Annotated in this window: 51 protein-coding genes and 6 pseudogenes (2 of these 57 only partly in view); 30 read left to right on the top strand and 27 right to left on the bottom strand. The window is 64.1% G+C overall.

From position 1 onward, the window contains the following. Positions 1-924, bottom strand: a pseudogene (locus ACVWYI_RS14770) (ArnT family glycosyltransferase); it reaches 727 nt to the left of the window's first position. A 313-nt stretch (positions 925-1,237) separates the two neighbouring features. On the opposite strand from ACVWYI_RS14770, the gene ACVWYI_RS14775 reads away from it, so the two are divergent. Both ACVWYI_RS14775 and ACVWYI_RS14780 read left to right on the top strand, forming a co-directional pair. Next, a complete protein-coding gene (locus ACVWYI_RS14775; RefSeq protein WP_456662431.1) occupies positions 1,238-2,104 on the top strand; it encodes a DUF308 domain-containing protein in 867 nt (288 codons plus the stop codon). A gap of 159 nt (positions 2,105-2,263) precedes the next feature. Further along, positions 2,264-2,680 (top strand): MucR family transcriptional regulator, encoded by a 417-nt coding sequence (locus ACVWYI_RS14780; RefSeq protein WP_036005917.1) that lies wholly within the window; start codon positions 2,264-2,266, stop codon positions 2,678-2,680. 136 nt (positions 2,681-2,816) lie between these two features. On the opposite strand, the gene ACVWYI_RS14785 is transcribed toward ACVWYI_RS14780, so the two are convergent. Together ACVWYI_RS14785 and ACVWYI_RS14790 are read right to left on the bottom strand one after the other, a co-directional pair. Then, a complete protein-coding gene (locus ACVWYI_RS14785; protein WP_247349912.1) occupies positions 2,817-3,248 on the bottom strand; it encodes a SufE family protein in 432 nt (143 codons plus the stop codon). Between the two features lie 65 nt (positions 3,249-3,313). Continuing rightward, entirely contained in the window at positions 3,314-3,739 is a 426-nt protein-coding gene (locus ACVWYI_RS14790; protein WP_247349913.1) for a DUF5330 domain-containing protein, read from the bottom strand. Positions 3,740-4,144: 405 nt separating this feature from the next. Here ACVWYI_RS14790 and ACVWYI_RS14795 point away from each other — a divergent pair, with 405 nt between their 5' ends. The 3 genes from ACVWYI_RS14795 (at position 4,145) to ACVWYI_RS14805 (ending at position 7,148) form a co-directional block, all read left to right on the top strand. Continuing rightward, complete coding sequence (locus ACVWYI_RS14795; RefSeq protein ID WP_456662432.1) at positions 4,145-6,040, top strand: PAS domain-containing sensor histidine kinase; 1,896 nt, start codon at positions 4,145-4,147, stop codon at positions 6,038-6,040. Beyond that, complete coding sequence (locus ACVWYI_RS14800; RefSeq protein ID WP_456662433.1) at positions 6,033-6,734, top strand: peptidoglycan-binding protein; 702 nt, start codon at positions 6,033-6,035, stop codon at positions 6,732-6,734. The genes ACVWYI_RS14795 and ACVWYI_RS14800 overlap by 8 nt, the downstream gene beginning before the upstream one ends. A 69-nt stretch (positions 6,735-6,803) precedes the next feature. Further along, entirely contained in the window at positions 6,804-7,148 is a 345-nt protein-coding gene (locus ACVWYI_RS14805) for a DUF1491 family protein (protein WP_456662434.1), read from the top strand. On the opposite strand, the gene ACVWYI_RS14810 is transcribed toward ACVWYI_RS14805, so the two are convergent. Next, on the bottom strand, positions 7,145-8,119 hold the full coding sequence (locus ACVWYI_RS14810; protein WP_456662435.1) for a DUF2336 domain-containing protein: 975 nt from the start codon (positions 8,117-8,119) through the stop codon (positions 7,145-7,147). The two genes, ACVWYI_RS14805 and ACVWYI_RS14810, sit on opposite strands and share 4 nt — an antisense overlap. Positions 8,120-8,373: 254 nt before the next feature. Here ACVWYI_RS14810 and ACVWYI_RS14815 point away from each other — a divergent pair. Both ACVWYI_RS14815 and ACVWYI_RS14820 read left to right on the top strand, forming a co-directional pair. Then, a pseudogene (locus ACVWYI_RS14815) lies at positions 8,374-8,563 on the top strand (hypothetical protein). Between the two features lie 15 nt (positions 8,564-8,578). Next, entirely contained in the window at positions 8,579-9,340 is a 762-nt protein-coding gene (locus ACVWYI_RS14820) for a hypothetical protein (protein ID WP_456662436.1), read from the top strand. A gap of 14 nt (positions 9,341-9,354) precedes the next feature. On the opposite strand, the gene arsC is transcribed toward ACVWYI_RS14820, so the two are convergent. The 4 genes and pseudogenes from arsC to ACVWYI_RS14840 form a co-directional block, all read right to left on the bottom strand. Further along, complete coding sequence (arsC, locus tag ACVWYI_RS14825; RefSeq protein WP_456662437.1) at positions 9,355-9,756, bottom strand: arsenate reductase (glutaredoxin); 402 nt, start codon at positions 9,754-9,756, stop codon at positions 9,355-9,357. A gap of 61 nt (positions 9,757-9,817) precedes the next feature. Beyond that, positions 9,818-10,874, bottom strand: a pseudogene (arsB, locus tag ACVWYI_RS14830) (ACR3 family arsenite efflux transporter). Positions 10,875-10,889: 15 nt separating this feature from the next. Beyond that, positions 10,890-11,048 (bottom strand): annotated as a pseudogene (locus ACVWYI_RS14835) (arsenate reductase/protein-tyrosine-phosphatase family protein); the annotation flags it as partial. Beyond that, on the bottom strand, positions 11,041-11,403 hold the full coding sequence (locus ACVWYI_RS14840) for an ArsR/SmtB family transcription factor (RefSeq protein ID WP_247349922.1): 363 nt from the start codon (positions 11,401-11,403) through the stop codon (positions 11,041-11,043). The pseudogene ACVWYI_RS14835 and the gene ACVWYI_RS14840, both read right to left, overlap by 8 nt. 138 nt (positions 11,404-11,541) lie before the next feature. On the opposite strand from ACVWYI_RS14840, the gene ACVWYI_RS14845 reads away from it, so the two are divergent. The 3 genes from ACVWYI_RS14845 to ACVWYI_RS14855 all read left to right on the top strand — a co-directional run bounded on the left by ACVWYI_RS14845 (position 11,542) and on the right by ACVWYI_RS14855 (position 14,572). Then, positions 11,542-11,856 carry an ArsR/SmtB family transcription factor gene (locus ACVWYI_RS14845; RefSeq protein ID WP_456664526.1) on the top strand — a complete coding sequence of 105 codons (315 nt, stop codon included), beginning with the start codon at positions 11,542-11,544 and terminating at the stop codon, positions 11,854-11,856. 48 nt (positions 11,857-11,904) lie between these two features. Further along, the gene (locus ACVWYI_RS14850) at positions 11,905-13,275 is read left to right on the top strand and encodes an NAD(P)-binding domain-containing protein (RefSeq protein WP_456662438.1); all 1,371 of its coding nucleotides are present in this window, start codon (positions 11,905-11,907) and stop codon (positions 13,273-13,275) included. A gap of 115 nt (positions 13,276-13,390) precedes the next feature. Then, positions 13,391-14,572, top strand: coding sequence for an MFS transporter (locus tag ACVWYI_RS14855; RefSeq protein ID WP_456664527.1), 1,182 nt, complete (start codon positions 13,391-13,393; stop codon positions 14,570-14,572). A 20-nt stretch (positions 14,573-14,592) separates the two neighbouring features. On the opposite strand, the gene ACVWYI_RS14860 is transcribed toward ACVWYI_RS14855, so the two are convergent. Then, a complete protein-coding gene (locus tag ACVWYI_RS14860; protein ID WP_456662439.1) occupies positions 14,593-15,672 on the bottom strand; it encodes a Cj0069 family protein in 1,080 nt (359 codons plus the stop codon). Positions 15,673-16,131: 459 nt separating this feature from the next. Between ACVWYI_RS14860 and ACVWYI_RS14865 the strand changes: the two genes are divergently transcribed. The 3 genes from ACVWYI_RS14865 to ACVWYI_RS14875 are packed head-to-tail and all read left to right on the top strand — an operon-like array spanning position 16,132 to position 17,942. Then, positions 16,132-16,365: a hypothetical protein gene (locus tag ACVWYI_RS14865; protein ID WP_247349925.1), complete on the top strand. Its 234-nt coding sequence runs from the start codon at positions 16,132-16,134 to the stop codon at positions 16,363-16,365. A 17-nt stretch (positions 16,366-16,382) separates the two neighbouring features. Further along, the gene (locus ACVWYI_RS14870) at positions 16,383-17,291 is read left to right on the top strand and encodes a DUF1259 domain-containing protein (RefSeq protein ID WP_456650648.1); all 909 of its coding nucleotides are present in this window, start codon (positions 16,383-16,385) and stop codon (positions 17,289-17,291) included. 57 nt (positions 17,292-17,348) lie between these two features. Continuing rightward, on the top strand, positions 17,349-17,942 hold the full coding sequence (locus ACVWYI_RS14875; protein ID WP_456650647.1) for a hypothetical protein: 594 nt from the start codon (positions 17,349-17,351) through the stop codon (positions 17,940-17,942). Between the two features lie 584 nt (positions 17,943-18,526). Here the strand turns inward: ACVWYI_RS14875 and ACVWYI_RS14880 are convergent. The 7 genes from ACVWYI_RS14880 to ACVWYI_RS14910 all read right to left on the bottom strand — a co-directional run bounded on the left by ACVWYI_RS14880 (position 18,527) and on the right by ACVWYI_RS14910 (position 26,018). Further along, positions 18,527-18,790, bottom strand: coding sequence for a hypothetical protein (locus ACVWYI_RS14880; RefSeq protein WP_456662440.1), 264 nt, complete (start codon positions 18,788-18,790; stop codon positions 18,527-18,529). Between the two features lie 168 nt (positions 18,791-18,958). Continuing rightward, positions 18,959-20,377, bottom strand: coding sequence for a TolC family protein (locus tag ACVWYI_RS14885; RefSeq protein ID WP_456662441.1), 1,419 nt, complete (start codon positions 20,375-20,377; stop codon positions 18,959-18,961). Between the two features lie 60 nt (positions 20,378-20,437). Then, the gene (locus ACVWYI_RS14890; RefSeq protein ID WP_456662442.1) at positions 20,438-21,619 is read right to left on the bottom strand and encodes an HlyD family secretion protein; all 1,182 of its coding nucleotides are present in this window, start codon (positions 21,617-21,619) and stop codon (positions 20,438-20,440) included. Beyond that, on the bottom strand, positions 21,616-21,930 hold the full coding sequence (locus ACVWYI_RS14895; RefSeq protein ID WP_456662443.1) for a DUF3302 domain-containing protein: 315 nt from the start codon (positions 21,928-21,930) through the stop codon (positions 21,616-21,618). The genes ACVWYI_RS14890 and ACVWYI_RS14895 overlap by 4 nt, the downstream gene beginning before the upstream one ends. A 630-nt stretch (positions 21,931-22,560) precedes the next feature. Then, positions 22,561-23,145, bottom strand: a complete 585-nt coding sequence (locus ACVWYI_RS14900; RefSeq protein ID WP_247349934.1) for a DUF1254 domain-containing protein — start codon at positions 23,143-23,145, stop codon at positions 22,561-22,563. Then, on the bottom strand, positions 23,142-23,720 hold the full coding sequence (locus tag ACVWYI_RS14905) for a DUF1214 domain-containing protein (protein WP_456662444.1): 579 nt from the start codon (positions 23,718-23,720) through the stop codon (positions 23,142-23,144). The genes ACVWYI_RS14900 and ACVWYI_RS14905 overlap by 4 nt, the downstream gene beginning before the upstream one ends. A 9-nt stretch (positions 23,721-23,729) precedes the next feature. Next, positions 23,730-26,018, bottom strand: coding sequence for a transglycosylase domain-containing protein (locus ACVWYI_RS14910; protein ID WP_247349938.1), 2,289 nt, complete (start codon positions 26,016-26,018; stop codon positions 23,730-23,732). Positions 26,019-26,312: 294 nt separating this feature from the next. Here ACVWYI_RS14910 and ACVWYI_RS14915 point away from each other — a divergent pair, with 294 nt between their 5' ends. Beyond that, positions 26,313-26,828, top strand: a complete 516-nt coding sequence (locus ACVWYI_RS14915; RefSeq protein WP_354047161.1) for a YcgN family cysteine cluster protein — start codon at positions 26,313-26,315, stop codon at positions 26,826-26,828. A gap of 155 nt (positions 26,829-26,983) precedes the next feature. Then, positions 26,984-28,567 (top strand): MDR family MFS transporter, encoded by a 1,584-nt coding sequence (locus ACVWYI_RS14920; RefSeq protein ID WP_354047162.1) that lies wholly within the window; start codon positions 26,984-26,986, stop codon positions 28,565-28,567. 3 nt (positions 28,568-28,570) lie between these two features. Here ACVWYI_RS14920 and ACVWYI_RS14925 read toward each other — a convergent pair whose 3' ends face one another. The 4 genes from ACVWYI_RS14925 to ACVWYI_RS14940 form a co-directional block, all read right to left on the bottom strand. Next, positions 28,571-30,274, bottom strand: a complete 1,704-nt coding sequence (locus ACVWYI_RS14925) for an alpha/beta hydrolase (RefSeq protein WP_456662445.1) — start codon at positions 30,272-30,274, stop codon at positions 28,571-28,573. A gap of 18 nt (positions 30,275-30,292) precedes the next feature. After that, positions 30,293-32,794, bottom strand: a complete 2,502-nt coding sequence (locus ACVWYI_RS14930) for a GAF domain-containing protein (protein ID WP_456662446.1) — start codon at positions 32,792-32,794, stop codon at positions 30,293-30,295. A 113-nt stretch (positions 32,795-32,907) separates the two neighbouring features. Continuing rightward, the gene (locus ACVWYI_RS14935) at positions 32,908-34,563 is read right to left on the bottom strand and encodes a thiamine pyrophosphate-requiring protein (RefSeq protein ID WP_456664528.1); all 1,656 of its coding nucleotides are present in this window, start codon (positions 34,561-34,563) and stop codon (positions 32,908-32,910) included. 195 nt (positions 34,564-34,758) lie between these two features. Further along, entirely contained in the window at positions 34,759-35,181 is a 423-nt protein-coding gene (locus ACVWYI_RS14940; RefSeq protein WP_456650641.1) for a hypothetical protein, read from the bottom strand. Between the two features lie 197 nt (positions 35,182-35,378). Here ACVWYI_RS14940 and ACVWYI_RS14945 point away from each other — a divergent pair, with 197 nt between their 5' ends. Further along, the gene (locus ACVWYI_RS14945) at positions 35,379-36,824 is read left to right on the top strand and encodes a hypothetical protein (RefSeq protein WP_456662447.1); all 1,446 of its coding nucleotides are present in this window, start codon (positions 35,379-35,381) and stop codon (positions 36,822-36,824) included. Between the two features lies 1 nt (position 36,825). Here the strand turns inward: ACVWYI_RS14945 and ACVWYI_RS14950 are convergent. The 3 genes and pseudogenes from ACVWYI_RS14950 to ACVWYI_RS14960 all read right to left on the bottom strand — a co-directional run bounded on the left by ACVWYI_RS14950 (position 36,826) and on the right by ACVWYI_RS14960 (position 40,218). After that, positions 36,826-37,510, bottom strand: a pseudogene (locus ACVWYI_RS14950) (class I SAM-dependent methyltransferase). Between the two features lie 8 nt (positions 37,511-37,518). Then, positions 37,519-38,514, bottom strand: a complete 996-nt coding sequence (locus ACVWYI_RS14955) for a glycosyltransferase family 2 protein (protein WP_456662448.1) — start codon at positions 38,512-38,514, stop codon at positions 37,519-37,521. Between the two features lie 141 nt (positions 38,515-38,655). Continuing rightward, positions 38,656-40,218, bottom strand: a complete 1,563-nt coding sequence (locus tag ACVWYI_RS14960) for a hypothetical protein (RefSeq protein WP_456662449.1) — start codon at positions 40,216-40,218, stop codon at positions 38,656-38,658. A gap of 273 nt (positions 40,219-40,491) precedes the next feature. Between ACVWYI_RS14960 and ACVWYI_RS14965 the strand changes: the two genes are divergently transcribed. Continuing rightward, on the top strand, positions 40,492-41,361 hold the full coding sequence (locus tag ACVWYI_RS14965) for a phosphatase PAP2 family protein (protein WP_456662450.1): 870 nt from the start codon (positions 40,492-40,494) through the stop codon (positions 41,359-41,361). Positions 41,362-41,399: 38 nt separating this feature from the next. Here ACVWYI_RS14965 and ACVWYI_RS14970 read toward each other — a convergent pair whose 3' ends face one another. The 4 genes from ACVWYI_RS14970 to ku form a co-directional block, all read right to left on the bottom strand. Continuing rightward, positions 41,400-41,564: a Flp family type IVb pilin gene (locus ACVWYI_RS14970; RefSeq protein ID WP_247349953.1), complete on the bottom strand. Its 165-nt coding sequence runs from the start codon at positions 41,562-41,564 to the stop codon at positions 41,400-41,402. 191 nt (positions 41,565-41,755) lie between these two features. Beyond that, on the bottom strand, positions 41,756-41,938 hold the full coding sequence (locus tag ACVWYI_RS14975; protein WP_456662451.1) for a hypothetical protein: 183 nt from the start codon (positions 41,936-41,938) through the stop codon (positions 41,756-41,758). A 174-nt stretch (positions 41,939-42,112) separates the two neighbouring features. Beyond that, positions 42,113-42,349 carry a hypothetical protein gene (locus ACVWYI_RS14980; protein WP_354047175.1) on the bottom strand — a complete coding sequence of 79 codons (237 nt, stop codon included), beginning with the start codon at positions 42,347-42,349 and terminating at the stop codon, positions 42,113-42,115. 60 nt (positions 42,350-42,409) lie between these two features. Next, complete coding sequence (ku, locus tag ACVWYI_RS14985) at positions 42,410-43,393, bottom strand: non-homologous end joining protein Ku (protein WP_456662452.1); 984 nt, start codon at positions 43,391-43,393, stop codon at positions 42,410-42,412. A gap of 236 nt (positions 43,394-43,629) precedes the next feature. Here ku and ACVWYI_RS14990 point away from each other — a divergent pair, with 236 nt between their 5' ends. From ACVWYI_RS14990 to ACVWYI_RS15050, 13 genes and pseudogenes are all read left to right on the top strand, one after another. Further along, positions 43,630-43,785, top strand: a complete 156-nt coding sequence (locus ACVWYI_RS14990) for a hypothetical protein (protein ID WP_247447728.1) — start codon at positions 43,630-43,632, stop codon at positions 43,783-43,785. Between the two features lie 228 nt (positions 43,786-44,013). Continuing rightward, positions 44,014-44,685, top strand: a complete 672-nt coding sequence (locus ACVWYI_RS14995) for a response regulator transcription factor (protein ID WP_247349962.1) — start codon at positions 44,014-44,016, stop codon at positions 44,683-44,685. Positions 44,686-44,806: 121 nt separating this feature from the next. Further along, positions 44,807-46,183: a sensor histidine kinase gene (locus ACVWYI_RS15000; RefSeq protein WP_247349963.1), complete on the top strand. Its 1,377-nt coding sequence runs from the start codon at positions 44,807-44,809 to the stop codon at positions 46,181-46,183. 159 nt (positions 46,184-46,342) lie between these two features. Beyond that, complete coding sequence (locus ACVWYI_RS15005) at positions 46,343-47,740, top strand: hypothetical protein (protein ID WP_456662453.1); 1,398 nt, start codon at positions 46,343-46,345, stop codon at positions 47,738-47,740. A 100-nt stretch (positions 47,741-47,840) separates the two neighbouring features. Further along, positions 47,841-48,110 carry a hypothetical protein gene (locus ACVWYI_RS15010; RefSeq protein ID WP_247350265.1) on the top strand — a complete coding sequence of 90 codons (270 nt, stop codon included), beginning with the start codon at positions 47,841-47,843 and terminating at the stop codon, positions 48,108-48,110. 131 nt (positions 48,111-48,241) lie between these two features. After that, a pseudogene (gene ccmI, locus ACVWYI_RS15015) lies at positions 48,242-49,358 on the top strand (c-type cytochrome biogenesis protein CcmI). Between the two features lie 37 nt (positions 49,359-49,395). Next, positions 49,396-49,905, top strand: a complete 510-nt coding sequence (gene ccmE / locus ACVWYI_RS15020) for a cytochrome c maturation protein CcmE (protein WP_247349965.1) — start codon at positions 49,396-49,398, stop codon at positions 49,903-49,905. Further along, positions 49,902-51,884 (top strand): heme lyase CcmF/NrfE family subunit, encoded by a 1,983-nt coding sequence (locus tag ACVWYI_RS15025; RefSeq protein WP_456662454.1) that lies wholly within the window; start codon positions 49,902-49,904, stop codon positions 51,882-51,884. Before ccmE ends, ACVWYI_RS15025 begins: the two co-directional genes overlap by 4 nt. 4 nt (positions 51,885-51,888) lie before the next feature. Further along, a complete protein-coding gene (locus ACVWYI_RS15030; protein ID WP_456662455.1) occupies positions 51,889-52,371 on the top strand; it encodes a cytochrome c-type biogenesis protein in 483 nt (160 codons plus the stop codon). A gap of 226 nt (positions 52,372-52,597) precedes the next feature. Next, a complete protein-coding gene (locus tag ACVWYI_RS15035; protein WP_456662456.1) occupies positions 52,598-54,178 on the top strand; it encodes a Do family serine endopeptidase in 1,581 nt (526 codons plus the stop codon). A gap of 308 nt (positions 54,179-54,486) precedes the next feature. Beyond that, a complete protein-coding gene (locus tag ACVWYI_RS15040; RefSeq protein WP_456664529.1) occupies positions 54,487-55,167 on the top strand; it encodes a response regulator transcription factor in 681 nt (226 codons plus the stop codon). Next, a complete protein-coding gene (locus tag ACVWYI_RS15045; RefSeq protein ID WP_456650630.1) occupies positions 55,151-56,611 on the top strand; it encodes an ATP-binding protein in 1,461 nt (486 codons plus the stop codon). Before ACVWYI_RS15040 ends, ACVWYI_RS15045 begins: the two co-directional genes overlap by 17 nt. Continuing rightward, positions 56,608-56,901, top strand: partial view of a bifunctional [glutamine synthetase] adenylyltransferase/[glutamine synthetase]-adenylyl-L-tyrosine phosphorylase gene (locus tag ACVWYI_RS15050; RefSeq protein WP_456662457.1) — the 5' portion only. 2,694 nt of this gene lie beyond the right edge of the window; the window shows 294 of its 2,988 coding nt (coding positions 1-294); the start codon lies at positions 56,608-56,610; its stop codon lies off the right edge, out of view. The genes ACVWYI_RS15045 and ACVWYI_RS15050 overlap by 4 nt, the downstream gene beginning before the upstream one ends.

Below are 56,901 nucleotides of genomic sequence, written 5' to 3' on the forward strand. Positions count from 1 at the left end.
TTCGGGCAGTTGAAGCGCGAACAGCGTCGGCAGATAGCACCAGGGCATGTCGGGCACGGACACGATCGCGCCGTCGAACATCTCCTTCCAGGGCTTCTCGAAGAAGTGCGAGAAGTAGGTCAGCGCCTCGAAGGGATTGCCGGGCTCGATGATTGACCACGGCCAGATCAACCCCATCACGAGGTAGCCGAGCACGAGGCCGGGCAGCAGCAAATAGACGACATGAGCGAAGCGGCGGACCGATTCGCGCGGGCCCTCGCCACGCAGTTCCTCCAGGAACAGCGGCATGAAGCCGATCACGGCATAGACCAGCGCAAGGCCGCCAAGGATGCGGGTGCCGAGCGAGAGGCCGGCGCCAAGGCCGACGATCAGGATCGTGCGCGGCGAAGGCTGCGGATATTCTTCGGCGAGGCGGACCAGACCCAGCATCAGGATGATCATGGCCACCGCGAAGGGCGCATCCTTCGGATTCATGAACATGTGGCCGTAGAAGATCGGGCAGAGTGCGAGCAGCAGGAGCGAGGCAAGTCCCGCAAGGGGGCCACCGATGCGGCGGCCGAGCCGCCACGTCACCGCAAGCCCGATCACGCCGACGACGGCGCCGACCAGACGCCGCGTCTCGAACAGCTCGAGCGGAATCACCTTGTGCAGGAGAGCCGCGACCATGTCGAAGCCGCCGCCATACATATAGAGGTTGGCGAAGGAGAGTGCCGCGGTGTCCTTGAAGCCGGAACCGAACATGCGCAGCAACAGGTCGGCATATTCAGCGTGGGTGTAGTCGTCCCAGCCGAGCCCGTAGTCGCGGAAGGTCAAGCCTGCAATGACGGCGACCGCAGCCAGCACCAGCATGGCGAGATCGTCGCAAGTCCGTTCAACCGAGCGCCGCAGAGGCGTGTCGATCGCCGAGGTCGTGATGGATGTCATGGCTATTGGTGACCCGGAATCCCCGCTTGGCCCTGCTGGTGCGCGCGGGCCTGCTCCCCGGAATCCCTATAGCGCAGTTCCATTACCAAGTAATTGGGCATTATGGCTAAATTCCTGATGCGACGCAGCAAATCCGACCAACTTGGGAGCTACTTAGAACTAGCGATCCGTAGCTGAAGGGAATGTGAATAAGTGCCTGATATCCTTCCCTTCAGGAACAGAGGCTTCAATTCGACGTTGGCGTGGAACACGGTATGACGGTATCGTGGCGTGACGGGTGTCGCGTATGGCTGCGCGGCCGGGGGTGAGTTCGATGGCGTTGGTATTGTTGATCGCGGGGATTTTCGCCGTTCTGGCGGGCCTCCTTGCGATCCTGTTTGGCTTTACCGTCAGGGAATTCAGTCTCGGCAGCACCCTCATAATCTCCGGCTCCATCGGCGTCTGCTCCGGGATGTTACTGGCCGGCCTTTACGTCGTCGTCGCGGAACTGAAGGGCATCGCGCGCCGGCTGGCTGGATCAGTCGCACCGTCCGATGTTCGGGTCAGGCCCGTCCTGCCGGGCCCCGGGATGCCTGGAACGCCCGCGCCCGAGCCGGTGGGCCTTGCGAAGATCGAGCCGACGCCGCCATTGCCTGCCTCAGGGCCGCCGCCGTGGCAGAACGAAGCGGCCGCGCGGGAGCGTCCGCGCATCGAGCCGTCGCCGGAACCGGAAGTTCCGGTCCTGCCTGAGGCTGCGGAACCGCCGCGCCGGCGTAACCTGATGTTCGCCTCGACCTCCCGCAAGGAGCGCGAGCGCGCGGAGGCGAAGGGCGGCGAGGGCGTGCCGCCGCTGCCGCATGCGGAGCCGCCGGCGGCGCCTGACGCACCGGATGGTCCGCCTGCGAGCTTTGACGACGCCTGGCCGAAGCCGGACCGTATGAGGCCTCAGGAGCCGCCGGCCGCCTCGCGGCGCCCGCCGCCGCGCTCGCCGTCGACCTTCGCGGAGGCTGCTCCTCCACCTGCACCCGAGCCGGCTCCAGCGGTCGAGCAGGCGCCCGTGACCGTGCTCAAATCCGGCATCGTCGATGGCATGGGCTATTCGCTCTATTCCGACGGCTCGATCGAAGCGCAGATGCCCGAGGGCATGATGCGCTTTGCCTCGATCGACGAGCTGCGCGCCCATCTCGACCAGCGGTCCTGAGATCTGCTGCAGGCAAGTAAAGCGTGGCTATTCTTGTCGCACCGCCAGTAAATCAGTCCAGCCTCGTCAGTCATCTCATTTCAGCCGAACGTATTGTTGACACGGAATACTTCCGCGTCGTCAATCCCGTGAGACGCAAGGTCGAGAAAGGTCGGGCCCATGTCGGATGCCGGGGCTAAGAATTTCATTGAGCTGACCGCGAGCATCGTGTCGGCCTATCTCAGCAACAATCCGACGCCTGCGGCTGAGATTCCGAACCTGATCAGCCAGGTGCACGGTGCCCTGGTGCGGGTGTCGTCAGGCCGCACCGAGACAGCGCCGCTCGAGCCGGCGAAGCCGGCGGTCTCGCTGAAGAAGTCGATCGCGCCGGATTATCTGGTCTGTCTGGAAGACGGCAAGCGCTTCAAGTCGCTAAAGCGCCATCTGCGCACCCAGTACAACATGACGCCGGAGCAATACCGCGAGAAATGGGGCCTGCCTGCCGACTATCCCATGGTCGCGCCGAACTATGCGGTGGCCCGCTCGCAGCTTGCGAAGCAGATGGGACTGGGGCAGCAGCAGCGGAAGCGGAAGTAGAGCCGCTGTTACATCAGCTCACTCGGCCCTCATCCTGAGGAGCCCGCAAAGCGGGCGTCTCGAAGGACGGCCGCGGGCGAGAGCGGGGCCGTCATGGTTCGAGACGCGCGTTCCGCGCTCCTCACCATGAGGGTCCTCAGGACGCTTCCGCGAGCGCTTCTTTCGCGTCGGTCTTGATACGCTCGACCATCGAGCGCAGGCCGTTGGAACGCTGTGGCGTCAGATGATCGCGAAAGCCGAACTCGTCGAACACGGCAATGGCGTCAGTTGCAAGAATCTCCTGCGGCGTGCGGCCGGAGTAAAGCGACAGCACGATCGCGACCAGCCCGCGCACGATGTGGGCGTCACTGTCGCCGCGATATTTCAGGATCGGCGCGCCGCCATGGCGATGATCGATCAGCTTCTGGAGCCAGACCTGGCTGACACAGCCGTTCACCTTGTTCTCGGCCGAATGCTCAGCCTCGGACATCGGTTCCAGGGTACGGCCGAGCTCGATGACGTACCGGTAGCGGTCGTCCCACTCGTCCAGAATCTCGAAATTGTCCCTGATTTCGTCGATCGTCGTCATGCTGGCCCGTGTTCCCGTTCAGGCCAATATAGGGACAAGGCCGTGAAATCGATAGGGTTTGGGGGCTAATTCGCTGGCGCAGGCGGCGGGCCGCGCCATTCCAGCGCAAGGTCGTCCTGGGATAGGGTGTCGCGCGGCGCTTCGCTCGTAGCAGTGTCGCCTTCGCCGGCCAGCGCGATCGAGCCGGTGTGGTCGGGCGCCTTCTTGTCGGGCTTCTCGAGCTGCTCCTTCTTGTCGTTGATGATCTGGTAGATCTTGCGCGCGCCGTCCTGTGCGCGCTGGCCGATGATGGTCGCGGCCTGTCCGCCGACCTCGCAGGCCGCGGGCTGGCGCTTGCAGAACTGGGTCATGTCGGAGACGGCCGCGGTCGCAGCCTGCACCGCGTCGGCGGCGCCGATCTGCGGCAGCTTGTCCGATTCGGGCGTCTTGTCCCGCGGCAGGAGCACCAGCACCAGCCCGAGCCAGAATGTGATGCGAAGCAGAAAGCGCATCTTGCGACCTGTATGTTAGATCCCGCCGCGGCATCTCCGCGGATGTCGGACCTAGCAACTCTCGATAAATCGCAAGTGATTGCCTTCCGCTTAATTCGCAGAAAATTTACGCAAAAATCTTCGAAATCGAGGGTCTCGTAAATTTCGATTGACGCCCACGCCCGTGATTCTGCCGGCACGCCCATCCACCATTTCGAAACCATGCGGATCACGGTGAAACCCTGCGTTCACCATTCTTGCCGATGACGTCGTCAAATCGTCTAAAAAGCCCCGCGATGACACGGTGTCCGGCGGCACGCCGCATCGCCTTAGTGTTCGTTTAAGGTCACTCTGACACGGTGACCCCACGATAAGGAGAGGCGTTCCGGCACGTCTTCTCGACGAGTAAGCCGAAGCGCGAGATCCGTGACAGTTTTGAGTATCATCCGCGATTGTCTCGATGCGCTGCTGCATCCCTCCGCGCGTTACGACGCGCTGACGCGAGCACGCCATCGTGCCTTCATGGCGCCGCGTCTGCTCGGCAGCCTGGCCGCCTTTGCCGCATTCCCGGTCTATCTCGCCATGCGCGGCGCGCCGAGCGCGATCGAGGTCGCCGCCTTCGCCTGGCTGATCGCGCCGATCCTGTTGTCCTGGTTCCTGTCGCGCACCGGGCGCTACGAAGGCGCGCATGTGCTGTCGTCGATGGCGCTCGCGGGCCTGATCATGGCGGTTGCGGTTACGACCGGCGGCATCGAATCATTCGCCGCGATCTGGCTGGTCGTGGTTCCCCTCGAAGCTGCGTTGTCGGCCTCGCGCCGTGTCGCGGCCTTTGCCTCGCTGCTTGCACTGTCCTGCGCCGGCATCCTCATCCTTGTCAGCCAGCTCGGCTGGCTGCCGATTGGCGACACCAGCGCCGCGGAGCGCGGCGTGCTGATGGCGTTCGGCGTCGCCTCGGCGACCCTCTATGCCGCAGGCCTCGCCTTCGGGGCGGAATCGCTCGCGCGCACCAGCTTTGCGCTGCTGTCGCGTGAGGAAGAGCGTTACCGCCTGCTGGCGCGGAACATGAGCGACGTCATCTCGCGGCATCGGCGCAACGGCGCGGTGCAGTTCATCTCGCCGGCGGTGGAAGCCATGCTCGGTGTGCCCGTCGCTCAACTGCTCGGCCACGGCCTGTTCGACCGGGTCCATGTCGCCGATCGTCCGGCGTATCTGACGGCGCTGTCCGATGCCGCGCGCGGCGACGTACGCAGTGTCGAGTTCCGGTTGCGCCGGGAGCCTGTCGGCTCGGAGCGTGGCCAAATTGATTTCATCTGGGTCGAGTTGCGCTGCCGCCCGCTCGATCAGGATGCGGGCCGTGATGCCACGCGCGAGGCCGATGTCGTCGCCGTGATGCGCGATGTCACCGACCGCAAGCTTTCCGAGCAGGCACTCGATCGGGCGCGCAGCGCCGCCGAGGATGCCGACGCCGCCAAGACGCGCTTCCTCGCCACCATGAGCCACGAACTGCGCACGCCGCTCAACGCCATCATCGGCTTCTCCGAGATGATCGCGCAGGAGCAGACCTTGATGCTGGGCGCGGCCCAGCGCAGGGAATACGCCCAGCTCATCAACGATTCCGGCCAGCATCTGCTCTCGGTCGTCAACGGCATCCTGGACATGTCCAAGATGGAATCGGGCAATTTCGAGATTGCCTCCGAGCCGTTCGCGCCGCGTGCATCGCTGATGCATTGCTGCAATCTGCTGGCGCTGAAGGCGCGGGAGAACGGCGTCGATCTCGTCACCGATGCGCCGCAGGACCTGCCTTTCATGACCGGCGATCCGCGCGCCTTCAAGCAGATCGTGCTCAACCTCGTCGCCAACGCCATCAAATTCACCGAGCGCGGCGGTCAGGTCACCGTAACAGCCGCGGTGTCGGGCTCGCAGCTTGCGCTAGGCATCAGCGACACCGGAATCGGCATCGCGCCTGACGATCTCAAGCGCGTCGGCGCGCCGTTCTTCCAGGCCGGCAAGACTTATCAGCGCCGTCACGAAGGAACCGGCCTCGGACTTTCGATCGTGAAGAGCCTCGTGGCGTTGCATCTCGGCGAATTGACGGTACAAAGCAGGCTTGGCGAGGGCACCGCCGTCACCGTCAAGCTGCCGCTCGTCTACACGCCGCCCCAGGCCAAGACCTCTGATCAAAAGACGTCTGATGAAAAGACTTCCGATCAAAAGACGTCTGAGGCGAGCGAGAGCAAGATCGCGACGCTGACGCCGGTGCCGCGTCAGGAATCTCACGACCAAGTTCAGGACCAACCCGCTCTGGTGAAGAAAAGTGCCTAAGAAGTCTGCCAAGGACGAAGCCGCTCCGCGCCGCCGTGGCGCCAAGGCCGCGGTGATCGACGTCGAAACCGAGCGCAATCTCGTGGTGCGCGTGCTGCTGCACAGCCCGAAGGATACGCTGGCCGGTCTCGTCGCCGTTGCCGCCATCAGCGCGATCGTTGCCAATGCGCTGTTCCTCCAGACCGGCCGGCATCCGGCGCCGATGTTCGGTACCGTGATCAATCTTCCTGCGCCGTCATCCCTGCCGTTGTCGAACCCCTTGCCGCGTCCGCGTCCCGTCGGCGCCGATACCTCGCCGCTCGAGCCGAGAGCGACGGAGTTTCGTGCCGAGCCCAGACCTGCGGAGAAGGCGCCGGAGAAGCCGGTTGAGGCGACCGCATCGACGCCGCGCTCAGGCGATCCCATGACTAATCTGGTCAAGCAAACGGCGTCGGTGCCGCCGTCCGTCGCCATCGCGCGTCCGCCCGCGCCGATTCCGGTGCAGCAGAGCCCGGCCGCGCGGCGTATCGCCGGTGTGCAGCGCGCGCTGTCCGAATACGGCTACGGGAATTTGAAGGTCACGGGCGCGATGGGCGGCGAGACCCAGTCCGCGATCCAGAAATTCGAGCGCGAGCACAAGATGCAGGTCACCGGTCAGGTGTCCGACCGCCTGCTGCGCGAGCTCGGCGCCGCGATCGGCCACCCCGTCGAATAAGCATCAGGCTTCGCAGGGTCCGAAGCCCGAAGGCTGGTGCTCATTGCAGCCCTGGCCTATCGTGCGCCCATGCGATTGAAATCAAACATCTGGGTCTCAGCCTATCTGCGCCGGTGCCAGACCGAGGGCGTGTTCGGCGCGGTGCGCCGGCGCGGCGCCGAGGAGGCGGGCGCGGTGTTCGTGAAAGTGTCGCTGCTCGACGGCAATGCGATGCTCTACGCACCGGCGCCGCAGACCGTCTATGACGAGGGCCGGCCCGTCGATCGCTACTTCGTGCCGGTTGCGCCGCAGCCCTTGCCGGAGCACACCATCGAGGAACGGCTGACCAAGGAAATACGCTTCGATCAGGACGTCTGGATCGTCGAGACCGAAGACCGCGCCGGGCGGCATTTCCTCGAACTGGCGAAGGCCTAACGATCCGACCCGTCGGTGCCCGTCCGCACCGCAGGCGCGGAGCCGGGCTGCACGCCCGGGCGCGTCTGGCTTGCGCCCGCACGCGCGCGCTGACGATCGCTGTCATGCAGCGACGGCTGGTACTTCGCGCGGGTGACGGCGAGTGTCGAGCCGCGCCAGGCGGCCAGCAACACCAGCGCCGAGCGATCGCTGAGGCGATCGTAGAGCCGCGACAGCCGGTACACGTCGGTCACGGAGTTGCCGATCTCCGGCTTAAAGAACAGCAAGATGCGCTGGAACACAGGACTCGGCATGTCGAGCGCGCGCGCGGCGACCGCGAGCGCTTCGCCGCTCGCATCGTCGACGATCTGGGCTGCGACGCGCGAGGGCAGGATCAGGCTGTCGCCGAGCTCGAAGGTGAAATTCTCGACATCGCCCGCGATCGCCGCCATCTCCAGGATCTGGATCGCGCGCTTGGCACGCACGGTCGGAATCCGCGGCGCGGCCTTCAGCGGGGTCTGCGCCAGATTGTGCAGGATCAGTGCGCGCTCGGAGGCGCCGGCGCGGAAGAACATGTCGTGGATCTCGGCCGCGTCCTTTGGCTGCATCGCCATATTCGAGGCCATGCGCTGCTCGGCCTCGGTTGGCGTGCGAACCGGGGAGGGGGCAGGCGGAGCTACCGGGATTTCGCGCGCAAGCGGAACCCTGCGGCCCTCCTGCGCGGCCGACAGTCCGAGCTTCTGCATGATCGGGGCGGGCGTCGAGGGATAGATCGCAAGCCGCGCCTTGACGGCCGCGCGCGTCGCGTCGTCGACCTGGTCGATCAACCGCATGGCAAGCTCGACGAACTGGCGCTGCTCGTCGTCGCTGTGGGTGCTCGACTGAACATAGAGGTCGGTCAGCACGCGCAGCAGCGTCGGACGAACATCGACGCCTTCGCGACGGGAGAGGGACATCAGCCCGTCGAATCCTGGAAACAGCGACTTGGTCATGGAGAGATACGCGACCTGGAAAAGATACTGGCAGCTAGCCTATCGCGGGCTCCTTTAAAGGCTCGTTAAGGAAAACGAGGCGTGAAGCCCAATGCGCGTTTTGAAGCGTTCCGTGCCGCAAGGGGACGGTAGGTCCGGCCCGTGCGGTTACGGTCCGGCCGGCACGTTTACACCCCGTTAACCATGAACTGATCTTAATGAATGCATGTTGCATGAGCGCGCCGGGTCGCGCGGCAATTGATAGAGAGCTGATCATGGGGACCATTATCGAATTTCCGGCCGGTCGCCGGGTGGGGCGCGTCGGGTGACGTGGTTCCGCGCGCGGACATGGGAACGATTCTGATTCTCCCCGTGATCCGCATCGAGCGCGAGAGCGACGAGCCCCGCGGCGATCACGGGCCGGAGCAGGGCACAGCGCCGGGGCGCCGTCGTCGTCGCCGCTAACATCCGGCTTTTGCAATGCCGGAAAACCTCCGCCAGATCCGCCCCGTCGTAGCGGCCATCCTGCTCGTATCGCTGGGCGCTGCGCTCGCCGCCTGCAGCGGCGGTGATTTCGGCCGGACCCGCGCCGACATGCGCAGCGACGACATGCATCGCTGGCTGGGCGCTGAAGTCACCTCCAGCATCGGCCTGAAGCCGTCGCAATTCCAGCTCACCGACGAAGAGCGCCAGCTTCGCGACCTCGCCTATCCCCTGATCGAGCCGCCGCTGTCGCGGCCCGCCTGGAAGAGCGTGTTCGGCGACTACAAAGCGCTGCCCTCGCCCTGGCGGCAAAAGATCGTGTTCGACCGCACCATGTACGGACGCACGCTGATCGACGAGCCGCACCGTTCGCATTCCTCGCGCTATGCGCAGCTGATCGAGGACGTGCGCAATGACATCACTCGCTTCGAGCCGTTCTTCGGCTCTGCGATCCGCGTCATCGACCTCGACAAGAAGCGCAACGCCAGCATGGCGCGCATCTCCAGCCTCTCGCCGAAGGAGAAGGAGGACGCGGTCGAGCGCATGCAGGAGAATTCGCTGATCATCCAGTGGGTGCAGCAATGCCTCGAGCAGCGCGTCTCGTCGTATCGCTGGGGTCTGGAGCGGCTGGTGATCCAGGCGCCCGACGGCATGGCCGCCGATGCCGATCGGCTGATCGGCGAACTCGCCGCCCAGACCGCCAACCCGCCGGTCGCGGCCCAGCCGCCGTACGGCCGCGCGGTCGTCTCGAAGGGCTAGAATTTCTCGCGAACCTACTTGGCCTCGACCACCTCGCCATCCTCTTTCACGAACCGGCCGACGGGATTGTCCAGGAGATCGATGACGGCTTCCGAGGGCCGGCACAAGCGTGTGCCGCTGGGCGTCACCACGATCGGACGGTTGATCAGGATGGGGTGCGCGAGCATCTGGTCGATCAGCTCGTCGTCCGTCCATTTCGGGTCGTCGAGGCCGAGATCGCGATAGGGCGTGCCTTTCTCCCGCAGAAGCGCGCGAGCGGAGATGCCCAGGGCCTTGATCAGCTCGACCAGCTTTTTGCGGGATGGCGGCGTCTTCAGATATTCGATGACGACGGGCTCGGCGCCGCTCTGCCGGATCATCGCCAGGGTGTTGCGCGAGGTGCCGCAGGCGGGGTTGTGATAGATCCTGACGCTCACGATCGGGCCTCCACGACAGTTGCGGGCTCGCGCACGTCGGCACAGCGAATAGATAGTGTCGTCATTGCCGGACCTCAACCGCAGTGGCCGCCTTGCCAGCGCCTGCCTCGTACCAGCCTCTGGTCGCCTTCACGATGCGGACGACGGATAGCATCACCCGGTACTTCGACAAGAACGCCGACCACAGTTGCAAGCGCTGCGCCGGAGTCCAGACCGAACAAGCTGATCGCGGCAGCGACTGCCAACTCGAAGAAGTTGCTCGCGCCGATCAGCGCTGCTGGAGCGGCGACGCACCAGGCCACGCCAAACCGCTGGCTGAGCCAATACGCCAGGCCCGCATTGAAATAAACCTGGACGAGGATCGGCACCGCGAGGATCGCGATCACGCCCGGCTGCCTGACGATCTGCTCTCCCTGAAAGCCGAATAGGAGAACCAGCGTCGCCAGAAGCGCAACGAGCGAAAGAGGTTGCAGCGTCCGCAGGCTGCGGGCGAATGCAGCTCCCCCCTTTTGCAGCAACACCCTTCGCCACACTTGCGCGACGATCCCGGGGACCACGATGTATAGCAAGACCGACAGGAGCAACGTGCCCCAGGGGACGCTGATGGAGGCCACCCCGAGCAGCAGTCCCACGAGCGGTGCGAACAGGAAAACCATAATCACGTCGTTGAGCGCGACTTGGCTCAAAGTGTAGTGAGGCTCGCCTTCGCACAGGTTGGACCATACGAACACCATGGCGGTGCAAGGCGCGGCGGCCAGCAGGATCAGGCCCGCGATGTAGGACGAGATCTGGCCCGCTGGCAGCATCGGTGCGAACACATGGCCGATGAAGAACGAGCCCAGCAGCGCCATCGAGAATGGCTTTATGGCCCAGTTGATGAAAAGGGTAACGCCCACGCCGCGCCAATGCTCACGGACTTGGCCCAATGAGCCGAAATCAATCTTCAGCAGCATCGGCACGATCATGAGCCAGATGAGCGCCGCAACCGGCAGGTTGACCTTGGCAACCTCAGCGGTCGCGACCGCAGCAAAGAAGCCTGGCAAGACATGTCCCAGCGCTACGCCGGCCACGATGCAAAGCGCAACCCAGAGAGTAAGGTATCGTTCGAAGAGTCCCATGGGCTACGCCACATCGCGCAGCGCCAGCGGATGCGCCGCGGCTTTCGGCCTGCTGCCGGCGGAGAACGCCCGAAACCGGCCGGCACCGTCCTTGCGGAGGATCGACTCGGCGAAGCTCGAGCGCGCCGAATTGCCGGTGCACAGGAACAGCACATTGAACATCTGATCAGGCACGGCTTCGCTCCTTTCGTTTTGGCGAGCAGCAGGCTTGAAGGCTATCGACGACCGGCTCGCAAACTTCCGGCCGCCCGCCGCAGCAATCCCGCAGCAGGAAGACCGCAACGTCCCGGAATTCGGCAAGGTTGGCGCGGTACACGATCGAGCGGCTGTGTCGCTCGGAGGTGACAAGGCGCGCGCGTGTCAGGATCGACAGATGGGCCGACAGCGTGTTCGGCGGGACTTCCAGCAGGCGGGCGAGATCGCCGGCCGGAAGGCCGTCGGGCTCGTGCCTGACGAGCGTCCGGAAGGCCTCCAGACGGGTCGACTGCGAGAGGGCTGCGAGCGCAAGAACGGCTTCTTCGGTTTCCATATATCCAGATTTATGGAAATATTGGGGGGAGTCAATCCGGAAATCCGTGCCGCTCCATACAGATTGTATTGAAGTGGTATTTCGAACATTCTAGAAATACAGTTGACAGCAACTGGCGATCGGCGCCTGATGGCGCTCATGAAGATTGACGACGCAGCAGCACGCCTGGAAGCCTTGGGCAACCGGACACGGCTTCAGATTTACCGGGCCCTGGTCCGGGCTGGACGATCGGGCATGCCCGTCGGTCGCTTGCAGGACAAGCTGAAGATCCCCGCATCGACGCTGTCCCATCACATCAAGTCTCTGGTCGCGGTCGGGCTCATCAGTCAGGTTCGGGAATCCACGACCCTGGTCTGTCACGCAAACTACGACGGAATGCGTGGCTTGGTGGACTTCCTGGTGTCCGAATGCTGTGCCGACGAAACCGAATGCAAGAATGCCAAAACGGCGTGATTTTTTGGTCTAATTATTCGATAATTCTAGAATGATGGGAGAAGTGGAATGAGCGGTGAAAAAACGGTTGCTGTCATCGGGGCAGGGCCCGTCGGCCTGGCTGCGGCCGCGCACGTGCTCGAACGCGGCATGTCGCCCGTCGTGTTGGAGGCCGGGCACGAAGCCGCGCACGCGGTGCGTCAATGGCAACATGTCCAGCTCTTCTCGCCGTGGGAGTACAATATCGACAAGGCCGCGGCGCGCCTGCTGACGCCGACCGGATGGAATTCGCCGGACCCAAGCGCCTATCCGACCGGTGGCGAACTGCTTGATCGATATTTGATGCCGCTTGCGACGCGAACGCCACTGCGCGAGGTGATCCGGACATCCAGTCGCGTCTCGGCCATCAGCCGCGTCGGTTTCGACAAGGCGAAGACCAGGGGAAGAGAGCAGGCGCCCTTCGAAATCCGCTATCAGAACGGCGGAGGTCCGGAAGTGCTGCGCGCGGATGCCGTGATCGATACATCAGGCACATGGTTCTCGCCCAATCCGGCGGGCCGCAACGGCTTGCCGGCGATCGGCGAGCGTGAATGCGCCGGCCACATCGCCTACGGCATGCCGGATCTGCGGGGCGCCGATCGCGCCAGATATGCCGGGAAGACCGTCGCCGTGCTCGGCGCCGGCCATTCCGCGGTGGGCACGCTGATCGATCTCGTCCATCTCGCCGACGAGGCGCCGGGGACGCAAGGTATCTGGCTGTTGCGCGGCGCCGATCCCGCGAAGGCTTTTGGCGGCGGCCGGAATGACAAGCTTGCTGCACGCGGAGAACTCGGCAGCGCCTTCGCTGCGCTTGTTGCCTCCGGGAAGATCAAGGTCGAATCCGAATTCGGCGTCACGCATCTCTCGGAATCCGAAGGTTGCCTCGAGATCGCGGCCGGCGCCTGTTGTGGCGCCCGAAGTGTGATCGTGGACGAGCTGATTGTCTCGACGGGCTTTCGTCCCGATTTTTCGTTCCTGTCCGAATTGCGCCTGCGGCTCGATCCCGCCATCGAGGCGCCGGTCGCCTTGGCGCCGCTCATCGATCCCAACGAGCACAGCTGCGGCACGGTGCGCCCGCATGGCGCGCGCGAGCTCTCGCACGATGAGCCGGGCTTCTACATGGCGGGCATGAAGTCGTATGGCCGCGCGCCGACCTTTCTCATGATGACAGGGTATGAGCAGGTCCGCTCGATTGCGGCCGATCTCGCCGGCGACAAGGAAGGCGCCGCAAGAGTGGAGCTCGTGCTGCCGGAGACCGGCGTCTGCACGCGCGGCGGCGTCGAGTCCACTGAAGCGGCATCAGGATGCTGCGGTGGGCCGGCGAAGCAGGAACCAACGGCCTGTTGCGCTGCCGATGAATCGGCGAAGAAGGCCGGCGCTTCGGGGTGCGGTTGTTCATGAATTTGGTTCTTGCAGGTGAAGCCGGAGATTCTCCCACCGTGGTTCGTGCGCCGTTTCGGCTTGGGGGCGGGAGGACAGCATTCGTAACGTGAGCGGTCGGTCGCTGATCGCGGTGATGTGCATCGGCCAGGTCGGCAATCTGCTGCCGCATGTGACGCTATCCGCGAACCTTGCGCAGCATTTGATGCCGGCTTGGGGGCTTTCCGCCGCCGAAGGCGGGCTGATGGCAAGCGGTTATGCGTTCGGCTACATGCTCGCGGTGCCCGTGTTGACGACGTTGACCGACCGGATCGATGCGCGACTCGTCCTGCTCTGCGGCTCGATCCTCAGCGGGCTGGCGACCTTGGCGTTCGGAATCTTCGCGCAAGGGTTTTGGTCCGCGACCGCGATCTGGTCCCTTGCTGGACTTGGATTTGCGGGCGCCTACATGCCGGGCCTGAAGGCGCTGACGGACCGGCTTCCCGCCGGCGACACTTCACGGGCCGTCACTCTATACACGTCGAGCTTTTCAGTTGGTGTCGGCCTCTCGTTCCTGGTGGCGCAGATCATCGCTGACGAATGGGGGTGGCGGACCGCCTTCCTCGTGACTGGCTTCGGTCCCATTGCGATGGTTGTCGCGTGCCTTCTGATGCAGGAGCAGCGCCCCGCGCCGAAGACGGGACGCCTTTTGAACTTCGCGCCCGTCTTCGCCAATCGCGAGGCGCTCGGATACATATTCGGTTACGGCGCCCATTGCTTCGAGCTCTACGGCATTCGCACCTGGCTGGTCGGGTTCTGGACCTTCGTCATCTCACATCAAGGCGGGCCTTCCTGGTTGAGCCCCGTTGTGCTGAGCTTCTGCTTCGCGGTGATCTCGATGCCCGCAAGCATCCTCGGCAACGAGGCTGCGCTGAAGTTTGGGCGTCATCGGGCAATCACGATTGTGATGATTGCATCGGCTTGTGTTGCGCTGGTCATCGGGCTGAACGCGACCGCCCCGGCATGGCTGCTCGCGCTGCTGCTGATGATCTATGGCCTGACGGTGCCGGCCGATTCCGGCGCGTTGACCGCGGGCATGTCGGCTGCGGCAGTGTCCGAACATCGCGGTGCGACCCTGGCCTTGCACTCCACCGTTGGCTTTGGGCTGTCAGCTGTCGGCGCCTGGGGAACCGGCGCCGCGCTCGACGCAGCCGGCGGACCGCAGAGCGCCAACGGCTGGCTGCTGGCGTTCATTGTCCTCTCGGCCGGGATCGCGGTGGGTCCACTGGCGCTGCTCTGGGCGCGGGCGCGACCGTCCCCGAGCCGCAGCGCGAGATGACGCTGCTCGCCCCGGCGTTTCTATTTGGCCGAACCAGCCCTTTGCGTCCGCGAGAGCCGATGTTTTGCCGTCCGCGCGATCGCCGCCGGGGCCTCCTCGGGGATCGCAAAGCATGAGCTCGCGTTGATCTCGCACAGGACGTAGGTGTCGGCACCGGCCGCATCTTTCGGACCGTACAGGAAGTCCGCGTCCCAGATGACCGGGAGCGAGCCGTCGTCGATGTCCAGCGTCTTCATCATTCCCGGGGTCCACTCGTCCTCCATCATCCTTCGCAGCACCTGGAATTGCGGAGCATCGGGTCCGTGCATGACTCGCGGGCCCGGCTGGGCCTCGGGCGAGGTCGCACCTTCCGGCGGCGGCGCGATCAAGGCCTTGATCAGTTGGTGCCCGAAGCCCGCGACCTTCGACCCGCTCATGTAGCAGCGGATCATTCCATCGGGCAGGCGAGGCTGAAACGCCTGGTCGATGATACAGCCGCCCCAGCCGAAATACGGCTCGCATCGGGCGAGGAAGGCGTCGAGCGGCACGTCCTCGGGCCGGCTCCCGCGCTGCGCATGGAGCACCCGAACCATGGCGTCCGCGTTCGAGAGAGCCTCGACCTTCCAGATGCCCTGGCCGCCGTTGCCGCGATTTTGCTTCAGCACGCGCGGGCCGTGCGCAAGCAGGCGCGACGGGAATTCGGCGCGGAAGGATGCCGCGGTGTCATAGCGATGCGTGTCGGCGCCCCAGCCGAGGTGACGCGTGCGGAAGAGCACGTCCTTGACGCCCATTTTCAGGATGACGTCCGGATGCGCGCTCACCCACGATCCCCGCGCCGCAACATCACGGAGCAGGGGATCAAGCTCAGCACGCGTCTTGCCCTGATGGATCGGATCGACCCAGACGAGAACGCCGCTGGTCGCGAGCAATTGATCGCGGACCTCCTCGGCAAAGCTTTCGTCGTAGATCACCGGCCGGGCTTCGATGCCGACGGCGGCAAGTGCTTCGAAGACCCGGACGAAGCGGCTGTTTTGCGCCGTCGCATCCTGCCGCGCGGCAGCGTCTCCGCGTGAGAGGATGGCGACGGTGTGTTGGTGAGAAGGGTGTCGTTCGGTATCCATGCGCAAGCTCCACGAATGGCGTGCTGCGCAGAGCTTGGACCGAGGCCTCACGGGGAGTCTGCTTCGTCCCCTCGTGAGCGACATTAATGAGGCCATCCGCAAGTTTCAAGACGGTGGTCGGCGCGGTTCCGCTCGGACAGTGAACTCTTCGTGACGCCCGAACACATGACGGTTGACAGCTTCGCGCTCGAGGCTTTCTATTTGCGGGACGGGGAAGTGCGATCTCCTCGCGAGGCGACATGCCCAAGAATCGCGTCCTGATCAGCAAGGGCGCAGCATGTCATCATACATCCGGATTTCATCCCACAGATTGTCTCGACCTGTCGGCACGTTGGCCGCGCCGACGCTCGTCGACATGCGCGTCGATGCCGGCGTCCTGCCGCGCCCCTTGGGCGCCAGATAGGGACAAGCTCGTGAACGGACTTCACCTGGGGCAGGGACACAACCAGGAGAATGAACATGCGAAGGTGCACAATTTTTCACACGGTCCTGCTGTTGGCGCTCGCGGGCGGGCTGTCGCCGGTCCACGCCCTGACCCAGGAGGAGCTGATCGCCAAGATCCAGGCGGCAGGCTACTCGCAGGTGAGCGACGTCAAGTCGACGGCCGAAGGCATCACCGCAAAGGCGGCGAGGAACGGTAAGGCTGTGACGCTCGTCGTCGACAGCAGCGGCCAAATCAAAGAGCGAAACTGAAGGAGAGGAGTAGCACGATGAAAAGAATCATCTGGGCCATGGTCGGCATTGGCATCTGCCTTCTTGCATTTGGCTTCGGCCCCTTCATCCGGGCATACGCCCAAGATGCCGAATGGCAGAAGGTGGACGAGACCCTGGGCCGCAAGCCTGCCGTCTCGGACGACGTCCGCCGTTACGGCTTTCCCCGCAGCGATCTCTCCGTGACGTTGGACGGCGTCACGATCAAGCCGGCGTTGGCGTTGGGCGGCTGGGTCGCATTCAAGCCTGCGCATGGCGGCGCAATGGTCATGGGCGACCTAGTGCTGCTTGAGACCGAGATCAATCCCGTGATGGCGAAGATGATCGCGAGCGGTCTCGAAATCACCGCCGTGCACAATCATCTGCTGCGTGCGAGCCCGGCAACGTTCTACATGCACGTCGCCGGCCATGGCGATCCCGTCAAGCTGGCCTCCGCGATCCGCGATGCGCTCGCCGAAAGCAAGACCCCGCTGACGGTCGCGGCGCCGGCGAACCCGCCACCCGCCGTCGACCTCGACACGGCGAAGCTCGACCGGATCATCGGGGTGAACGGGAAAGCGAATGGCGGCGTCTACCAGTTCAACGTGAAGCGGCGCGACCCGATAACGGAAGACGGCATGTTGTTGACCCCCGTCGCCGCGATGGGCGTCGCAATCGGTATCAATTTCCAGCCGACTGGCGAAGGCAAGGCGGCCATCACCGGCGACTTCGTGCTGACCAGCGACGAGGTAAACCCGGTCATCCTGGCGCTTCGGACGCACGGCATCGAGGTGACGGCACTGCACAGCCACATGCTGGATGAGCAGCCGCGGCTCTTCTTCATGCATTTCTGGGCGAACGACGATGCCGTCAAGCTTGCTGAAGGTCTCCGTGCGGCGCTCGACAAGACGGCGAGCACGAAGAGCTGAGGCATGGGAAGGCTTGCACTGGCATTTATGCTGGCTTTGTTAGGGGGAGGGAACGCGGTGGCCGAGACCCTGAATTTCGACAATGCTGCTGCCGGAACTTCGCCCGACGGGTGGACCTTGACGATGACCGGCAAAGGAGAGCCGAAATGGACCGTCGAGGCCGAGTCCACGGCGCCAAGCAAGCCGAACGTTCTCAAGCAATCCGGACGGGCGACGTTTCCCCTCGCCATCAAGCGCGATACCAACATCCGCGACGGCTTCGTTGAGGTGAAATTCAAGGCCGTCGCCGGGTCCGAGGATCGCGCCGCCGGAGTCATCTGGCGGGCGAAGGATGCCGATAATTATTATGTGGTCCGCGCCAACGCGCTGGAGGACAATGTCGTGCTGTACAAGACGATCAATGGCGTTCGAAGGTCACTTGAGATCGTGGGTCGCAGAGGCGGGTATGGCGTCAGCGCGCCGGTGTCGTCCGGGCAATGGCACGTGCTGCGCTGCGACTTCGCGGGAAGTCGGTTCAAGGTGACCTATGACGGACAGCCGTTGTTCGAGGTAGAGGACGCCACGATTGCGCATGCGGGCATGATCGGCCTGTGGACCAAGGCGGATAGCGTGACCCTGTTCGATGATCTGACATATGGTGAGATCAAATAGGCGTTTGGTCACTTACGCCGAGATTGCCATGAATGTTCTATGCCTGCCGGTCGCGACGGCCCTGCTGATTGCGTCGATCTGCCCACTACGGGCGGAAGAAGGTTTGTCGCGTTCAAATCACTCGATCCGGAACTGGCGCGCGATCTTGCGAGCAGATGTAGAAGCTTCTAAATGACAGCCCTTTTGCACCGGCCGACAACCGGCGGAATTGCAGACAATTTGTCCCGAGGTTGGAGCCGTTAACTTCTCCGGGGCCGCTGCGGAGCTTTCTGGCCGGACGCGTTTGGGCTGAGTGTCTTCACGGCTTGCGGTTGGCTTTCTTGCAATCTTCCCGCAAATGTTGTCATCGCCGACCTCATAACTGCTGCGACACACAATCTTTGTACAGCGGTCACCGTCCGCCCTAAAGCCATGTTCACAGAGCAAGGGGCAGACGCGTCCGCTCTTGTGAAGGTTTTCAGATGCCGGGCCCCATGAAGGTGGGCGCCGCGGGCACGGGGCCGGCGTCCGAATTGTCGGTCAGCAAGGCCGGGGGAATCGTGAGCTGAGCGCTGATGCCCGCCGCTGGCTCACAGGCACGTCGGTCATCCCTGCACGGCATAACAAGTGAAACGGTTGCAATCCTGGTATATGCCGCGACACTCGAAGGATGGTATTTGCTTCAAGGACAGGCAGTCGCGATATCGCGCACGACAGATTTTTAGGCATTGCTGTTTAGCGGTGTGTGCCGCCGCGAAGGTGAAAGAGGCGAGATCGGCGTCGCGCGCGTAGAGCGTTCCCGAACCTAATGAGAGAAGCAGTGCAAGCAGCACGAAGGCGACGGCAAACGATCGATTGCTAGAGGTCATGGCTCTGGGTCCTTTCTGGGTTGAAAAACGCGGCGAAGTCTGGAGTGTCGCGCATCGGACAGAAATGGCAGGCCAGCGGGAGCGGGACAGGTGTTTTCGCATCGCATCCATCTTCCTGGCTGCTGACGCAATCCCCACCACACGGCCGGCGCGCGGTTCACAGGCCCATCACCATTCGGGAGGCCGGATCGTCGGCCCGATATCCTGAGGACCAGGCAGACCCGGCGCCAGCGGTTGTTGCTCGTTTGCCGGCGGGAGCAAATTTCCCCAGTCCGTCCGTGCACGCATCCGTTCAAGCGTTGCGGCGGTGACGAAGTTGCCACCTTCCCGTATCTGCCATCCGCCACCGAGCGCCCGAAACACCGCGGTCAGGCCAAGCGGAACGTTGGCCGAAGCGCCGGCCAGGCTGTTCTGTGCCTGAAAGAGATTCTGTTCTGCCGTCAGTACGGTGGTAAATGATGTCCCGCCCTGCTCGTATTGCTCAAGTGCGATTTTGAGGGCTCCCTTTGCCGCTTCAACGCTGCGACGCAGATATGCGGCCTGGTTTCGCGATTGTAGATATGTCGCAAGACCGTTGTCCACCTCCTGCTGGGCGCTCAACGCGGTGTTCTGATAGTCGATCAGCAATTGCTGCAGCTTGGCATCCTGCAAACGGATGTTGTTGGTGATTTGCCCGTAGTTCAGAAGATTCCATTGAAACGATGGGCCCGCAGCATACGCCACGCCCTTCCAACTGACGACCTGGCCTAGATTATGGCCATTGGCGGTGCTCGCCGAGCCGCCGAACGTGCCCGATATACTGATTGCCGGATAGAGTTGCGTCGTGGCACGGGTCTGCTCGAGGACATTTGTCGCCTGGAAAACATCAAGCTCCGAAGTTCCGCCGCCCGAGAACTTCGCCTTTGCGATACTAAGCGCCTGTTCCTGCCTGCGGACATTGGCCCGTGCAATCCCGATCAACTGCTCTATTGTGCGTATACCGATATAAGTTGCGGTAACATCGGCCAGAAGCGACACCAGAACGCCGTCATAAGTCGCAATCGACGCCAGGTACACGGCATCGGCGGATTCGACTCCGCGGCGAAACTTGCCCCAGAAGTCCAACTCCCAGGCCGCCTGTGCGGCCAGGCCATCGGTCCAGAAGTACTGTGGCGTCGCATTTGGACCGGCCAGCGGCGTCGCGGCACTGGTCCGATTGTAAATGACCGACCCCACTCCCTGTTGGACCTGCGGATAGGTTATGCCGATGGCTATTCCCAGCACGGCACGTGCTTGCAGCACCTTGGTCCCCGCGCTCTCCAGCGTCAGATTTTGGTTGTACGCAATTCTTATTAGCTGATTGAGCGTCGGATCGCGAAAGCCTTCCCACCAGGATTCATACTCGAGCGGACCGGATTTAACCGCGCGATTGCCTGCGCCACGAAATTTTTCGGCAAGCGGAGCGACAGGCGCTGTAAAATCCGGCCCAATCGTACATGCTACGGTTGGCAGGAGAAGCGCAGCCACAAGCAACCCATGAATTGACCAGCCAGCAATAGCGCCGGCATTGTGCGGCCGCCCAAACGTTGCCTGATACTGAGGCTCCAAGATTTTCTCTCCCTACGCGTCGGCCAGACTCGTGTGTATCTCTTGTTGTTGTATCGCACGTCAGGACGGCGGCTTTTCCACAGAGGGCATGACGTACAGCAGCCACTTCTTCATCCGGATCGTGACCTTCGAAATGACGTGCGTGGCCTTGCCCTTCTGCGTATAGATCGCCGCTGATCCGCCTGACCCAAGCGACAGCTTGCGGGCTATGGCATCGTCGCTGAAATTGATCCGCACTGCATAAAGCCCGTCGGATCCGATCCGCGCTGCGTTCGGTATTGTGCCGCTGGTTGTGAATTGACCTCCCCCAGTTGCCGGAATCACGTAGTCCACTTTTCCAAGGAACAGGCGGCCCGGATACGGGTTGAGCACCATTTCCACGTCATCGCCGGGCTCGACATTTGAGAGCCAATTCTGCGGAAACACGGCGGCTACGGCCGTATCGGACACGTTGACGAATGTTCCGGCTGCAGCAAGCGGCATCGGCACAAGCATGGTTCCGATCTGCACCTGCCAATTGGTGACATATCCATCGCCTGGCGCCGTCATCTTGCACTGGGCCAAGTTGAACCGCGCGTCATCGAGCTGCGCTTCAACGGCCGGAACGTTGCTTTGAGCCGTTTGCACAACGGCTTCGGCCTGTTGCGCAGAAGCCTCCGCTTGCGCAAGGGCCGCTTCGGCCTGTTGAACGGCGGCTTCCGCCTCCTGACGTTCCTGCGTTGCCTTGGCTACGTTAAGCTGACTAATGGCCGCTTTGTCCGCGCGCTGAATGTTGAGGGCGATTTGCTCCTGGGTTTTTGCAAGTTCGTCAGCAGCCTTCGCTTTTACGAGACTGGCCTGCGCATTCGGTATGGCCGTCTTTGCGGTCGCGAGCGCAGCTTCGGCTTGCCTTACGTTGGCCTTCGATGCAGCCAACTGCGCCTCGACCTGGTTCACCGTGTACTTGTACGGCGCCGGATCGATTTCCAGCAGCAAGTCACCTTTCTTCACTCGTTGATTTGCCTCGGCGTGGATCACCTTGACTTGCCCTTTGACGTAAGGGACGAGCTGCACCACGTACTGGCTGGTCACCATCTTGTCCGTAATCGGCGCCGACTGCGTCCAGACCACCACGACGCCGCCGATCATGAACACACCTGCGACGATCAAGCCTGCAATCAGATAGGCCGTGGGCTTGAGGCGGAGGACCTTGAACAGTATGAGAACGAGTGCAACGTAGACGATGATCAGGATTGCGATCACGGTCGTGTCTCCCTCTCCACCGAGTGCTGCCGTGAGGCTGCCACGGCGTCACTTTCGACGTTACCCAGCTCAGGGGTGTTCTTTCCAGACCTCAGTCCGAACGGCTTCGTGAACGCCCATACGAAAGCTACCGGCCACAGCAACCCACCAGTCGCGATCCCGACCCAGCCCATGGCATTGATCGCGCTGGCCTGGGGGTGATTCCATTTGCGGGCGAGCTGGCCTGGAAGTTTGCCTAGATTGACGACGATTAGGACGCCAACAAAGATCAGAACAGCGAATACGCCAAACGCCGAATGCGTCCAATGCACCGAACGAAGAATCCACTGCCAGCACTCCAAGTAGGACTAAGCCATCGGATTCGGCGCAATTACTCGCAGTTCAATCCCGTCGACCGAGCCAACCAAGGATTGGATTAATACGGGGTGCGCTTTGGTTTGACGAAGGACATGCCCAATCAGAACCATCTTTGAGCCTCGTCGAGGAATGGTCATACCGAACTCCTGCGCTTCGGAAAAAAACCGCAACGTTGAAGAGGCAGCGCTGCGGCCATGCCCGCGGGCCGCAGCAATGATGGAGGACAACCGCCTTCCGGGGCTATGCATTTTCGGCCGACGACATAATTATCGTTCGAGGGCCATGAGCGAACGCTTCAACGTCCGGTTCGGGGACAAGGGCTGACATCAACTTGGAGCTGCTCCGGCATGAAAAAACCCGCGGCGGATTTCTCCGCGCGGGTTCTACGAATTCTCGATAGTGGCATTCTGCCGGTGTTTTGCCCGACGTGTCAAAGCTGAACGGCGCGGCGCTCTGCACGGCCGGCTTAGTCCGAGACCGGGTGCTCGGCACGAGCTCAGAATTGCAAATGATTTCAGTGCCCGCGCTACTGTGCATGGGGTTGTTTTTCAGTTTTTATTTTTGCGGTGCCGAAGCGGCGCGCGTCAGCGCCGTCCGCGCGGCGCTTCGGCCTTGGCCGGCTGCTCGGTCTGCGGTCCGCAGCTTGCGGCAGCGAGGGTTGCCTGCGCCTGCTGCATCAGGCCGGGCTCGGGGGCCAAGGCCTTCATCACGATCAGGCCGGTGGTAGCAGGGGAATCGATGATCAGGCGGTCGGCCGCGGTGATCTCTTCGTCCTCGGGCAGCTCGTTGTGCTGCGGCTCGGTCATCAGGTCGAGCTCGATCACCTTCTTGCCGGCCGAGCGGTCGTTGATGGCGTAGTAGGCGATTTCGTTGCGGGTGTAGAACGACACCGAGGTGTAGGCCTGGCTGACTGGCACGGTCAGCTTGATCGGTCCGTTCGACAGGTCGTAGCGGCAGATCGCGAGCGCAAAGGCCGGGTCCATGAACGGCATCGGCGAGGTGTTGGGATCGGCGAGGGGAAGCTGCGTGACGGCGTTGAGCTTGGTCATCGGCGTCAGCCGCGAATAGGCGTCCTGGGTCGCGATCCGCGGCAGCGCCAGCACGCTGACCAGATGGACCACGAGGCCCAGCACGACGCCGGTAACGATGGTGAACAGCAGCCGGATCATGAGCAGCCCACCGTCGTGATCGTGGGCATCGGCGCATCGCGCTGGGTGCGCGTGGCAACGCCGACCGGGGTGTCGTAGAGCCGCAGCATCAGCGCATAGCGCTCGATGCCGCCGGTCGGCAGCCAGTTGCCGGCGCGCGAGCGCGAGGCGATGCGGATCTCGAACGAGCCGTCGGACTGCCGCACGATCTCCTGGCTGGTGAAGCCATAGCGCTGCAGCGAATTGGCGACCAGATGACCCTTGCGGTCGTACAGCGTCAGCGTCCAGAACCGCGCCGGCGGCGTCACCCCTGAGACCACGACATCGCAGCGGCCGTCCAGCCCCTTCTTCTTGTCGTCGGCGGTTGCGGTGAAGGCGACGCCGTCGCCGGTACCGATCGGCAGCTCGCCGTTGCGCACGATGGTGGCGCGCGAATAGGGATCGACGTCGGCAGTGCCGGTGCGCGGGCGCGCGGTCCAGGGGCCGATGGTCAGCGCGCCGATCTCGGTGCCGCGCGTCGTCGTCATCCAGGTCGCGCCGACGCCCACGATGGTTGCGAGCAGAAGGGCCGTCAATGTGATCAGGATCAGCCGCACTTGTTTCGATCAGTTCTTGCGCGGGACGGACGCGTTCGCATTCTCTTCCGCATAGTTCTGCGGGAAGGCGAGCGCGCTTGTCGCCGAGGCGGGCTTGGCCGCCTTGGGGTCGTTGCTGGTTGATTTGGTCGCGGTCTTGGCGGCGTCGTCCAAAAGCTTCTCGACACGAACAAGGACGTCGGCGCCGCGCTTGGTCAGCACCGGTGGCGGACCGGGCTTGGTCTCCAGCACCTTTGGTGACGCGTTGGCTTGCGCGTTGGCGATTGGCTCCCGCGGCAGTTTCTGGCCCATGCCGACGCCGGGGATTTCCCGGACCTCGACGCCCTGATGCGCCGCGAGCATGATGTCGTGCCAGGTCTGCGCCGGCAGCGAGCCGCCGGTCATGCGGTTGGTCGGCGAATAGTCGTCATTGCCGTACCAGACCGCGCAGGTGAAGTTGCCGGTGTAGCCGACGAACCAGGCGTCGCGATAAGCATTCGTGGTGCCGGTCTTGCCCGCGGTCGGAATGCCGTCGAGGGCTGCACGGCGCGCGGTGCCTTCGCTGACCACGTGGCTCATCATGCCGGCCATGTCGGCGGCGACGGAGGCGGGGATCGCCTGCCGCGGCTTCGGACCGTCGCGGTCCCAGCGCCAGACCGGATCGCCGGCGCCGGTGCGCACTTCCAGCACGGAATGCGGCGTCACGGCCTTGCCGCGGTTCGGGAACGTCGCATAGGCGACGGCATGCTCGAGCACGGTGACTTCGTCCGAGCCGATCGGCAGCGACGGCGTGTCGGGCAGCGGCGCCTTGAGGCCGAAGCGACGGGCGACCTCGACGATCTTGGCGCGGCCGATCTTGGCCGGGTTCGGCGCCTTCGGCTGCTCCTTCTGGCCGATCGCGATCGACAGTTTGACGGGCACCACGTTGATCGAGCGCGTGATCGCCTGCGTCAGCGTCACCGCGCCGGAATAGGAGTGGCCATAATTCTGCGGGCACCAATTGCCGATGCAGACCGGGCCGTCGACCACGATCGAATTCGGCGTGAAGCCGTTGAGGAGCGCGGTGGTGTAGACATAGGGCTTGAACGACGAGCCCGGCTGGCGATAGGCGTCGGCGGCGCGGTTGAACTGGCTGGCGCCGTAGTCGCGGCCGCCGACCATGGCGCGGATGCCACCGTCGAGATCGGAGACGACGGTCGCGGCCTGGGTCGCGTGATAATCGCGGCCGAACTGGCGCAGCTGGTTCTCGACCGCGTCTTCAGCCGCCTTCTGCACATTGGCGTCGATCGCAAGCCGCACCACGAAGACGCGCTCGGTGTAGGATTTCGGGAAGGTGTCGACCAGCTTGCGCATCTCGTCGAAGGCGTAGTCGAGATAATAGTTCGGCGACGCCTCGTCGCGGCGGTCGACCGCGAAGGCGGGGTTGCGGCGGGCGCCGAACACCTGGCCCTCGGTCATGAAGCCGGCGTCGACGAGGTTGTCGAGCACGACGTTGGCGCGGGCGCGCGCCGCGGGCAGGTTGATGTGGGGCGCGTATTTGGTCGGTGCCTTGAACAGGCCGGCGAGCATCGCGGCTTCGGCAAGCGTCACGTCACGCGCCGACTTGTTGAAGTAGAAATGCGCGGCGCCGTCGACGCCGAAGGTACCGCCGCCCATATAGGCGCGATCGAGATACAGTTTCAAAATCTCGTTCTTGGTCAGGCGCCATTCCAGCCAGACCGCGAGAAAGGCTTCGTTGACCTTGCGCTCGATGGTGCGCTCGTTGCTCAGGAACAAATTCTTGGCGAGCTGCTGCGTGATCGAGGAGCCGCCCTGGCGGACGCCGCCGGCCTGGGCGTTGGTGACGAGCGCGCGCCCGGTGCCGGCGATGTCGATGCCGAAATGCTCGTAGAAGCGGCGGTCTTCGGTCGCGAGCGTCGCCTTGATCAGCACGTCCGGAAAATCTTCCAGCGGGATCGAGTCGTTATGCTTGATGCCGCGGCTGCCGATCGGATTGCCGTAGCGGTCGAGGAAGGACACCGCGAGGTCGGACTTCTTCAGCCAGTCCTCGTCCGCAGTCTCGCGGAAGGCGGGAATGGCGAGCGTGAGCATCACGACCAGACCGCCGAGTCCGATGGTCGCAGCCTCTGACAGCGGCTCGATGAACACCCAGCGCTTCCATCGCCCCACATAGAAGCGGTCCATGAAGGTCGAGTAGCGCTCGTAGAGCTCGCGGATGCCCTTGGCCGAGGAGAACAGCGAGGAGTCGATGCGCGCATCGAGGTCCAGGAAGAAATTCCGGACTTTCTGCTTCCAATGCGATGGTATGATCTGGCGCACCTAGAACCCTTGAGGCTTGGTTCGAAAGCGTTCAAGCACCCGGCCGGGGCGGCATCGAGACGTCTTGCGGGAGTGTTGCGGCAAACCCAAGGCGCCCGGCTAGCGCCTCGGGGGACTTGCTGTTCCTTCTAGCCGAGCAGGGCCTATAAACCAATGGTCACGCTCGCGATTTTGAATAACAGGCCTAATTGACCCCGGTTCATTACGGGCCTCACGCGGGCGCTGCTTGCAGCCCCACGGCCGCACGCCCTAGATGACATGAACCGTAGCTCTTTCGAACTTTTGTTGAGGCCCATGACCGCAGCTCCCAAACGACCTTCAGGCCAGGAAGGATTCTTCTGGAAAACCAAGACGTTGGAAGAGATGTCGGGGCCCGAATGGGAAAGCCTGTGCGACGGCTGCGGCCGCTGCTGCCTGAACAAGCTCGAGGAAGAGGGTACCGGCGACATCTATTTCACCCATGTCGGCTGCAAGCTGCTCGATGGGGCGACCTGCGGCTGCAAGGACTACCCGAATCGTTCCGACAAGGTTCCTGACTGTGTTCGCCTGACCCCCGCCAATGTCCGCACCCTGAACTGGCTGCCGCCGAGCTGCGGCTACAAGCTCGTCGCCGAGGGCCGCGACCTCTATTGGTGGCATCCGCTCGTGTCAGGTGATCCGAACACCGTGCACGAGGCCGGCGTCTCCGTACGCGGACGGGTCGAGGGCAGCGAGGAGCAGATCCCGGACGACGAGCTCGAGAACCACATCGTGCAATGGCCGGCGCAACTGCCGAAGCGGGCGCGCCTGAAGCGACGTCCGAAGGACTGATCCGGCGGGGATTTGGATCACGTCTTCGGGAAGACCGTGAGGTGGGATGCACCCATGCGCGGCAGTGCCTGCCCGAGAAGAACTTTGCTGTCTACATTGGGCTGCATAGAACGAATCCTTCGCGGCGTTGCGCCGCCTCATGGCTTCCGGTCGAGATGAACAAGTTCGAGCGGCAGAGCAGTTCTGCCGACATCCAGACATTGCCCGACGACATCGCCGAGGAATTGTCCCGCCTGCCGTCCGAGGTCTTGAGCGTCGATGACGCGCCGTCACTGGCGCCGCCGGCGCCGCTGTCCCAGGACGAGGTCCGCACCATCGTCATCAGCCTGATGCTGACGATGTTTTTGGCTGCGCTCGATCAGACCATCGTCGCAACCGCGCTTCCGACCATCGGACGCCAGTTCCACGACGTCTCCAATCTCTCCTGGGTCATCACCGCCTATCTGCTCGCCTCGACCGCGGTTGCGCCGGTGTTCGGGTCGCTGAGCGACATCTACGGCCGCCGCGTCATGATCATCATCTCGCTCAGCCTGTTCGTCGCGGGCTCGGTGCTGTGCGCGATCGCGCCGAACCTGCCGATGCTGATTCTTGCGCGCGGTCTTCAGGGATTGGGTGGCGGCGGCATCATGCCTGTCGTGCAGACCGTGATCTCCGACGTCGTGAGCCCACGCGAGCGCGGCCAGTACCAGGCCTACTTCTCCAGCGTCTGGATGGTGGGCGGCATTCTTGGCCCGGTCATCGGCGGCGTGTTCGCCGAGCATCTGCACTGGTCGATGATCTTCTGGATCAATGTGCCGCTCGCGGCCGCGGCGATCGCGCTGCTGCTGCCGAGGATGAAGAAGATCCCGGTGTTCCACCGCAAGCGCAAGGTCGACTGGCTCGGCGGCGTGTTGTTGATGGCCTCCGCCGTCGTCTTCATGCTGGTGCTGACCTGGGGCGGCACGCGCTTCCCGTGGCTCTCGCCGACCGTGCTTGCGATGGTGGGCGGCGCCGTCGCGCTCGCGGTCACCTTCGTGTGGCATGCGCGTCGTGCGGACGAGCCGTTCCTGCCGCTGCCGCTGCTCGGAGGATCGGTTGCCCCGTTCGGGCTGGCGGCCGGCGGTTGCGCGCTCGGTGCGATCACGGGCCTCACGGTGCAGCTCCCGCTCTATTACGAGGCGGTGTATCATCTCAGCGCCAGCGAGGCGGGCCTTGCGCTGATTCCGCTCGCGGCCGTCTCGACCATCGGTGCTGCCGTCGCTGGCCGCACCATGGCGCGTGCCAAGCACTACAAGCGCGTCGCCATCGTCGGCACGTCCTGGGCTGCGCTGTGCGGCCTCGGCCTCACCTTGACGACGCTGCCGCTATGGGCACTGCTGACGCTGATGGCTGCGTTTGCGCTTGGCCTCGGCACCACCTTTCCGGTCTGCGTGGTCTCGGTGCAGAATTCGGTCTCGCGTCCACAGGTGGGCACCATCACCGGCGCATTGAACTTCTTCCGCTCGCTGATGTCCTCGTTCACGGTCGCGGCGTTCGCGGCCATCCTGCTCATCGCGCTCGGTGCCGACATTCCGCTCGCCGGCGAGCATCACGTCGCGGGGAGCGTCGCAATCCCGGCCGACGACATGCGCCACGCGTTCCGCTACGTTTTCGGCGCCGCGACGGCGCTGATGACCGGCGCCGCCCTCTGCCTGATCATGATGGAAGAGCGGCCGCTGGCCGGCCCCACCGTCGCCCAGCAGGTCGAGATGGCGGAGTAGGGATTAGCCACCGCGATCGTCGTAGGGATCGTCCCCGGCGTCGCCCGTCTTCCGCGCCTTCGCCGCAAGCTGCTCTTTAAGCCGCGCCAGTGCGTCGGCGGACCAATCACGGACATCGGTGACCGCGACCCAGGCATCGACGTAATGCTCGGGCGCGTAGACATGGCCAAAGCCCATCGGCGTGCCGTTTGCGACCGCCATGTCGAGGGCGAGCTGCAGCATCGTGACGATGGGATACCAGCGCAGTTCCGGCGACACGTCCGGCCCGCGCGGTGCGCTCATCCAGGCCGGGGCCCGATAGGCGTCGCGGTAGGCGAAGAACGTGATCGCGTCACTTGCATATTGCAGATAGACGATCCGCATCGGACCCCAAGGCGCGTCAACCGGCACCGTCGGTCCATTTTGATTCATGAAGCGCACGAAGCGGCTGTCGCGAAATTGCGGCAGCCATGCCGGCGAGCCCGGATTGCGGTTCGCGGTGACCGAGCGCCAGATGCGGCTCTCGAACGGTGGCCCGCTCCAGAGCGCGCCGGCGATGGGATCGCCGATCGTCTCGAACAGTTCTGCCGATTTCTCCGAGTTCATGGCGCCAAGGCTAAGCCCATGCAAATACAGCTTCGGCCGTTTTTCTTTCGGCAGCGTCGTCCAATAGCCGTAGATTTCCGCGAACAGCGCGCGCGCAGCCTCCGCGCCGTATTCTGGCTGAAACAGCAGTGACAGCGGGCTATTGAGATAGGAGTATTGCATCGCGACGCTTGCGACATCGCCATGGTGGAGATATTCGACGGTATCGATTGCGGACGGATCGATCCAGCCGGTGCCGGTCGGCGTGATGACGATCAGGATTTTGCGGTCGAAGCCGTGCTGCCGCTTGAGCTCGTCGAGCGCAAGCCTGGCGCGCGCCTGCGCGGTGTCGCGGCTGCCGAGGCCCACATAGACGCGCAGAGGGTCCTGCGCAGGCCTTCCGGTGATTGCACGGATGTCTGTTGCGGTCGGACCTGAGGCGATGAATCGGCGGCCGGTACGCCCGAGCTCTCTCCAATTTACCAGCGATGCCGCGCCTCCTGTTCGACCGGGATCGGTCGGCTGCGGCCGCTCGGGCTCGTGCAAGGCGTCGAGTTCACGGAAGGACGAATCAAGCGCGTTGAACGCCATGCGGACCAGGATGTTGCTGGCGATCGCCCAGAACAGCAGGCCTGCAACGAGCACGCCGATGACGTTCGCGATCCTCCGCGGCATGAGGCGCCGTTTGCGTGCGGCAAGGAAGCGGGCGACAAGCACAAACAGCCGCCCCAGCGCCAGCAGCACCACGAACGTGACTATGGCAATGACGCAGACCTTGAGTGGATGCGCGGTCTCGACCGGGGCCATTTTCATCACACTGCGGATCGAATTCTGCCATTCGGTTGTGCGCCAGAGGAAGACGATGACGAGGAGCAGGCAGCCGACTGCCGCCAGCGCATTCGCAATTGCTCGTGCGCGCGCCGACGGCTCGGGCAATTCGAGATAGTGCCACAGCCGGCGCCACAGGACGCCGGCGAGGTAGCCGATCGCGAAGCAGCCGCCGGCAAGCGCACCTTGCGTGAGATAGCTGCGCGGGATCAGCGTTGGCGTGAGCGCGGCCGCGAAGAACAGCGCGCCCAGGATGAGGCCGACGCCGGACAGCGAGAGCAGTTGCCGCCGAAAGAACCACGCGAGACCCTTCAAGACACCCTCCCGGTAACGCTATCCCTTGTTGTTCTCCGCAAAGCGGCTCTTGCGCGGCAGCAGAATCCTGAACTCCGTGAACGCGCCGGGCTCGGTCGCGACGTCGATCGTGCCGCCGTGCTGCTTTACCACGATGTCGTGGCTCATCGACAATCCGAGGCCGGTGCCTTCGCCGGCCGGCTTGGTGGTGAAGAACGGATTGAACATCTTCTCCTTCACCTCGTGCGGGATGCCGGTGCCGTTGTCGCGGATGCGGATCTCGATGCTGTCGCCGCGATCGCGCGTCGTGGCGGTCACGACCGGATCGTAGTCGCCGGCACCATTGTCCGCCTTGCGCTTGGCGACCGCGTAAAAACCGTTCGAGATCAGGTTCAGCAGCACCCGGGTGATCTCCTGCGGAAACACTTCCGCTTGCCCGGCCGCGGGATCGAGCTCGCGCTTCAGCGTCACGTCGAACTGCGGCTTCTCGGCGCGGGCGCCGTGATAGGCGAGGTTGAGGCTCTCTTCGACCAGCGCGTTGATGTCGCTCAGCCGATGCTCGCCGCCGCCCTCGCGGGAATGCAGCAGCATGTTCTTGACGATAGAATCGGCGCGCGTTCCGTGCTGCACGATTTTCGCGAGGTTGTCCTTCAGAAGCCCGGTCAGCTCGTCGACTTCGCTACGGACGTCGTCCGCGAGCGGGACAGGCGCGAGCGCCTCGTTCAGCTCGTCGGTCAGCTCGGCGGAGAGCGACGCAAAATTGTTGACGAAGTTGAGCGGGTTCTTGATCTCGTGCGCGATGCCGGCGGTGAGCTGGCCGAGCGAGGCCAGCTTCTCGGTCTGGACCAGCCGGTCTTGGGCGGCGCGCAAATCGTCGAGCGATTTGGCGAGCTCCCTGGTGCGGTCCTGCACCTCGTTGAACAGCCGCGTGTTCTCGATGGCGATCACGGCCTGGTCGGCAAAGGTCTTGAGCAAGGCGACCGCCTTATCCGGGAAAGGACCGGCCTCCGGCCGCGTCACGCCGATAGTGCCGATCGCAACGCCGTCGCGCAGCATCGGGATCACGAGGATGCTGCGATAGCCTCTGGTCCGCGCCAGTTCCCTCATGGCGTCCGTGAGGTCGGGCTCGTTCTGCATGTCGCTTCGGAATGCGAACTCTCCGCTCGTCGCCACCCGGCTGTGAATGCCGGATGCCGACAGCGGCGCGGGGAACGAGCTGAGCAGATCTGCGTTGCCGGCCTCAACGTCAGTGGTAAAGGCCGCCAGATGCAGCAGGCCGTCGATGACGCGGGTGACCGTGGAGGAATGTCCGCCGATCAGCGTCTTGGCGCTGTCGGAGATCGCCTGGAACACCGGCGTCACGTCCGCGGGCGAGGCCGCGATCACCTTGAGGATGTCGGCGGTCGCGGTCTGCCGTTCCAGCGCTTCCCTCGTGGCGTTGAACAGGCTGACATTCTTGATCGCGATCACCGCCTGGTCGGCGAAGGTCTGCAGCAGCCGCACATGATGCTCGCCGAAAGCGCCAGTCGCTCGCCGCGTGGCGATGATGATTCCAATGGCCTCGCCGTCGCTCATCAAGGGTGCGAACAGCATGCTGCGGTAGCCGCGGGCGCGCGCGATGTCGCGGGCCGCCGGTTCGAGCTCGGTGTCGGGCAATTGCGCCGCCGCACCATGGGCCACGAGCTGGTAGGGCGGGAACTGCGCGAACGGCACCGGGAACGAGGACTGGAGCACGCGATCGCCGGCTGGATCGGTCGGCGTGAACGCCGCAAGGTGCGCGGCGCCGTCGATATAGCGCAGCACCGCGGTGGAGAAGCCGCCGATCAGCCGGTTGGCGTTGGCGGCGATGGCGTCGAACACCGGCTGTACGTCGGACGGTGAGGCGGCCATCACTTTCAGAATGTCGGCGCTGGCAGTCTGGCGCTCCAGCGTCTCGCGCGTCTCGTTGAACAGGCGCGCATTCTCGATCGCGATCACGGCCTGGTCGGCAAAGGTCTGGAGCAGCTGCACGAGGTCGGCCGCGAACGCGCCGGGCTCGGCGCGCGTGACGCTGATCATGCCGACTGGAGCACCCCGGTTCATCAGCGGCATGAACAACACGCTGCGGAAGCCACGCAGCCGTGCAAGGTTCCGGTTCAGCTCCGGGACGTCCGCAGCTTCGCTATCTGGAAACTGGATCGTCTCGCCGCCACGCACCAGGGCGAAGGTTGGAAAGTCGGCAATCTTGCGCGGGAACGAGGCCTTGAGCCCTTCGTCCGCCTCGGGGCTCGTTGGTGTAAACGCCACGAGGTGCAGCTCGTCGCCGATGAATTGAAGCACGGTGGCGGAGAAGCCGCCGAGCAAATGCCTGGAGCTGGACGCAATCGCCTCGAAGACCGGCCGGGCATCGGACGGAGAGGCCGCGATGGTACGCAAGATCCCGGCGCTGGCGCGCTGACGATCGCGCGCAGTCGCAAGCTCGCTGCGAAGCTGCGCGCTTTCGGCTGAGGCCGATTGTAACAGGCGCTCGAGTTCCTTGATGTCGTTGGTGGGGCTGGTCATTCGCAATCCGGCTTGATGCGGCGACATGCGCGGCACCAGGGCGGATTATCACATCTCCTGCGGCCGGAGCCAGCGCCCGCCCCAGTGAGTTTGCCGCCAAAACACGGCCCGCTTCACGTGCCCGGCCGCGACACCTCGGTCTCCTTGCTGGTGATGAACTCCAGCAGCACCGGAATGCCTTCCTGGGTCTTCTGGATGCCGCGCTTGATCGCAGGGATGATGTCCTCAGGCCTCGTCACCCGCTCGCCATAGCCGCCGAAGGCGCGCGCCATCGCGGCGTAGTCGCCGGAAATGTCGGTCGAACGAAATTTTTCGGTCGAGACCGGCATCACCTTCAATTCGATCGCCATCGAAAAATTATTCAGGAGGATCGACATGATCGGGATGCGCTCGCGCACCGCGGTCTCGAAATCCATGCCGGTGAAGCCGATCGCCGCGTCGCCCCAGACATTGATGCAGAGCTTGTCGGGCTTTGCGAGCTTGGCGCCCATTGCCAGCCCAAGGCCGTAGCCGAGCTGTGTCGTCTTGCCCCAGCCGAGATAGGTGAGGGGCTCGACCGACTTCCAGAACGGCGAGAGCTGGTCGCGCGGGCTGCCGGCATCGTGGGTGATGATGGTGTTGCTGACGTCGACGGTGTATTGCAGGTCCCACAGCACGCGATATGGGCTCAAGGGCGCGTCATCGCTGGTGAGTTTTGGCATCCATTTGGCCAGCCACTCCTTGTGCGAGGCCGCGATCTCGGCTGCGACCGCCGATGCGTCGCGATCCGCGGTGACGGTCCTGCCGATCTCCTCCAGCAGCGCGTCGAGCACGAGCCCGGCATCGCCGACGAGGCCGATCCTGGCTTCCACGTCCTTGTTGAGATGGTTCGGATCGAGTGTCGAATGGATGATGGTCTTGCCCTTCGGCATCGCGATGCCGAAATTGGTTTCGGTGAAGGAGCACCCGATACCGAGGATGACGTCGGCCTCGGCGAGGAATTTTGGCACCGCGCGCGGCACGGCAAGGCCGCCGGAGCCGAGCGAGAGCGGATGGGTTTCCGGGAACGACGATTTGCCCCCGAGGCTGGTGGTGACGGGAATGGCGAGCCGCTCGGCGAGCCGTTTCAGTTGCGCCCATGCCTGGGCGTAATGCACGCCTTGGCCGGCATAGATCACCGGGCGCTTGGCGTTGACGAGCAGCGCGGCAGCTTCCTTCACATGAACGGGATCGGCGCCATAGCGGGTGCGCAGCACCGGCGTGTAGTTCAGCGGCTCCGGCACCTCCTCGTTCCACATGTCAGCAGGAATTTCGACGATGACGGGACCACCGCGGCCGTTCTTTAGTTTCGTGAACGCGCGGCGAAAAATATTGGCGACCTCGGCGGCCAGGATGATCGGCTCGGATGATTTCGAAAATGGCTTCATCGCCTCGCTGGAACTGAAGTTCGGCTCGATATGCGCAAGCCGGCGCTGATAGCCCATTGGCAGCACCAGCACGGGAACGGATTCGCCGTAGCATTGCGCGACGCCGCCCATCGCGTTCTCTGCACCGGGGCCATGCTGCATGCAGAACGCGCCGATGCTGCGTCCCGAGGTCACCCGCGAGATCGCATCCGCCATGTGGATGCCGACGCGCTCCTGCCGTACCACCACCGGGCGGATATCGGCCTTCGCCGCATGCTCGATCAAATGGTTGACGGGATAGCCGCAGAGGATCTCGATCCCCTCGCGCTTCATGATTTCCGCAATCGCGGTGCCGAGCTTCATGGCGTCTCTCTCCCTGGGCAGGCCGGTTGATCCGGCTGATTAGGGATAGAGGATCAGGAATCGGGGAGAGGGTAAAGCGCGAGCGGATGAGAGCCGCGGTAGATCAGCTATGCAGCGAGCTGACGTAGCCGGATGGAGCGCAGCGCAATTCGGGGGCCATTCCACCCGGATAGATCGGAGCCGAATTTCGCTGCGCTCCATCCGGACTACGACCGCTTACTTGCAGCTTTGGCAGATCATCAGCTTGCGTTTCAACGCCTCGTCTTCTTGATCGATCAATTGCTCAGCCGCGCCGCCTTTAGGACCCTGATCGGCCCTGGAGCGCTTTGCAGTGTGTGACCTCACAGGCGGGACTACTTGACTCGAGATGTCATTGTCGTCGCCGGCGCCTGCGCTGAAGCCATCGTAGTCGGCGGCCGGGTTCGGCGCCGATGGAAGCCCGCCGATCACCGGCGGCGAAGCCTCTCTGATGGATGCTGCCGGCGGAGGTCTGGAATTTTTGGCGCCCGCATGCGGCGGCGATGCATCGGGCGGAGAAAGCGAAACCGGCGGCGCGGCCGAAGTCTGTCCTCTCGTGCTGTCCTGCGACCAGACGCCGACAAAGATGAGGGTGAAAGCCAAGAGCGTCGCGCTTCTCATCCGCATCCTTCAAGCAGCTTTGGTTCGTCGATCGACGGTGCAAGAGTATCAGGACTCACATGGTCGTCAAAGCGCCGCAGCCCGAATTTCGCTGCCGGGAATATGGTTCACAAAGAGTGACCGGCCCGCCCGCACAGGGCCAGGCGTGGTGAGTGTCAAAGAGGAATTTAACGCTTGCGCCTTAACTTGCGCTCGCCATGAGTGACCAGGTCGTCCACAGCGAGGTTCAACCGTTTTCGGCGCGTGCGGCGCTTCCCTGGCTGGTGGGCCTTGGCGTCTATGTCCTGTTGCTGATCCTTGGACCGCGGCTGCTCAGTGATCCCGACAGCTATTCTCACATCGAGGTCGGGCGCTGGATCATCGCGCACGGCTCGCTGCCGGCGAGCGACCCTTACTCCTTTTCGATGCACGGCGCGCCCTGGATCACTTTCGAATGGCTCTCGGAGATCATCTACGCCGGAGCCTACGCGCTTGCCGGCTGGCCAGGCGTCGTCGTCTTGGCCGCCGCGGCGATAGCGCTCGCCTTCGGCCTGTTCACGTTCTTCCTGGTGCGCGAGCTTTCGCCAGTCCAGACGCTGCTCATGGTGATCGCGGCCGTCATCCTGTTGGCGCCGCATATGCTGGCGCGGCCACACGTGTTGGTGCTGCCGGTGATGGTGACCTGGGCGGCTGCCCTGGTGCGCTGCATGGATCGTGAAGGGCCGCCGCCATACTGGGCCCTGCCGCTGCTGGTCGTGTGGGCCAATCTGCACGGCAGTGTGGTGCTGGCGCTTGGACTGATTGGCCCTGCGGGGCTCGAGGCGCTGCTGCGCGAGAAGCGCAGCGAATGGCCGCGCGTGTTCCTGCGGTGGCTACCATTCACGGTGCTCGCAGTCGCAGCGTCCTGCCTGACGCCGTACGGGCCGGAACCGCTGTTGATGCCGCTGACGACACTCGGCCTCGGTCCCGCGCTCGGTTGGATCTCGGAATGGCGGCCGCAGGATTTCAGCCACATCGGTTTCTTCGAGTTGCTGCTGCTGGCCGGCATCCTTGCGCTCTCGCGCGGCGTGACGCTGCCGGTCGTACGGGCCTTGGTCGTGATCGGGTTGCTTCATTTCGCGCTGGCGCAGGTCCGCAATGCGGATCTGCTGGCCTTGCTGGCGCCGCTCTATCTGGCGGCTCCGCTGGGACGGAAGTTCGGCGGGTCGAGCAGCCAAGATGCGGCCGGCTCGTCGCGCGGCCTGAACCTGGCCGCGCTCGGTGTGTTGATCGTGGCGAGCGCAGCGGCGCTGGCGCGTGACATACGGCCGGCTCCGGTCATCACCCCTCAGGCTGCCATCGCCGAAGCCAACCTCGCCAAGACGGCGCATGTGCTCAACGATTATTCCTTCGGTGGCTATTTGATCTTTGCCGGCATTCCCAGCTTTATCGACGGTCGCGGGGAGCTGTACGGGGGAGCGTTCATCAACCGCTACAATCGCGCCCTGGCGCTGGTCGACCTCGGCGATTTTCTCAAATTGCTCGACGAATACAACATCGGCGCGACGCTGCTCGCGCCGGAGACGCCGGCGATAGCGATGCTCGACCGGCTGCCCCAGTGGCAGCGCGTCTACAGCGACGGAGTGGCGGTCGTGCACAAGCGGCGAGATACGCCGCAAAGATAGATCAAGCGGTCCCGAAAGCGGCGTACTGGCCGCCGAGCCATACGCCGCTCAGGGCATCTTCGAGACGCCGCGCCGGTTTGGTGTCCCAGGGCAGCAGCAGGAAATGGCGCGCACCGATCTCGCGCAAGCCGTCGGCAGCCATCAACTTCCGGGTTGTGCCGGCACCGAGCAACACGGCGTCCCGGTCGAACTCACAACGCGCGACGGCAAGGCGTGTCAGCGGGTTGTACGGATTGTGCTCGATGACGCAGACGAGCCCCCCGGGGCGCGTCACACGCCGCATCTCGGCGATGAACTGCGCCCATTCGGACGGCACGATGTGATGCATCACGCAGACGGCCGTGACCAGATCGAAGCTGGCATCGTCGAAAGGAAAGGTGCGGCCGTCAAACTCGCGGTAGTCGACGCCACCGTTGTCGGCGCGGGCCTGCGCCAGGCTGGCCGAAGAAACGTCGATACCGCTCAAGCGGCCGACCATGCCCCGCAGCAGGGGATGAAGGCTGCCCACGCCGCAGCCGACGTCCAGCATTTCGGGCCTGTCCGTGTCGAGCCGCCGCGCGATCAGATTGCCCAGGAGATCGGCTCTTGGCGCGCATGAAGAAGTGATGCGGCAAGCCGGAGAAGTCGATCGAGGATTGGACCACGTCACGGTAGTTGTCGTGATAACCGTCGAAGAGCTCGGTCATGCGCTCGGTCACTCGTTGATGGCGTGGATCGCGGGTGCGGCCGCCGTTTCGTTGCGATCGAAGCCAGCGCGGGTCTGCACCACGTATAGCGGGCGACGTTTCACCTCCGCATGGATGCGGCCGACATAAAGCCCCACGATGCCCGTCATCAGCATGTTCATTCCGCACAGCAGGGACACGACGACCATCGTCGAGGACCAGCCGGTGACGAGATGACTGTCCTTGCTGAGCCACAACAGGACCACCCAGCCGCCGTAGAGCAGCGCGAGTCCCGACACCGTCAATCCGCACCAGATTGCCAAGCGCAAGGGCAGATCGGAAAAGCCGAGCGCGGCGTTCGTCGCCAGCCGCACCATCTTGAACAGCGGGTACTTGGTCTCGCCAGCTGCACGCTCGAGACGGTGGAAGGCGACCTCGGTCTGCCGGAAGCCGAGCCAGGCGATCATGCCGCGTACGAAGCGGTCCTGCTCCGGCATCTGCCGAAGTGCGTCGAGCACCTTGCGATCGATCAGGCGGAAGTCGCCGACATCGGCGGGGATGCCGACCGAGGACATCCTGCCGAGAAGCCGGTAGAACAGATGCGCGGTTGCGCGCTTGAATTGGCTTTCGCCCTCGCGCGACAGGCGGCGGGCGTGGACGATGTCGTTGCCTTCCTGCCATTTTGCGATCAATTGCTCGATCACTTCGGGCGGATCCTGCAGATCGGCATCCATGACGATGATCGCTTCACCTTGCGCGGCGTCCATGCCGGCGGTGATGGCGATCTGATGGCCGAAATTTCGCGACAGGCCGATATAGCGATAGCGCGGGTCGCGCGTGGCGAGCGCCCGCAGCACGATCGAGCTGGAATCGCTGCTGCCGTCGTCGACGAAGATCGCCTCTGCCGGCCCGTCGAGCCGGGACAAGACCAGGTCGAGCCGGCGCAGCAGGACCGGCAGCACGGCTTCCTCGTTGAACACGGGGATGACGAGGCTGTAGCGGATCGACTGGAAACTGGCCGCCATGCGAGAGGGTCCAACTCGTTGCAGAAGCGGAAGTCTATGTCGGCGGCGGTTAAGGCGGTCTTGCCACAACCGTCAAGGATATAGGGCGCTTGAGCGACTAGTAACGCCCGATTAACCACGCTGGGCAGGAGCGGCTTCGGCCTAGGACCTGCGGCGGATCTTGTAGAGGACAAATCGCTCAGAGGCGTCCAGCGCTTCCAGCAGGTCTGCCAGCGGGTTTGGAGCCGGCGGTCCAAGGACATAGAGATAGTCGTAATCCTGCTGCCAGGTGCGGACGAACGGCGGGATCTCCGTCGGCGGCTGGCTTGCCGCAATCGCAGTCAGCACGGCTAACGGCACCGGCCCCCCGTAGGGAATGGCAAGACGGCGCACGGCCTCGCGTGGTCGCACGGGTTGCTTGCCCGCTTCCGTGAATAGATTTGGCACGAATGCGTTGGCATAGTGCACGGCCAGTGTCGGCGCATAATACATGGGATACGAGGTGAGGTCGGCAAAGGGCGGGTCTCCCTTGTCTACCGTGCTGGCGACGAGGATGCGTGAGCCGCGATCAATCTTGTGGAACGACTCGACGATGGCCGCATAGTCGGTGCGGTAAGGCAACCACACCGCGAAGACCACGGCGAGATTGATCAATGTGATGCCGCTGATCGCGGCGAGCGCAGCCATTCGCCATGTCCGACTGGGCAGCGACAGCGAGCAGAAGGCAGGCAGGATCAGAGCTGCCGCGGGGATCACGCGGAGGTCGACGAACGAGGTCCCGAACAGCTTTGAGGGAATGACGACGAACAGCAGCGCAAAGCCGATCGCGAGCCAGATCCCGGCTGGCTCGAGCTTGAGGACGCCGCGTCTTGCGGCGAACAGCAGCGAGATCATCAGCGCCAGCCCGGTCGTCGCCGCGACCGTCAAATTGTAGCCGTTCATGATCCGCAACGGCCAGATCGGCTTGAATTCGAGGAACCAGCTCGTACCTTCGCTTCCGATCGATCCCGCGGTCATGCGCATGATCCCAAACAGAACAAGCGCCGGCAGAGCCAACGCGCCGAGCCGCGCGGCGGCGGCCCGGTACGATGTTCGCCGATCGCAAATGCGCGAGAGCTCGTAAAGGCCAAGCGTCGCGCCGTAGATGCCGAGGGAGAAGAAGTGCGCCGCAAACAGCGCCGCGACGAAGACCATGTTGACGATGAAACGCAGTGGCCATCGGCGTTCCGCCAGCATCAGATAAACGGCGATGCCACAGAGAGCGAGGCCCAGTCCGAACTCGAAATTGACGAAGCCCCAGCTGAACGGCAGACAGTAAAGGAAGGCGAGCGCCGCAAAGCCGGCGAGATGGACGCGTCCCTTCCGGGCCCATTCGAGCAGAAGCGCGCCCCCGACGATCAATAATTGGCTTAGGAGCAGAAACAGCCGCGTGGCGTTCTCGACGCTGATCAGCCGCGCCATCTGCGGGACCAGCAGATCCATTCCCAGGTTGGGATAGAAGGCCCAGGCCACCTCGTAATGCGGATTGGCGTCGGGGGTGCCGTTCTGGCTCAGAATGTACATGCGGGCGAGGTGATTGGGATAATCGACCATCGCGGGAATGGGGGTCAGCAGCACAGGAAGGAACGAGGCGACCGCCAGCACAGCAAAAACGACCAAAGTCACGGACCGGTCCAGGCCAGGGAGAGCCGGGATTTTCAAGATTGGCCTATCGGAAGACACCATGTCGGGCCGCTGGGGTTTGAGCCTGCGCTCGACGATGGCGCAACTGCACGACACAACGCCATACTGCGATGCTCGCAAAAATCAACTTAGGGTCACCGCATTAACGGAGGCGCAATTTTGCCCCGCTAGCGTGACAAGAGAGCCGTGACGAACAGGCCGGCGATCGGATGCCCCATGACGGACACGCTGAGCCCGGCTGATATCCACCTCGACCGGGCGAAGCAGGCCGATCGTGTCGTCTGGATCGCGATCGGCGCCACGGCCGGCGCCGTGTTGATCGCGTCGACGCTCGGGCCCTTCCAAATCGAATGGCTTTCATTCCGGAAGGCCGCCCTCGTTGCCGGTCTGCTCATCTTGATGAGCTGGTTCTACGCAACCATCAGGAGGGACGCGGCTCTTGCCGGCGCGCTGATCAGCACCGCCCAGATCATTGCGTTTGCGGCGGTGGCAGCGCCTCTGTCGTATGTCGCGGCAGGCGCGGCATTTCCGCTATGGGACGGCGACCTCGCCGCACTGGATCAGCGCGTCGGCTTTGACTGGATGGCGTGGCTTGCCGCGATGAACGCTGCGCCGCTTCTGCATCGAATACTGGCGACTGCGTATGCGAGCTTTACCGTGCAGACGACGGCCGTCGTCGTCTTACTGGCTGCGACAGGGCACGCCCTGCGATTGCGCATCTTCATGCTGAGCTTCGTGCTGACGACGCTTCTGACGATCGGCGTTTCTAGTCTGATGCCGGCGCAGGGAGTTTGGGGTTACTTGCATCTGTCGATAGTTGATTCTCCCGCCATCGTACCGGTGACGCGAGATCTACCCCTTCCCGTATTCTTTGGATTGCGAGACGGGACTTTCCGCCATCTGGTGGCGGAGGGGGCCGAAGGAATCATCAGCTTTCCGAGCTTGCATGCGGCGCTTGGACTTCTGTTCCTGCTGGCGCTTTGGCCGGTCAGATATTTCGGCTGGATCGCCGCGTTGCTCAATGTTGCGATGATTGCGGCGACCCCGGTGGACGGAAGCCATTACTTTTGCGATGTGGCCGCAGGTCTGGCAGTCGCGCTCCTGAGCTGGATCGCGGTTCAGCGTGCTCTCACCGCGGGAGAGCGAATGGAAGCCGGTCGCCAGTTGCATTTGCGCCCGTCTTAGCCCGCACTGCCGGAATTGTGGAGCGCCGGCGATGCCGGTTACTTCACCGCCGCGTCGATCGAGTTGAACTTGCCGCTCAGCAGTGCGCTGCCCGTATTGTTCACGGCCGTGATGATCGCGAGCGCGATGCCGACGGCGATCAGGCAATACTCGATGGCGGTGGCACCATTTTCATCGGCAAGAAATGACCTGATCACAGTCATCGTCAACTCCTGTTCATCCGTCCAACGTAGGCTGGTGCCGTTATCGGAATGGTAAAGTGATTCATTAATTTTTTGTGGGCGCGTCAAAACGCAGGTCGGATGGTCCTCACCTGCGGTTTGTATGGTGTCATCGATTGACTTAAGGTTCCGTCACCCAATTCAGACGCATTTGCCGAGGTCGTCGTCCCGTCTCAGGACGAGATCGGGCGTTCCGGCGCGGCCTTACCGGGGCGTTTCAGCACCGCAGCAAGGCGTCCGGCCAGATAGCTCACCACGCGCGGCTGCGCCCGCGCGGAGCTGCCGGCGAAGCTCTCTTCCTCGGCCGTGTCGTTCACGAGGCCGATGTAGTTCTTTCTGGCGTCCTGCTGCTGCACGAGCCTGCAAACCCCGGGTTCAATCGAGGCGCGACCATGCTGCGCTGAGCGGGAACCGGGGGTTAATTTTGTCTTCCGTAGGATTACGTGCCGCCGCCGCGACCGCAGGCAGGCGCTGAAAGCACTGGCTCGGCTTAACGGATTGTTGAGCCTGTTCTTGAGCGGGCGCCCGGCTCACTCGCGCCGACCGTCCGCATTCAGCGCCCGCAACATTGCGATGCGGGCGAACATCGTCCAGCCGCCGCCGGTTTCGGCCGCGCTGATCAGAGTTTCGATCGCGGTCTGCCAATGGCTCGCGTGCTGGGTATCCTCGGGCAGTCGCATGATGTGATCGGCAGCCTCTTGCAACGTCCGCAGCTTGCGCCCGCCTCGTAACGAAATGGGGTCGTCGAACGCTGTCGACCAGGGCATGTCAGGTCGGCCGGTCGGCGAGGGGAAGCATCACAGCGAGATCGAGAACTGCGATGGCTTCTAGCCGGCCTTCTTCGCTCGCATCGGCGCGCGCACCGGCTTGTCGGCCTTTTTGGGAGCGGCTTTCGCTGCGGCGTCCTTGCCACCCTTGCCGGCGATCGGCAGCAGCATTTCGCGCTGGCCTTCGACGCGCTTCTTCGGCTTCTTGCCCTTGGTGGTGTCCTTGGTGGTGTCCTTGGCCGTCTTCGCCGCGGGGCTTGCGTCCTTCTCGTTCGCGATGCTCTTCTTCAGGGCGTCCATCAGGTTGATGACGTTGCCGCCGGTCTTCGGCGCGGCCTTCGCGGTGATGGGCGCGCCGCTGCGCTTCTTGTTGATGAGATCGATCAGCGCGGTCTCGTAATGGTCCTCGAACAGCTCGGGCTCGAACGCGCCAGACTTCTTCTCGACGATGTGCTTTGCAAGGTCGAGCATGTCCTTGGTCAGCTTCACGTCCTGGATGTCGTCGAAATAGTCCTTCTCGCCGCGGACCTCGTAGGGGTAGCGCAGCAGCGTCCCCATCAGGCCGCTCTCGAGCGGCTCCAGCGCGATGATGTGCTCGCGGTTGGTCAGCACCACGCGGCCGATCGCGACCTTGTCCATGCTGCGGATGGTCTCGCGGATCACCGCAAAGGCGTCGTGGCCGACCTTGCCGTCGGGCACGAGATAATAGGGGCGGATCAGATAGCGGCTGTCGATGTCGGTCTTCGGCACGAACTCGTCGATCTCGATCGTGTGCGTGGAGTCCAGCGCGATCTCGTCGAGCTCGTCCTTGGTGACCTCGATATAGGTGTCGGTGTCGACCTTGTAGCCCTTGACGATGTCCTCGGAGGTCACCTCGTCACCGGTCTCGGCGTCGACCTTGAGGTACTTGATCCGGTGACCGGTCTTGCGGTTGATCTGGTTGAACGAGACCTTCTCGGTATCCGAAGTGGCCGGATAGAGCGCGACCGGGCAGGTCACGAGCGAGAGGCGCAAAAAACCCTTCCAATTGGCACGGGGGGCCATGGGCTACTCCAAACGCAACGGGGACAGAAGACGAAGATACCATCGGGGAACAACGAATCATAGCAAGGCGGATTGCAGAATCTTGCAACTGCGTTAACCGGCCGCCCGGTGCGCGGTTGCAGCCTGATCCCGCCGTAAAAACCGGAACATCATATCCAATCACGCGTTACCACGGGACATCACGTTGCGAGGAGGTCGCGGCCATCCGACGCGACAGCCAGAGATTTGAGGTCACCATGGCAACCACGCGAGACCAACGTCAGATCGTTGAAACTGCGACCGAGGCCCGTCAGGGCGAACCCGGGCCGTCAGTGGCCGCGCTGCTCGCCATCTCGACCGGGCTCGCGATCCTGATCCTTGCCGTCGTCTGGTTCGTGTTCTTCCGGACCTGACCGGCACATCGACCGGACGGTTCGTACCTTCCGACTCGCCGCGTAACGCGGCACATTGCGCCCGCCATGCCCCGTTCGTCCGGTGGCCCGGCGGGCGCAGTGCGTTGGCCGCGAACAGGTCGTATATGACCAAAAAGTAACGCGGCCGGTTCCCGGCGTTCATATTCAGTTCACGCCGGAATTGCTCATCTCTGCTGGTGTTCATGCGGCCTAATTCTGGAGAGAAGCGTGCGCCTGCTCGTCGTTGAGGACGACCCCGATCTCAATCGCCAGCTCACCAAGGCGCTGACCGACGCCGGTTATGTCGTCGATCGCGCCTTCGACGGAGAGGAGGGGCATTATCTCGGTGACAACGAGCCCTACGACGCCGTGGTGCTCGACATCGGCCTGCCGAAGAAGGACGGCATTTCGGTGCTGGAAGCCTGGCGGCGCAACGGCCGCACCATGCCGGTCCTGATCCTCACCGCACGCGACCGCTGGAGCGACAAGGTCCAGGGCTTCGATGCCGGCGCCGACGACTATGTCGCAAAGCCGTTCCACCTGGAGGAGGTGCTGGCACGCATCCGCGCGCTGCTGCGCCGCTCCACCGGCCATGCCCAGAGCGAGCTGAGCTGTGGCCCCGTCACGCTCGACACCAGGACCGGCCGGGTCAGCGTATCTGGCAATCCCATCAAGATGACCTCGCACGAATATCGGCTTCTGGCCTACCTGATGCACCATTCCGGGCGCGTCGTGTCCCGCACCGAACTGGTCGAGCATCTCTACGACCAGGACTTCGACCGCGACTCCAACACCATCGAGGTCTTCGTCGGCCGCATCCGCAAGAAGCTCGACGTCGACATCATCCAGACCGTCCGTGGCCTCGGCTATCTCCTGACCCCGCCGGCCCCCGGCGCTTGAAGCGTGTTGTCTCGAAGTATCTTGTCTGGAAGTATCTTGTCTTGACGGGCGGCCCGGCGCGGGCCTTGGTCGGGTCATGAGTTCCGATGCCATGCCGCCCCGCGCCTCCGGGATCATTCAGATGCCCGCCAGCTCGCTTGCGAACCGCCTGTTCCTGTCGGCGACCGCGTGGCTCGTGGTGATCCTGGCCATAACCGGCGTGGTGCTGTCGTCGGTCTACAAGAACGCCACCGAGCGCGCCTTCGACCGCCGGCTCAATCTCTATCTGCGCACGCTGATCGCCGAGGTCGCCACCCCGGACGAACCGCCGGACCGCCAGTTCCAGTCGCTCGGCGAGCCGCTGTTCGACCTGCCGCTGTCCGGCTGGTATTGGCAGATCACGCGGACCGACACCGAAAAGCCGGAGGTGCGCTCCTCCCGCTCGCTCTGGGACAAGAAGCTGCCGAAGCTGGAAGAGCAGGGCACAGAGCTCACCGCCGCCGGCATCCGGATCGCTTATGTCGACGGTCCCGAGGGACAGAACCTGCGCATGGTGGAGCGGCCGGTCGATCTCGGCGCGGACGGCAAATTTCTCGTCAGCGTCGCCGGTGATGACACCGAGATTTTCGACGAGACGCGCAGTTTCGATTACTATCTCGGCGGCACCTTCACCGCGCTTGGCATCGTGCTGCTGCTGACCACCGTGTTCCAGGTCCGCTTCGGCCTCGCGCCGCTCAAGCGCATCTCGGAATCCATCGCCGACATTCGCTCGGGGCGGGCGGAGCGGCTCGAGGGCGAATTCCCGGTCGAGATCGCGCCGCTGGCGCGCGAGACCAACGCGCTGATTGACGCCAATCGCGAAATCGTCGAGCGCGCACGCACCCATGTCGGCAATCTCGCCCACGCCATCAAGACGCCGCTCTCGGTCATCGTCAACGAGGCCGGCGCGCATGCCATCGATCCGTTCGCGACCAAGGTGATGGAGCAGGCGAACGTGATGCGCGACCAGCTCGCCCATCATCTGGAGCGCGCGCGCATCGCGGCGCGGGTCTCGGTCGTCGGAACAGTGACCGAGGTTGCCCCCGCCATCGAGGCGCTGCGGCGGACCATGGAGAAGATCCACCGCGACCGCGGCATCGTGGTCGAGGCCGAGGCCGATCCGTCGGCGAAATTTCGCGGCGAGCGGCAGGATCTGGAGGAAATGGTCGGCAATCTCGTCGACAACGCCTGCAAATGGGCGGCCTCGCGGGTCTTCATCGAAGTTCTGGTGGAGACGCTGCACCAAGCGGGCGCCGGTCCGCGGCTGCGTATCATCGTCGACGACGACGGCCGCGGCCTGTCGGAGGCCGAGCGCGCCCAGGTCTCGCGACGTGGCCAGCGGCTTGACGAGTCCAAGCCCGGATCGGGGTTGGGGCTGTCGATCGTGACCGACCTCGCCGCGCTCTACGGCGGCAGCCTCTCGCTCGGCGGGGCGCCGACCGGGGGCTTGCGGGCTGAGCTGGTCTTGCCCGGAATATAATCCTTTGTTCCCATGGGCTTATTCGCCGCAATCAACACCCACCCGAAGGGGACTGCTGGGATTCGGAGCCACTTGCTAAACGGCTTCTTAAGTGGGACCTCCTAAGATCGCGCCCGGACGCATCCCATGTCCGCCATTTACCGTGCATTACCCGGGCGCATGAGCCAGACATCGATCGAGCGGCTGAGGGAATATCTCGCGCAGCTCCCGCCGCAGGCGCAGGCGCTGCTGATGCGGGAGTTCGAGCGTGCGCTGGAGCGTGGTCAGGACACGGCTGTGGCGACCCTCGTGCTTGATCAGCTGCGCAAGGTCGTCCGCAAGACCGAAGCCGACGAGGCCCCGCCGCCGCGTACGGACGATCTGTCGCGGCTGCTGTTCCAGGTGCTGGAACCATTCCTCATCGAAGCGGGTACCCCGATCCGGGTCGGGCAGGTCCGCCGTTCCTCGCTGGCTCCGATCTGGCAATGGCTCGGCCGCGACGGTGCTCCAGACAAGCTGAACGAATTCGAGGCGGCGCTGGCGCGCATGCCGGCCGACAGTGGGCAGGTCGAAGCGCTGGCCTCGAAGCTCCAGGCGGTCGCCGCGGAGGCCATCTTCGAGCTGACGGGGCCCGGCGGCGGTGACAAGTCGCGTGCGCTCGCCCGCGTTGGGCCCCCCAACGTGATCGAGGACCTCTATTCGATCGGGGCGGTGCTCGCGGTTCGCGAGGCCGTCGCCACCTTGAACGAGAAGCTGCCGCGCGCCCTGCGCGCCTTCGGCGATGCGCAGATCGTCTCGGTGACTTCAGCGCTCAACACTCCCGTCCTTCAGACGCCGCAGATGCTGCCCTTCGCGCTGTCGATCGTCATGCAGCGGATGACCGCGCCGTGGCAGATCATCCGCCTCGCCATCAAGATTGCCGCCTCCGACGACGAGATCCGCGTCGCGGCAACGCCCTATGGCGTCGCCGTCACGATCGCGCTGCATGATCTGTCCTGTGTCGCCGCGATCCTGCGCATGGACATCAAGCGCAGCCGTTTCGAGAACGTGGCCGGCAATCTCAAGACGCTGCACGACGGCGTACGCGGTCTGCGCACCGAGCTCGACCTCCGCAACGATTCCGCCTGGGGCAAGCAGTTGACCTCGATCCGGGCCAACATTTCCAACGCGCTGCAATCCGAGATCGACAGCGTTCCCGGCCGCGTCCGCCGCATCCTGCGCCAGCGCGCCGAGAAGGACATTCCGCCGGGCGCGCGGATCGACAGCACCGAGGTCGAGGAAACCGTGGCGCTGATCGATTTCGTCGCGACCTGCCGCAATTATGCGAGCGAGCTTGCGATCAACGAGGTGACACTGCGCACCTATTCCGACCTCCAGCAATATGTCGAGCGTTCGACCGAGCAGCTGGTGCAGTCGCTGCGCGGGGCCGATCACAAGGTTCGCACCTATCGGCAGCAGCAGGTGCAGGCTGCGATCCGTTTCTGCCAGGTGCTGTTCGGCGATGATTATGCCTCGCTGATGAGCCGCGCCGCGGAGAACGCGGCCACGGGCGAGCGTAAATCGTCGCGCGCGAGCTGATCCGGGCGTATCTTTCGGTGATCACAATTTGAGGTTGACGGTGCCGGCGACGGGCCCTACGGTCGCTGTGCAAGTTTTTGGAATTTCTATCTGTGGGCGCATGAAATCCCTTATCAGCTCTATCGAAATCGAGAATCGCGTCATCGTTGCCAAGTATCAAAGATTGATGGTCGGCGCGAAGGTAGTGCTGGTCGAGAAGGCAAGCGGTCGGCAGCTGCCTGAGACCCTCACCAGGGTTGCATCGCCGGTTCCCGTCGGGGCGTTGCGCATCAGATTGCCCGACGCCATCGAGCCGGGAACATACTTCCTGAAGGCCTTCAATGGGCACGGCGAGGATGCCGCTCAAAGCGTGGACTTCGAGATCGGCTAAGCCGTTGGATTCTCACCGTTTCGGGACTGTGCGCGGTCGCGGCAAATTGACAATTGTCAATTGCCGCATCGTCCGGCCGTGGTGTAAAGCCACGGGTGGGCGCGGCTCGCGCGCTGCCGGAAGCTTGCCAGATGACGCTATGGTTCGTGTTCGCGCTGATGACGGTCGCGGCGATTTTCGCCGTGCTTCTGCCGCTCGGCCGTAGCGGACGCGCGCAAAATCAGGGCAGCGAGGTCGTGGTCTACAAGGACCAACTGGCCGAGATCGACCGTGATGTTGCCGCGGGGCTGATCGGAGCGCCCGAGGCCGAAGCCGCGCGCGTCGAGGTTAGCCGCAGGCTGCTCGCCGCGGCCGACAGTGAGCCCGCACTAGCGCCGAAATCCAACCTCAAATGGCGCCGCGCGGCGGCCGTGCTGGCGCTTGCCGGCCTGCCGTTGGTTGCGATCGGCGTCTACATGCCGCTCGGCTCGCCCAGGCTTCAGGATTTTCCGCTGGCACAGCGGGAGCGCGGATCCGGGTCCGGAATGGCGCAGTCGCTTGAGAATCTGGTCGTGCAGGTCGAGCAACATCTGGAAAAGAATCCGACAGACGGGCGTGGCTGGAACGTGATCGCGCCCGTGCTGGAGCGGCTTGGTCGCTTCGACGACGCGGTGCGCGCCTATCGCAACTCGCTCACCTACAATGGCGAGAGCGCGGAGCGCCGGTCCGATCTCGGCGAAGCGATGTCGGCCGCGGCCGGTGGCGTCGTGACCGCCGAAGCCAAGACCGAGTTCGAGCGCGCGCGCGCGCTTAGCGCCGGACGATCCCAAAGCGAACTATTTCCTCGGTCTCGCCGCCGAGCAGGACGGCCGCAAGGACGATGCCGCCAATATCTGGCGCGCACTGCTGGCGAAAGCGCCCGCGGATGCGCCGTGGCGCCCACTCGTGCAGACCTCGCTCGCGCGGGTCGGCGGCGGTGGCGCGACGATGCCGGCGCTGTCGGATGAGACCCTTGCAGCTTCCAAGGACATGAAGGAGGGTGATCGCAACGCCATGGTTCGCGGTATGGTCGAACGGCTCGCCACGCGCCTCAGGCAGAACGGCGACGACGTCGAGGGTTGGCTGCGGCTGGTGCGCGCCTATCTCGTGATGGGCGACCGCGACAAGGCGGTGGGCGCATCAACCGATGCCCGCCAGGCGGTTGCCAACGATACAGCGCGGCTGCGCCAGCTCAATGAAGGCCTCAAGACACTCGGGCTCGACGGATGACGACGTCAGGGCGAGACGAGCAGGGAACGGATACGCCATGACGCGCAAGCAGCGACGTATGACCATCATCGGCGGCTCGCTCGCCGTGCTCGCGCTCGCGGCCGCGCTGGTGCTCAACGCATTGCGCGACTCCATCGTGTTCTTCTCGACGCCGACCATGGTCGCCGAAAAGCACGTCGCGCCCGGCAAGCGGTTTCGCCTCGGCGGCCTGGTGCAGCCCGGCTCGCTCCAGCGCGGCGACAATCTCGCAGTGACCTTCGAGGTCGCCGACGGCGGCGCCAAGCTTCCGGTCGCCTTCAAGGGCATTTTGCCCGACCTGTTCCGCGAAGGGCAGGGCGTCGTCGCCGAAGGCGCGCTCGACGCCGATGGCGTGTTCAAGGCCGACACCGTGCTCGCCAAGCACGACGAGACCTACATGCCCAAGGACGTCGCCGATGCCCTGAAGAAGCAGGGGCACTGGAAGGATGATTATGACGCCAAGGCTTCTGATAGCGTAAAGCCTGCGGCTACGACGGCGCAGGGAAACTCGCAGGGAGCTGTGCGGTGATTGCGGAAGCCGGACATTACGCGCTGGTGCTGGCGCTCGGACTGGCACTGATCCAGTCCATCGTGCCCCTGATCGGCGCTCGCCTGCGCGATGATGCGCTGATGAATGTGGCGCGCTCCACCGCGCTGGCGCAGCTTCTGTTCGTCGGTGCGTCATTCATCGCGCTGGTGATGCTGCACGTGGACTCGGACTTCTCCGTCGTCAACGTCTACGAGAATTCCCATTCCATGAAGCCGCTGCTCTACAAGATCACCGGCGTGTGGGGAAACCATGAAGGCTCGATGCTCTTGTGGGTGTCGATCCTCGCGCTGTTCGGCGGATTGGTCGCAGCCTTCGGCAACAATCTGCCGCTATCGCTGCGCGCGCATGTGCTGGCCGTGCAGGCGTGGATCGCCAGCGCCTTCTATCTATTCATCCTGGTGACCTCGAACCCGTTTCTGCGCATCGCCAATCCGCCGATCGAGGGACGCGATCTCAATCCGGTACTTCAGGACATCGGTCTCGCCGTGCATCCGCCGATGCTCTATCTCGGCTATGTCGGCTTCTCGATCTCGTTCTCCTTCGCTGTCGCAGCGCTGCTGGAGGGACGGATCGACGCCGCCTGGGCGCGCTGGGTGCGGCCGTGGACGCTGGTCGCCTGGATCTTCCTGACGCTCGGCATCGCCATGGGCTCGTACTGGGCTTATTACGAACTGGGCTGGGGCGGCTGGTGGTTTTGGGACCCGGTCGAGAACGCCTCGCTGATGCCGTGGCTTGCCGGCACCGCGCTGCTGCATTCGGCTCTGGTGATGGAGAAGCGCAATGCGCTGAAGGTCTGGACCATCCTCTTGTCGATCCTGACCTTCTCGCTGTCGCTGCTCGGCACCTTCCTGGTGCGCTCGGGCGTCATCACCTCGGTGCATGCCTTTGCGACCGATCCAACCCGCGGCGTGTTCATTCTGCTGATCCTCTGCCTGTTCATCGGCGGCAGCCTGTCGCTGTTTGCGGGGCGCGCGACGTCGTTGAAGCAGGGCGGCCTGTTTGCGCCGATCTCGCGCGAGGGCGCGCTGGTACTGAACAATCTGCTGCTCACGGTCGCCTGCGCGGTGGTGCTGTTCGGCACGCTCTATCCGCTGGCGATGGAGATGCTCGCCGATTTCAAGATGTCGGTCGGTGCTCCCTTCTACAACCTCACCTTTGCTCCGCTGTTCACGCTGCTGCTGCTCGCCGTGCCGTTCGGGCCGATGCTGGCGTGGAAACGCGGCGATCTGCTCGGCGTGACGCAACGGCTGCTCGCGGCCGGCGTTGCCGGGCTCGTCGCCGTAGCCATGGTCTGGGGCTGGGCGCGCGGCGGCAGCGCGCTGGCGCCATTGGCAATCGGACTTGGCGTCTTCGTCATTGCCGGTGCCGCGACGGATCTGGCCGAACGAACCGGCTTGTTTCGCCTGCCGTTCGCGACGACGCTGCATCGTGCCCGGGGTCTGCCGCGCTCGGCCTGGGGCTCGATGTTCGCGCATGCTGGCCTCGGCGTCGCGTTGATCGGAATCGTCTGCGAGACCACCTGGAACAGCGAATATATCGCGACCATGAAGCAGAACGACGTCGCCCATGTCGCCGGCTATGACGTCAAGCTGGACGGCCTGTTTCAGCGTCAAGGGCCGAACTTCCACGAGATGATCGCCGAATTCAACGTCAGCCGTGACGGCGAGAAAATCAGCGTCATGACGCCGTCCAAGCGCAGCTTCACCACCCGCGGCTCGTCGACCACTGAGGCCGCGCTGCTGACGCGTGGCGCAAACCAGCTCTACGTCTCTCTCGGAGACGCCAACGCCGAGGGCGCCATCGCCGTGCGCATCTATCACAAGCCGTTGGTGCTATTGATCTGGTGGGGACCGGTGCTAATGGCGTTCGGCGGCATGCTGTCGCTGTCCGACCGGCGCCTGCGGGTCGGCGCGCCAAGCCCGGCGCGGGCCAAGCAGCGCCTGCAGCCGGCGGAGTGATCCGATGCGCCGGATGATGGTTGCGTTCGTCGCCCTGATGCTGCTGGCCTTGCCTGCGGCGCACGCCGTGCAGCCCGACGAGATCATGCCGGATCCTGCGAAGGAGTCGCGCGCGCGCGACTTGTCGCGCGAGCTGCGCTGCATGGTCTGTCAGAACCAGTCGATCGACGATTCCGATGCGCCGCTCGCGCGCGATTTGCGGCTCCTGGTGCGCGAGCGCATCGCCGCCGGTGACAGCAATTCGCAAGTGCTCGATTTTTTGGTCGCGCGCTACGGCGAGTTCGTGCTGCTCAAGCCGCGCTTCGAGCGCAACACCATGCTGTTGTGGCTGCTCGCGCCGCTGCTGCTGATGGGCGGCGGCCTGGCGCTGTGGCTGCAAATCCGCCGGCGCTCGCGAAGCGGTGCAGACGTGCCAGCTCCGCCGCTCACGCCCGATGAGGAAGCGCGGCTGGCCGCATTGATGTCGGACGAAGCTTCATCGCCCTAGTTGCGTCGCTTCGCGCGTCAAGCCGACACTCCGAAGCCGGAACCTCGTTAAGTTCCTACGGGATCACAACTTTCGTCCTGCGATGAACTGCCGCATTCGCATTGCCGTTCATTACAAAAGTTTAACCCCGCCGCCAGCGCACGGTAAGGCGGGAGCCCCCATCTTCAGCTCCGTAAGGTGCAGCCATCAGGCACCAAATGGATTTCAAGGCCCTGGAGATCTCTGCATGACCGACCGTCCTGACCTCTCGAACCTTCCGTCCTACCGGCAGCCCCGCCGGTCGGTTTTCTCGGCCCGCAAGATCGCGCTGATGGCCTCGGTCGTCGCCGGGCTCAGTGCCGCCGTCTACGGCTTTGGCCCGTCGACCTCGTCAGCCGACCTGTTCTCGACCCCGGCGCATGCGCAGGTCAACAACGAGGTCCGCAAGGTCGAGCGTCCGATCGGCTTCGCCGACGTCGTCGAGCGCGTGAAGCCGTCAGTGATCTCGGTGAAAGTCAACATCAAGGAAAAGACCGCGAGCAATGATGACGGCGATGACGCGCAGTCGCCGTTCCAGCCGGGCTCGCCGATGGAGCGCTTCTTCCGCCGCTTCGGCGGTCCGGACGGTTTCCCGGGCCAGAAGGGGGGCGGCCGTGGCCGCGTCGTGCAGGGCCAGGGTTCCGGCTTCTTCATCTCGGCCGACGGTTTCGCCGTGACCAACAACCACGTGGTGGACGGCGCCGACAAGGTCGAGGTCACGACCGACGACGGCAAGACCTACACCGCCAAGGTGATCGGCACCGATCAGCGCACTGATCTCGCCTTGATCAAGGTCGAGGGCAGCTCGAACTTCCCGTTCGCCAAGCTTGCCGACGGCAAGCCGCGGATCGGCGACTGGGTGCTCGCGGTCGGCAATCCGTTCGGCCTCGGCGGCACCGTGACCGCGGGCATCGTTTCGGCCAGCGGCCGCGACATCGGCAACGGCCCCTATGACGATTTCATCCAGATCGACGCGCCCGTGAACAAGGGCAATTCCGGCGGTCCGGCTTTCGACACCAACGGTGAGGTGATGGGCGTCAACACCGCGATCTACTCGCCCTCCGGCGGCAGTGTCGGCATTGCGTTCTCGATCCCCGCGAGCACCGTGAAGAGCGTGGTGGCGCAGCTCAAGGACAAGGGCTCGGTCAGCCGCGGCTGGATTGGCGTGCAGATTCAGCCTGTCACCTCCGACATCGCCGACAGCCTCGGCATGAAGAAGGCCGAAGGTGCGCTGGTTGCCGAGCCGCAGGCGAATGGCCCGGCGGCCAAGGCCGGCATCGAGTCCGGTGACGTGATCACGTCAGTCAACGGCGAATCGGTCAAGGACGCCCGCGAGCTCGCCCGCACCATTGGCGGTTTGGCGCCCGGCGCGACCGTGAAGCTCAACGTGCTGCACAAGGGCCAGGACAAGGTCGTGAACCTGACCCTCGGCCAGTTGCCGAACACGGTCGAGGCCAAAGCCGACACCGACAAGGACACCGGCAAGGGCGCGAGCCGCGGCACCGACGTGCCCAAGCTCGGGATGACCGTCGCGCCCGCCGATTCTGTGGCCGGCGCCGGCAAGGAGGGCGTCGTGATCACCGAAGTCGATCCGAAGAGCGCCGCAGCCGAACGCGGCTTCAAGGAAGGCGACGTGATTCTCGAAGTCGGCGGCAAGAGCGTGAGCACTGCCGGCGAGGTCCGCGACGCCATCACCACGGCGCGGACCGACAACAAGAACAGCGTCCTGATGCGGGTCAAGAGCGGCGGCCAGTCGCGCTTCGTCGCCGTGCCCATCGCCAAAGGTTAACCAAGGGTTAACCAAGGGCTAACCAAGGGCCAGGCCTCAGGAGGCCCACGAGATGAAGGGTGTCGCCGGCATCAGTCGCCCCCGCCGACGGCGTCCTTCGGGGAAGCAGCGCAACGTTTGCTTCCCCTGTCTACCTTCCGGTGGAATTACGCCCCCCTCCGTCGGAAGGCCTAGGGCGGTGAGGTCCCCCCAGCTTCACCGCCCGCCTTTTTCTCGTTGCCAGAGTCTCTCACACTCGGCTTGCATGCGATTGCCGCTCGCGCCATGTTTAGAGAAGGTTCCCTCCCTTGACCGTCGCCGAACGCACGATGCGCCTCCTCATCATTGAAGACGACCGCGAATCCGCCGACTATCTCGTGAAGGCGTTTCGCGAGGTCGGGCACATTGCCGATCACGCCGCCGACGGCGAGGAAGGCCTCGCCATGGCCGAGAACGGCGATTACGACGTGCTGGTGGTCGACCGCATGCTGCCCAAGCGCGACGGCCTGTCGCTGATCGGCGCGCTCCGCGACAACGACGATTCGACGCCGGTGCTGATTCTCTCCGCGCTTGGACAGGTCGACGACCGCATCAAGGGCTTGCGCGCCGGCGGCGACGACTATCTGCCAAAACCCTATTCCTTTGCCGAGCTCCTGGCCCGGGTCGAGGTGCTGTCACGCCGCCGCGGCGGTCCGGCCGAGGACACGCTGTACCGGGTCGGCGATCTCGAGCTCGACCGGCTCTCCCATCGCGTCGCTCGCGGCAAGGATGAGCTGACGCTCCAGCCGCGTGAATTCCGCCTGCTCGAATACCTTATGAAGCATGCGGGCCAGGTGGTGACCCGCACCATGCTCTTGGAGAACGTCTGGGACTATCATTTCGATCCGCAGACCAACGTGATCGACGTGCACATCTCGCGGTTGCGCTCCAAGATCGACAAGGGTTTTGAGCGGCCGCTGCTGCACACGATCCGCGGCGCCGGGTACATGATCCGTGACGGCATTCGGTAAACTCGTCCGCACCACGGCATTCCGGCTGACGCTGGTCTATTTGCTGCTGTTCGCGATGTTCGCGGCCTCGCTGCTTGCCTATTTCGCCTGGAATACACGGCGGCTGATCACCGAGGAGATCACACAGACGGTCAATGCCGAGACGTCGGAGATCAACGAGATCTACGGCCGCCGCGGCTTGCGCGGTCTCGTCCTTGCCATTGAGTACCGGGCGTTGCGGCCGGGCGCCAACCTCTATCTGGTGACGACGCCGACCGGCCAGTCGATCGCCGGCAATGTCGGCTCGCTCGCGCCCGGCGTGATGGCGACGCGCGGCTGGTCCGAGACCGCCTACCGGCGGATCGAGGACACCGATGATCGCGACCATCTTGCGCTGGTTCGCGTCACCGAACTGGAAAACGGCTTCCGGCTTCTGATCGGACGCGATCTCGCCGAGCGGCGACGGCTGTTCGGCATCGTGGCGAAGGCCGCGCAATGGTCGATCCTGATCGTCGTGGTGCTCGGCCTTGGCGGCGGCATCTTCGTGGCGCGCCGAGTGCTCACGCGCATCGATGCGATGAGCGGCACCGCCCATCGCATCATGACCGGTGATCTCAGCGAACGCCTGCCGGTGGGACGCAGCGGTGACGAACTCGACCGCCTCGCCGAAAACCTCAACGCCATGCTGGAGCGGATCGAGGCGCTGATGGCGGGACTGAAGGAGGTTTCCGACAACATCGCCCACGATCTCAAGACGCCGCTGACGCGCTTGCGCAACCGCGCCGAGGAGGCGCTGGCGAAATCGGGCGGCGAGGCCGATTACCGCGCCGCCCTGGAACGGACCATCGAGGAATCCGACGGCCTGATCCGCACTTTCAACGCGCTGCTGATGATCGCGCGTGCCGAGTCCGGACAGGCGCGCGGCAACATGGATGATTTCGACGCCGCCGACGTCGCGGGCGGCATCCACGAGCTCTACGAGCCGCTGGCCGAAGACGACGGCATGATCTTGAAGGTCAGCTGCGAGCCGACGCCGGTTCACGCCAACCGCGAATTGATCAGCCAGGCGCTCGCCAATCTTGTCGAGAATGCGATCAAATACGGCAAACCGATCGCGCAATCGGCTGGAACCGTGGTCAGCATGGACAGCCGGCAGATCACGATCGAGTCCAGGCGCGAGGGCGATCAGGTGCTGCTCAGCGTCACCGATCGCGGTCCCGGCATCCCCGAAGCCGACCGCAAGCACGTCGTGGAACGATTTGTGCGGCTGGAAGCGAGCCGTACGCTGCCCGGATCCGGGCTCGGCCTCAGTCTCGCCTCGGCGGTTGCGACATTGCATGGCGGTGAGTTGAGGTTGGGTGACGCCCAGCCCGGGCTTGTCGCCACGCTGGTGCTGCCGGCGCGCGCGGGGGCCGGCGACAGGGTTGCTCCGTCAATGCAGGATGTGCCACAGAAGGTGGCATGAACCATTCCGCGCCGGGAAACGCGGACAAGCATGGTGAGAGCCTGGCCGCACGCTTCGCGGAGGCTCCCCATATTGCCGCTTCCGTCACCGACCAAGGACGTTTTGAAAGCTGGCTGGCCGAGCTCGAGCCCGCGCAATCCGCCCGTCTTGAAGCGCTGCTGGCTCATCCCTTCGCGCGGGACGTCCTGTCCGGCATCACGGAATTCTCGCCTTATCTGTTCGAACTGGCGCGTTCCGATCCCTTGCGCCTGATCCGGCTGCTGGAATGCGATCCGGATGCGCATCTCGCC

Source organism: Bradyrhizobium sp. LB13.1 (assembly GCF_054056815.1).

What these genes read in the sequence shown, in the direction of transcription:
- ACVWYI_RS14775 (WP_456662431.1), top strand. Translation starts at nt 1,238, where the DNA reads ATGGCGTTGGTATTGTTGATCGCGGGGATTTTCGCCGTTCTGGCGGGC.
- ACVWYI_RS14780 (WP_036005917.1), top strand. Translation starts at nt 2,264, where the DNA reads ATGTCGGATGCCGGGGCTAAGAATTTCATTGAGCTGACCGCGAGCATC.
- ACVWYI_RS14785 (WP_247349912.1), bottom strand. Translation starts at nt 3,248, where the DNA reads ATGACGACGATCGACGAAATCAGGGACAATTTCGAGATTCTGGACGAG.
- ACVWYI_RS14790 (WP_247349913.1), bottom strand. Translation starts at nt 3,739, where the DNA reads ATGCGCTTTCTGCTTCGCATCACATTCTGGCTCGGGCTGGTGCTGGTG.
- ACVWYI_RS14805 (WP_456662434.1), top strand. Translation starts at nt 6,804, where the DNA reads ATGCGATTGAAATCAAACATCTGGGTCTCAGCCTATCTGCGCCGGTGC.
- ACVWYI_RS14810 (WP_456662435.1), bottom strand. Translation starts at nt 8,119, where the DNA reads ATGACCAAGTCGCTGTTTCCAGGATTCGACGGGCTGATGTCCCTCTCC.
- ACVWYI_RS14820 (WP_456662436.1), top strand. Translation starts at nt 8,579, where the DNA reads ATGCCGGAAAACCTCCGCCAGATCCGCCCCGTCGTAGCGGCCATCCTG.
- ACVWYI_RS14840 (WP_247349922.1), bottom strand. Translation starts at nt 11,403, where the DNA reads ATGGAAACCGAAGAAGCCGTTCTTGCGCTCGCAGCCCTCTCGCAGTCG.
- ACVWYI_RS14845 (WP_456664526.1), top strand. Translation starts at nt 11,542, where the DNA reads ATGAAGATTGACGACGCAGCAGCACGCCTGGAAGCCTTGGGCAACCGG.
- ACVWYI_RS14850 (WP_456662438.1), top strand. Translation starts at nt 11,905, where the DNA reads ATGAGCGGTGAAAAAACGGTTGCTGTCATCGGGGCAGGGCCCGTCGGC.
- ACVWYI_RS14855 (WP_456664527.1), top strand. Translation starts at nt 13,391, where the DNA reads ATGTGCATCGGCCAGGTCGGCAATCTGCTGCCGCATGTGACGCTATCC.
- ACVWYI_RS14860 (WP_456662439.1), bottom strand. Translation starts at nt 15,672, where the DNA reads ATGGATACCGAACGACACCCTTCTCACCAACACACCGTCGCCATCCTC.
- ACVWYI_RS14865 (WP_247349925.1), top strand. Translation starts at nt 16,132, where the DNA reads ATGCGAAGGTGCACAATTTTTCACACGGTCCTGCTGTTGGCGCTCGCG.
- ACVWYI_RS14870 (WP_456650648.1), top strand. Translation starts at nt 16,383, where the DNA reads ATGAAAAGAATCATCTGGGCCATGGTCGGCATTGGCATCTGCCTTCTT.
- ACVWYI_RS14880 (WP_456662440.1), bottom strand. Translation starts at nt 18,790, where the DNA reads ATGACCTCTAGCAATCGATCGTTTGCCGTCGCCTTCGTGCTGCTTGCA.
- ACVWYI_RS14900 (WP_247349934.1), bottom strand. Translation starts at nt 23,145, where the DNA reads ATGATCCGGCTGCTGTTCACCATCGTTACCGGCGTCGTGCTGGGCCTC.
- ACVWYI_RS14915 (WP_354047161.1), top strand. Translation starts at nt 26,313, where the DNA reads ATGACCGCAGCTCCCAAACGACCTTCAGGCCAGGAAGGATTCTTCTGG.
- ACVWYI_RS14920 (WP_354047162.1), top strand. Translation starts at nt 26,984, where the DNA reads ATGAACAAGTTCGAGCGGCAGAGCAGTTCTGCCGACATCCAGACATTG.
- ACVWYI_RS14930 (WP_456662446.1), bottom strand. Translation starts at nt 32,794, where the DNA reads ATGACCAGCCCCACCAACGACATCAAGGAACTCGAGCGCCTGTTACAA.
- ACVWYI_RS14940 (WP_456650641.1), bottom strand. Translation starts at nt 35,181, where the DNA reads ATGAGAAGCGCGACGCTCTTGGCTTTCACCCTCATCTTTGTCGGCGTC.
- ACVWYI_RS14945 (WP_456662447.1), top strand. Translation starts at nt 35,379, where the DNA reads ATGAGTGACCAGGTCGTCCACAGCGAGGTTCAACCGTTTTCGGCGCGT.
- ACVWYI_RS14955 (WP_456662448.1), bottom strand. Translation starts at nt 38,514, where the DNA reads ATGGCGGCCAGTTTCCAGTCGATCCGCTACAGCCTCGTCATCCCCGTG.
- ACVWYI_RS14960 (WP_456662449.1), bottom strand. Translation starts at nt 40,218, where the DNA reads ATGGTGTCTTCCGATAGGCCAATCTTGAAAATCCCGGCTCTCCCTGGC.
- ACVWYI_RS14970 (WP_247349953.1), bottom strand. Translation starts at nt 41,564, where the DNA reads ATGACTGTGATCAGGTCATTTCTTGCCGATGAAAATGGTGCCACCGCC.
- ACVWYI_RS14980 (WP_354047175.1), bottom strand. Translation starts at nt 42,349, where the DNA reads ATGCCCTGGTCGACAGCGTTCGACGACCCCATTTCGTTACGAGGCGGG.
- ku (WP_456662452.1), bottom strand. Translation starts at nt 43,393, where the DNA reads ATGGCCCCCCGTGCCAATTGGAAGGGTTTTTTGCGCCTCTCGCTCGTG.
- ACVWYI_RS14990 (WP_247447728.1), top strand. Translation starts at nt 43,630, where the DNA reads ATGGCAACCACGCGAGACCAACGTCAGATCGTTGAAACTGCGACCGAG.
- ACVWYI_RS15000 (WP_247349963.1), top strand. Translation starts at nt 44,807, where the DNA reads ATGCCCGCCAGCTCGCTTGCGAACCGCCTGTTCCTGTCGGCGACCGCG.
- ACVWYI_RS15005 (WP_456662453.1), top strand. Translation starts at nt 46,343, where the DNA reads ATGAGCCAGACATCGATCGAGCGGCTGAGGGAATATCTCGCGCAGCTC.
- ACVWYI_RS15010 (WP_247350265.1), top strand. Translation starts at nt 47,841, where the DNA reads ATGAAATCCCTTATCAGCTCTATCGAAATCGAGAATCGCGTCATCGTT.
- ccmE (WP_247349965.1), top strand. Translation starts at nt 49,396, where the DNA reads ATGACGCGCAAGCAGCGACGTATGACCATCATCGGCGGCTCGCTCGCC.
- ACVWYI_RS15030 (WP_456662455.1), top strand. Translation starts at nt 51,889, where the DNA reads ATGCGCCGGATGATGGTTGCGTTCGTCGCCCTGATGCTGCTGGCCTTG.
- ACVWYI_RS15035 (WP_456662456.1), top strand. Translation starts at nt 52,598, where the DNA reads ATGACCGACCGTCCTGACCTCTCGAACCTTCCGTCCTACCGGCAGCCC.
- ACVWYI_RS15040 (WP_456664529.1), top strand. Translation starts at nt 54,487, where the DNA reads ATGCGCCTCCTCATCATTGAAGACGACCGCGAATCCGCCGACTATCTC.